This is a genomic window from Streptomyces thermocarboxydus, from assembly GCF_024760485.1.
Taxonomy (GTDB): Bacteria; Actinomycetota; Actinomycetes; order Streptomycetales; family Streptomycetaceae; genus Streptomyces; species Streptomyces cellulosae.
On sequence record NZ_CP058273.1, the window covers coordinates 4,225,806 to 4,280,043 of the forward strand.

The 54,238-nt window shown below is 68.7% G+C and carries 62 protein-coding genes and 2 pseudogenes (2 of these 64 only partly in view); 56 read left to right on the forward strand and 8 right to left on the reverse strand.

Annotation, left to right across the window (positions count from 1 at the left end; all coding sequences use genetic code 11):
* The 6 genes from AY578_RS19555 to tuf all read left to right on the forward strand — a co-directional run.
* Nucleotides 1-3,701: the 3' portion of a DNA-directed RNA polymerase subunit beta' gene (locus AY578_RS19555; protein WP_019525217.1), read on the forward strand. Its footprint begins 226 nt before the window's first position; only the last 3,701 of its 3,927 coding nucleotides appear in the window; the start codon falls outside the window, past its left edge; it ends in the stop codon at nt 3,699-3,701.
* Between the two features lie 139 nt (nt 3,702-3,840).
* Nucleotides 3,841-4,371: a DUF1707 and DUF4190 domain-containing protein gene (locus AY578_RS19560; protein WP_136238173.1), complete on the forward strand. Its 531-nt coding sequence runs from the start codon at nt 3,841-3,843 to the stop codon at nt 4,369-4,371.
* 336 nt (nt 4,372-4,707) lie between these two features.
* Nucleotides 4,708-5,079, forward strand: a complete 372-nt coding sequence (rpsL, locus tag AY578_RS19565) for a 30S ribosomal protein S12 (RefSeq protein WP_003948652.1) — start codon at nt 4,708-4,710, stop codon at nt 5,077-5,079.
* A gap of 2 nt (nt 5,080-5,081) precedes the next feature.
* On the forward strand, nt 5,082-5,552 hold the full coding sequence (gene rpsG / locus AY578_RS19570; protein ID WP_003998848.1) for a 30S ribosomal protein S7: 471 nt from the start codon (nt 5,082-5,084) through the stop codon (nt 5,550-5,552).
* Nucleotides 5,553-5,591: 39 nt separating this feature from the next.
* Entirely contained in the window at nt 5,592-7,718 is a 2,127-nt protein-coding gene (gene fusA / locus AY578_RS19575) for an elongation factor G (protein ID WP_137209052.1), read from the forward strand.
* A gap of 169 nt (nt 7,719-7,887) precedes the next feature.
* The gene (tuf, locus tag AY578_RS19580; RefSeq protein ID WP_019525214.1) at nt 7,888-9,081 is read left to right on the forward strand and encodes an elongation factor Tu; all 1,194 of its coding nucleotides are present in this window, start codon (nt 7,888-7,890) and stop codon (nt 9,079-9,081) included.
* Between the two features lie 96 nt (nt 9,082-9,177).
* Here tuf and AY578_RS19585 read toward each other — a convergent pair whose 3' ends face one another.
* Nucleotides 9,178-9,918: a TetR/AcrR family transcriptional regulator gene (locus AY578_RS19585; protein WP_019525213.1), complete on the reverse strand. Its 741-nt coding sequence runs from the start codon at nt 9,916-9,918 to the stop codon at nt 9,178-9,180.
* Nucleotides 9,919-10,033: 115 nt separating this feature from the next.
* Between AY578_RS19585 and AY578_RS19590 the strand changes: the two genes are divergently transcribed.
* Nucleotides 10,034-10,897: an SDR family oxidoreductase gene (locus tag AY578_RS19590; RefSeq protein WP_026243876.1), complete on the forward strand. Its 864-nt coding sequence runs from the start codon at nt 10,034-10,036 to the stop codon at nt 10,895-10,897.
* Between the two features lie 16 nt (nt 10,898-10,913).
* On the opposite strand, the gene AY578_RS19595 is transcribed toward AY578_RS19590, so the two are convergent.
* Entirely contained in the window at nt 10,914-11,501 is a 588-nt protein-coding gene (locus tag AY578_RS19595; RefSeq protein ID WP_136238175.1) for a TetR/AcrR family transcriptional regulator, read from the reverse strand.
* Between the two features lie 170 nt (nt 11,502-11,671).
* Between AY578_RS19595 and AY578_RS19600 the strand changes: the two genes are divergently transcribed.
* The 3 genes from AY578_RS19600 (at nt 11,672) to AY578_RS19610 (ending at nt 14,943) form a co-directional block, all read left to right on the forward strand.
* Nucleotides 11,672-12,691, forward strand: a complete 1,020-nt coding sequence (locus AY578_RS19600; RefSeq protein ID WP_028960072.1) for an aldo/keto reductase — start codon at nt 11,672-11,674, stop codon at nt 12,689-12,691.
* Between the two features lie 35 nt (nt 12,692-12,726).
* Nucleotides 12,727-13,626 (forward strand): LLM class flavin-dependent oxidoreductase, encoded by a 900-nt coding sequence (locus AY578_RS19605; protein WP_019525209.1) that lies wholly within the window; start codon nt 12,727-12,729, stop codon nt 13,624-13,626.
* A 135-nt stretch (nt 13,627-13,761) separates the two neighbouring features.
* Nucleotides 13,762-14,943: an endo-1,4-beta-xylanase gene (locus tag AY578_RS19610; RefSeq protein ID WP_026243875.1), complete on the forward strand. Its 1,182-nt coding sequence runs from the start codon at nt 13,762-13,764 to the stop codon at nt 14,941-14,943.
* A 71-nt stretch (nt 14,944-15,014) separates the two neighbouring features.
* Here the strand turns inward: AY578_RS19610 and AY578_RS19615 are convergent, their stop codons facing one another.
* From AY578_RS19615 to AY578_RS33875, 3 genes and pseudogenes are all read right to left on the reverse strand, one after another.
* A complete protein-coding gene (locus AY578_RS19615) occupies nt 15,015-15,197 on the reverse strand; it encodes a hypothetical protein (RefSeq protein ID WP_019525207.1) in 183 nt (60 codons plus the stop codon).
* A 67-nt stretch (nt 15,198-15,264) separates the two neighbouring features.
* Nucleotides 15,265-15,519, reverse strand: a pseudogene (locus AY578_RS19620) (hypothetical protein); the annotation flags it as partial.
* A 33-nt stretch (nt 15,520-15,552) separates the two neighbouring features.
* On the reverse strand, nt 15,553-16,017 hold the full coding sequence (locus tag AY578_RS33875; RefSeq protein ID WP_019525205.1) for a hypothetical protein: 465 nt from the start codon (nt 16,015-16,017) through the stop codon (nt 15,553-15,555).
* Between the two features lie 141 nt (nt 16,018-16,158).
* Here AY578_RS33875 and AY578_RS19625 point away from each other — a divergent pair, with 141 nt between their 5' ends.
* From AY578_RS19625 to gdhA, 3 genes are all read left to right on the forward strand, one after another.
* Nucleotides 16,159-17,034, forward strand: coding sequence for a helix-turn-helix domain-containing protein (locus tag AY578_RS19625; protein ID WP_161230974.1), 876 nt, complete (start codon nt 16,159-16,161; stop codon nt 17,032-17,034).
* Entirely contained in the window at nt 17,031-17,240 is a 210-nt protein-coding gene (locus AY578_RS19630; protein ID WP_019525203.1) for a DUF397 domain-containing protein, read from the forward strand. The genes AY578_RS19625 and AY578_RS19630 overlap by 4 nt, the downstream gene beginning before the upstream one ends.
* Nucleotides 17,241-17,536: 296 nt before the next feature.
* Nucleotides 17,537-18,871 (forward strand): NADP-specific glutamate dehydrogenase, encoded by a 1,335-nt coding sequence (gene gdhA / locus AY578_RS19635; RefSeq protein WP_205526448.1) that lies wholly within the window; start codon nt 17,537-17,539, stop codon nt 18,869-18,871.
* Nucleotides 18,872-18,931: 60 nt separating this feature from the next.
* On the opposite strand, the gene AY578_RS19640 is transcribed toward gdhA, so the two are convergent.
* On the reverse strand, nt 18,932-19,690 hold the full coding sequence (locus tag AY578_RS19640; RefSeq protein WP_028960073.1) for a YqjF family protein: 759 nt from the start codon (nt 19,688-19,690) through the stop codon (nt 18,932-18,934).
* 75 nt (nt 19,691-19,765) lie between these two features.
* Here AY578_RS19640 and AY578_RS19645 point away from each other — a divergent pair, with 75 nt between their 5' ends.
* From AY578_RS19645 to truA, 36 genes are all read left to right on the forward strand, one after another.
* Nucleotides 19,766-20,098, forward strand: a complete 333-nt coding sequence (locus tag AY578_RS19645) for a cupin domain-containing protein (protein ID WP_028960074.1) — start codon at nt 19,766-19,768, stop codon at nt 20,096-20,098.
* Between the two features lie 100 nt (nt 20,099-20,198).
* Nucleotides 20,199-20,846: a hypothetical protein gene (locus AY578_RS19650; RefSeq protein ID WP_215048397.1), complete on the forward strand. Its 648-nt coding sequence runs from the start codon at nt 20,199-20,201 to the stop codon at nt 20,844-20,846.
* Between the two features lie 17 nt (nt 20,847-20,863).
* Entirely contained in the window at nt 20,864-21,187 is a 324-nt protein-coding gene (locus tag AY578_RS19655) for a hypothetical protein (protein WP_258903269.1), read from the forward strand.
* Nucleotides 21,188-21,467: 280 nt separating this feature from the next.
* Nucleotides 21,468-26,087: an RHS repeat-associated core domain-containing protein gene (locus AY578_RS19660; RefSeq protein ID WP_258903271.1), complete on the forward strand. Its 4,620-nt coding sequence runs from the start codon at nt 21,468-21,470 to the stop codon at nt 26,085-26,087.
* Nucleotides 26,084-26,407 carry a hypothetical protein gene (locus AY578_RS19665; protein WP_019526945.1) on the forward strand — a complete coding sequence of 108 codons (324 nt, stop codon included), beginning with the start codon at nt 26,084-26,086 and terminating at the stop codon, nt 26,405-26,407. Before AY578_RS19660 ends, AY578_RS19665 begins: the two co-directional genes overlap by 4 nt.
* A 496-nt stretch (nt 26,408-26,903) precedes the next feature.
* Nucleotides 26,904-27,212, forward strand: coding sequence for a 30S ribosomal protein S10 (rpsJ, locus tag AY578_RS19670; RefSeq protein ID WP_003948644.1), 309 nt, complete (start codon nt 26,904-26,906; stop codon nt 27,210-27,212).
* Nucleotides 27,213-27,230: 18 nt separating this feature from the next.
* Nucleotides 27,231-27,875 carry a 50S ribosomal protein L3 gene (rplC, locus tag AY578_RS19675; protein WP_019526946.1) on the forward strand — a complete coding sequence of 215 codons (645 nt, stop codon included), beginning with the start codon at nt 27,231-27,233 and terminating at the stop codon, nt 27,873-27,875.
* A gap of 8 nt (nt 27,876-27,883) precedes the next feature.
* Entirely contained in the window at nt 27,884-28,543 is a 660-nt protein-coding gene (rplD, locus tag AY578_RS19680) for a 50S ribosomal protein L4 (protein WP_019526947.1), read from the forward strand.
* A complete protein-coding gene (gene rplW / locus AY578_RS19685) occupies nt 28,543-28,962 on the forward strand; it encodes a 50S ribosomal protein L23 (protein ID WP_006130779.1) in 420 nt (139 codons plus the stop codon). Before rplD ends, rplW begins: the two co-directional genes overlap by 1 nt.
* A 38-nt stretch (nt 28,963-29,000) precedes the next feature.
* Complete coding sequence (gene rplB / locus AY578_RS19690; RefSeq protein ID WP_093767505.1) at nt 29,001-29,837, forward strand: 50S ribosomal protein L2; 837 nt, start codon at nt 29,001-29,003, stop codon at nt 29,835-29,837.
* 12 nt (nt 29,838-29,849) lie between these two features.
* Nucleotides 29,850-30,131 carry a 30S ribosomal protein S19 gene (gene rpsS, locus AY578_RS19695; RefSeq protein ID WP_010036728.1) on the forward strand — a complete coding sequence of 94 codons (282 nt, stop codon included), beginning with the start codon at nt 29,850-29,852 and terminating at the stop codon, nt 30,129-30,131.
* 44 nt (nt 30,132-30,175) lie between these two features.
* Nucleotides 30,176-30,523, forward strand: a complete 348-nt coding sequence (rplV, locus tag AY578_RS19700; protein WP_006130776.1) for a 50S ribosomal protein L22 — start codon at nt 30,176-30,178, stop codon at nt 30,521-30,523.
* Nucleotides 30,523-31,350: a 30S ribosomal protein S3 gene (gene rpsC, locus AY578_RS19705; RefSeq protein WP_004927271.1), complete on the forward strand. Its 828-nt coding sequence runs from the start codon at nt 30,523-30,525 to the stop codon at nt 31,348-31,350. The genes rplV and rpsC overlap by 1 nt, the downstream gene beginning before the upstream one ends.
* Before the next feature lie 5 nt (nt 31,351-31,355).
* Nucleotides 31,356-31,775 (forward strand): 50S ribosomal protein L16, encoded by a 420-nt coding sequence (gene rplP / locus AY578_RS19710; RefSeq protein WP_004984526.1) that lies wholly within the window; start codon nt 31,356-31,358, stop codon nt 31,773-31,775.
* A complete protein-coding gene (rpmC, locus tag AY578_RS19715; protein ID WP_003974259.1) occupies nt 31,775-31,999 on the forward strand; it encodes a 50S ribosomal protein L29 in 225 nt (74 codons plus the stop codon). Before rplP ends, rpmC begins: the two co-directional genes overlap by 1 nt.
* Nucleotides 31,996-32,283 carry a 30S ribosomal protein S17 gene (gene rpsQ, locus AY578_RS19720; RefSeq protein ID WP_019526950.1) on the forward strand — a complete coding sequence of 96 codons (288 nt, stop codon included), beginning with the start codon at nt 31,996-31,998 and terminating at the stop codon, nt 32,281-32,283. The genes rpmC and rpsQ overlap by 4 nt, the downstream gene beginning before the upstream one ends.
* A gap of 98 nt (nt 32,284-32,381) precedes the next feature.
* Nucleotides 32,382-32,750, forward strand: a complete 369-nt coding sequence (gene rplN, locus AY578_RS19725; RefSeq protein ID WP_003998823.1) for a 50S ribosomal protein L14 — start codon at nt 32,382-32,384, stop codon at nt 32,748-32,750.
* A 2-nt stretch (nt 32,751-32,752) separates the two neighbouring features.
* A complete protein-coding gene (gene rplX, locus AY578_RS19730; protein WP_026244146.1) occupies nt 32,753-33,076 on the forward strand; it encodes a 50S ribosomal protein L24 in 324 nt (107 codons plus the stop codon).
* Nucleotides 33,076-33,633 (forward strand): 50S ribosomal protein L5, encoded by a 558-nt coding sequence (gene rplE / locus AY578_RS19735; RefSeq protein ID WP_019526952.1) that lies wholly within the window; start codon nt 33,076-33,078, stop codon nt 33,631-33,633. The genes rplX and rplE overlap by 1 nt, the downstream gene beginning before the upstream one ends.
* A gap of 5 nt (nt 33,634-33,638) precedes the next feature.
* Nucleotides 33,639-33,824, forward strand: a complete 186-nt coding sequence (locus AY578_RS19740) for a type Z 30S ribosomal protein S14 (protein ID WP_003948630.1) — start codon at nt 33,639-33,641, stop codon at nt 33,822-33,824.
* Nucleotides 33,825-34,035: 211 nt separating this feature from the next.
* Nucleotides 34,036-34,434 carry a 30S ribosomal protein S8 gene (gene rpsH / locus AY578_RS19745; RefSeq protein WP_006130772.1) on the forward strand — a complete coding sequence of 133 codons (399 nt, stop codon included), beginning with the start codon at nt 34,036-34,038 and terminating at the stop codon, nt 34,432-34,434.
* Between the two features lie 24 nt (nt 34,435-34,458).
* Entirely contained in the window at nt 34,459-34,998 is a 540-nt protein-coding gene (rplF, locus tag AY578_RS19750) for a 50S ribosomal protein L6 (RefSeq protein WP_019526954.1), read from the forward strand.
* Between the two features lie 3 nt (nt 34,999-35,001).
* Nucleotides 35,002-35,385, forward strand: a complete 384-nt coding sequence (rplR, locus tag AY578_RS19755; protein WP_004927235.1) for a 50S ribosomal protein L18 — start codon at nt 35,002-35,004, stop codon at nt 35,383-35,385.
* Nucleotides 35,386-35,421: 36 nt separating this feature from the next.
* Nucleotides 35,422-36,027: a 30S ribosomal protein S5 gene (gene rpsE / locus AY578_RS19760; protein WP_004984517.1), complete on the forward strand. Its 606-nt coding sequence runs from the start codon at nt 35,422-35,424 to the stop codon at nt 36,025-36,027.
* A gap of 2 nt (nt 36,028-36,029) precedes the next feature.
* Complete coding sequence (gene rpmD, locus AY578_RS19765; RefSeq protein ID WP_026244147.1) at nt 36,030-36,212, forward strand: 50S ribosomal protein L30; 183 nt, start codon at nt 36,030-36,032, stop codon at nt 36,210-36,212.
* Nucleotides 36,213-36,214: 2 nt separating this feature from the next.
* On the forward strand, nt 36,215-36,670 hold the full coding sequence (gene rplO, locus AY578_RS19770) for a 50S ribosomal protein L15 (protein WP_006130771.1): 456 nt from the start codon (nt 36,215-36,217) through the stop codon (nt 36,668-36,670).
* A gap of 243 nt (nt 36,671-36,913) precedes the next feature.
* Nucleotides 36,914-38,227 carry a preprotein translocase subunit SecY gene (gene secY, locus AY578_RS19775; RefSeq protein ID WP_258903428.1) on the forward strand — a complete coding sequence of 438 codons (1,314 nt, stop codon included), beginning with the start codon at nt 36,914-36,916 and terminating at the stop codon, nt 38,225-38,227.
* A complete protein-coding gene (locus AY578_RS19780; protein WP_019526957.1) occupies nt 38,227-38,880 on the forward strand; it encodes an adenylate kinase in 654 nt (217 codons plus the stop codon). Before secY ends, AY578_RS19780 begins: the two co-directional genes overlap by 1 nt.
* A 159-nt stretch (nt 38,881-39,039) precedes the next feature.
* On the forward strand, nt 39,040-39,876 hold the full coding sequence (gene map, locus AY578_RS19785) for a type I methionyl aminopeptidase (protein WP_019526958.1): 837 nt from the start codon (nt 39,040-39,042) through the stop codon (nt 39,874-39,876).
* 288 nt (nt 39,877-40,164) lie between these two features.
* Nucleotides 40,165-40,386, forward strand: a complete 222-nt coding sequence (gene infA / locus AY578_RS19790; RefSeq protein ID WP_004927214.1) for a translation initiation factor IF-1 — start codon at nt 40,165-40,167, stop codon at nt 40,384-40,386.
* 59 nt (nt 40,387-40,445) lie between these two features.
* A complete protein-coding gene (gene rpmJ, locus AY578_RS19795) occupies nt 40,446-40,559 on the forward strand; it encodes a 50S ribosomal protein L36 (protein ID WP_003974245.1) in 114 nt (37 codons plus the stop codon).
* Nucleotides 40,560-40,751: 192 nt separating this feature from the next.
* Nucleotides 40,752-41,132: a 30S ribosomal protein S13 gene (gene rpsM, locus AY578_RS19800; protein ID WP_019526959.1), complete on the forward strand. Its 381-nt coding sequence runs from the start codon at nt 40,752-40,754 to the stop codon at nt 41,130-41,132.
* Nucleotides 41,133-41,198: 66 nt separating this feature from the next.
* Nucleotides 41,199-41,603 (forward strand): 30S ribosomal protein S11, encoded by a 405-nt coding sequence (rpsK, locus tag AY578_RS19805; protein WP_003956432.1) that lies wholly within the window; start codon nt 41,199-41,201, stop codon nt 41,601-41,603.
* A 258-nt stretch (nt 41,604-41,861) separates the two neighbouring features.
* Nucleotides 41,862-42,884 carry a DNA-directed RNA polymerase subunit alpha gene (locus AY578_RS19810; RefSeq protein WP_019526960.1) on the forward strand — a complete coding sequence of 341 codons (1,023 nt, stop codon included), beginning with the start codon at nt 41,862-41,864 and terminating at the stop codon, nt 42,882-42,884.
* 174 nt (nt 42,885-43,058) lie between these two features.
* Nucleotides 43,059-43,553: a 50S ribosomal protein L17 gene (rplQ, locus tag AY578_RS19815; protein WP_019526961.1), complete on the forward strand. Its 495-nt coding sequence runs from the start codon at nt 43,059-43,061 to the stop codon at nt 43,551-43,553.
* A gap of 172 nt (nt 43,554-43,725) precedes the next feature.
* Complete coding sequence (gene truA, locus AY578_RS19820; RefSeq protein WP_136238186.1) at nt 43,726-44,565, forward strand: tRNA pseudouridine(38-40) synthase TruA; 840 nt, start codon at nt 43,726-43,728, stop codon at nt 44,563-44,565.
* A 19-nt stretch (nt 44,566-44,584) separates the two neighbouring features.
* Here truA and AY578_RS19825 read toward each other — a convergent pair whose 3' ends face one another.
* Nucleotides 44,585-45,466, reverse strand: coding sequence for a hypothetical protein (locus AY578_RS19825; protein ID WP_028961296.1), 882 nt, complete (start codon nt 45,464-45,466; stop codon nt 44,585-44,587).
* A 74-nt stretch (nt 45,467-45,540) separates the two neighbouring features.
* Between AY578_RS19825 and AY578_RS19830 the strand changes: the two genes are divergently transcribed.
* The 4 genes from AY578_RS19830 (at nt 45,541) to glmM (ending at nt 49,734) form a co-directional block, all read left to right on the forward strand.
* Entirely contained in the window at nt 45,541-46,773 is a 1,233-nt protein-coding gene (locus AY578_RS19830; protein WP_161230963.1) for a glycosyltransferase family 87 protein, read from the forward strand.
* A 243-nt stretch (nt 46,774-47,016) separates the two neighbouring features.
* Complete coding sequence (gene rplM / locus AY578_RS19835) at nt 47,017-47,460, forward strand: 50S ribosomal protein L13 (RefSeq protein WP_019526965.1); 444 nt, start codon at nt 47,017-47,019, stop codon at nt 47,458-47,460.
* A gap of 42 nt (nt 47,461-47,502) precedes the next feature.
* Complete coding sequence (gene rpsI / locus AY578_RS19840; protein WP_019526966.1) at nt 47,503-48,015, forward strand: 30S ribosomal protein S9; 513 nt, start codon at nt 47,503-47,505, stop codon at nt 48,013-48,015.
* A gap of 360 nt (nt 48,016-48,375) precedes the next feature.
* Nucleotides 48,376-49,734 carry a phosphoglucosamine mutase gene (glmM, locus tag AY578_RS19845; protein WP_019526967.1) on the forward strand — a complete coding sequence of 453 codons (1,359 nt, stop codon included), beginning with the start codon at nt 48,376-48,378 and terminating at the stop codon, nt 49,732-49,734.
* A gap of 587 nt (nt 49,735-50,321) precedes the next feature.
* On the opposite strand, the gene coaA is transcribed toward glmM, so the two are convergent.
* Nucleotides 50,322-51,290: a type I pantothenate kinase gene (gene coaA / locus AY578_RS19850; RefSeq protein ID WP_019527768.1), complete on the reverse strand. Its 969-nt coding sequence runs from the start codon at nt 51,288-51,290 to the stop codon at nt 50,322-50,324.
* Between the two features lie 177 nt (nt 51,291-51,467).
* Between coaA and AY578_RS19855 the strand changes: the two are divergent.
* The 3 genes and pseudogenes from AY578_RS19855 to AY578_RS19865 all read left to right on the forward strand — a co-directional run.
* Nucleotides 51,468-52,256, forward strand: a pseudogene (locus tag AY578_RS19855) (hypothetical protein).
* 102 nt (nt 52,257-52,358) lie between these two features.
* Nucleotides 52,359-54,206, forward strand: coding sequence for a glutamine--fructose-6-phosphate transaminase (isomerizing) (gene glmS / locus AY578_RS19860; RefSeq protein WP_028960237.1), 1,848 nt, complete (start codon nt 52,359-52,361; stop codon nt 54,204-54,206).
* 25 nt (nt 54,207-54,231) lie between these two features.
* Nucleotides 54,232-54,238, forward strand: partial view of a holo-ACP synthase gene (locus AY578_RS19865; RefSeq protein ID WP_019527765.1) — the 5' end (the start) only. The gene runs 365 nt beyond the window's last position; the window shows 7 of its 372 coding nt (coding positions 1-7); the start codon lies at nt 54,232-54,234; the stop codon falls past the right edge of the window.

Genomic DNA, 54,238 nt, shown 5'->3' on the forward strand with positions numbered 1-54,238 from the left:
AGCGCTGCGGCGTCGAGGTCACCCGTGCCAAGGTGCGCCGTGAGCGGATGGGCCACATCGAGCTCGCCGCGCCCGTCACGCACATCTGGTACTTCAAGGGTGTCCCGAGCCGGCTGGGCTACCTGCTCGACCTGGCCCCGAAGGACCTCGAGAAGGTCATCTACTTCGCCGCGTACATGATCACGTACGTGGACGAGGAGCGCCGTACCCGCGACCTGCCGTCGCTGGAGGCCCACGTCTCCGTCGAGCGTCAGCAGATCGAGAACCGCCGGGACGCCGACCTGGAGGCCCGCGCCAAGAAGCTCGAGACCGACCTGGCCGAGCTCGAGGCCGAGGGCGCCAAGGCCGACGTGCGCCGCAAGGTGCGCGAGGGCGCCGAGCGTGAGATGAAGCAGCTGCGCGACCGTGCGCAGCGCGAGATCGACCGCCTCGACGAGGTGTGGAACCGGTTCAAGAACCTCAAGGTCCAGGACCTCGAGGGCGACGAGCTGCTCTACCGCGAGCTGCGTGACCGCTTCGGCACGTACTTCGACGGCTCGATGGGCGCCGCGGCGCTGCAGAAGCGCCTGGAGTCCTTCGACCTCGAGGAGGAGGCCGAGAAGCTCCGCGAGATCATCCGCACCGGCAAGGGCCAGAAGAAGACCCGCGCCCTGAAGCGGCTGAAGGTCGTCTCCGCGTTCCTGCAGACGTCCAACAGCCCCAAGGGCATGGTCCTGGACTGCGTCCCGGTCATCCCGCCGGACCTGCGTCCGATGGTGCAGCTGGACGGTGGCCGCTTCGCGACCTCCGACCTGAACGACCTGTACCGCCGTGTCATCAACCGCAACAACCGCCTGAAGCGGCTTCTCGACCTCGGCGCGCCCGAGATCATCGTGAACAACGAGAAGCGCATGCTCCAGGAGGCCGTGGACGCGCTGTTCGACAACGGCCGCCGTGGCCGTCCGGTCACCGGCCCGGGCAACCGTCCGCTGAAGTCCCTCAGCGACATGCTGAAGGGCAAGCAGGGCCGCTTCCGTCAGAACCTGCTCGGTAAGCGAGTCGACTACTCGGCGCGTTCCGTGATCGTCGTCGGCCCGCAGCTGAAGCTGCACCAGTGCGGTCTGCCCAAGGCCATGGCGCTGGAGCTCTTCAAGCCGTTCGTGATGAAGCGCCTGGTCGACCTGAACCACGCGCAGAACATCAAGTCGGCCAAGCGCATGGTCGAGCGCGGCCGCACGGTCGTGTACGACGTGCTGGAAGAGGTCATCGCGGAGCACCCGGTTCTGCTGAACCGTGCGCCCACGCTGCACCGCCTCGGCATCCAGGCCTTCGAGCCGCAGCTGGTCGAGGGCAAGGCCATCCAGATCCACCCGCTCGTCTGCACCGCGTTCAACGCGGACTTCGACGGTGACCAGATGGCCGTCCACCTGCCGCTCTCCGCGGAGGCGCAGGCCGAGGCCCGCATCCTGATGCTGTCCTCGAACAACATCCTCAAGCCGGCCGACGGCCGCCCGGTGACGATGCCGACCCAGGACATGGTCCTCGGTCTGTTCTTCCTCACCACCGACGGCGAGATGCGCGACCTCAAGGGCGAGGGCCGTTCCTTCGCCTCGGTCGCGGAGGCGATCATGGCCTTCGACGCGGGCGAGCTGTCGCTCCAGTCGAAGATCGACATCCGCTTCCCGGTCGGCACCATCCCGCCGCGCGGCTGGACCCCGCCGGTGAACGAGGACGGCGAGACCGAGGGCACTGCGGCCAACGGCTCGGGCGAGTGGCAGCAGGGGGACCCGTTCCGCCTGAACACCACCCTGGGCCGGGCGCTCTTCAACGAGCTGCTGCCCGAGGACTACCCGTTCGTCGACTACGAGGTCGGCAAGAAGCAGCTCTCCGAGATCGTCAACGACCTCGCCGAGCGCTACCCGAAGGTCATCGTGGCGGCGACGCTCGACAACCTGAAGGCGGCCGGCTTCTACTGGGCGACCCGTTCCGGCGTCACCGTGGCCATCTCCGACGTCGTCGTTCCCGAGGCGAAGAAGGAGATCGTCAAGGGCTACGAGGCGCAGGACGAGAAGGTCCAGAAGCAGTACGAGCGCGGTCTGATCACCAAGGACGAGCGCACGCAGGAGCTCATCAACATCTGGACCAAGGCGACCAACGAGGTCGCCGAGGCGATGAACGACAACTTCCCGAAGACCAACCCGATCTTCATGATGGTGAACTCGGGTGCACGAGGCAACATGATGCAGATGCGTCAGATCGCCGGTATGCGTGGTCTGGTGTCGAACGCGAAGAACGAGACGATCCCGCGTCCGATCAAGGCGTCGTTCCGTGAGGGCCTGTCCGTGCTGGAGTACTTCATCTCCACGCACGGCGCCCGTAAGGGTCTGGCGGACACCGCTCTGCGTACCGCCGACTCGGGTTACCTCACCCGTCGTCTGGTCGACGTCTCCCAGGACGTCATCATCCGCGAGGAGGACTGCGGCACCGACCGCGGTCTGCGCCTCAAGATCGCGAACCGCGACGCGGACGGCGTGCTGCGCAAGGCGGACGACGTCGAGACGTCCGTGTACGCGCGCTGCCTCGCCGAGGACATCGTGGTCGACGGCCAGGTGCTGGCCCCGGCCGGCACCGACCTGGGCGACGTCCTCATCGAGGAGCTCGTCTCCCGCGGCGTCGAGGAGGTCAAGACCCGCTCGGTCCTGACCTGCGAGTCCGCCGTCGGCACCTGCGCGATGTGCTACGGCCGTTCGCTGGCCACCGGCAAGCTGGTCGACATCGGTGAGGCGGTCGGCATCATCGCCGCCCAGTCCATCGGTGAGCCCGGCACCCAGCTGACGATGCGTACCTTCCACACCGGTGGTGTGGCCGGTGACGACATCACCCAGGGTCTGCCGCGTGTCGTCGAGCTCTTCGAGGCCCGTACCCCGAAGGGTGTCGCCCCGATCTCCGAGGCCTCCGGCCGCGTGCGGATCGAGGAGACGGAGAAGACGAAGAAGATCGTCGTCACCCCGGACGACGGCAGCGACGAGACGGCGTACCCGATCTCGAAGCGCGCCAAGGTCCTGGTCTCCGAGGGCGACCACGTCGAGGTGGGCCAGCAGCTCACCGTGGGTGCCACCAACCCGCACGACGTGCTGCGCATCCTGGGTCAGCGTGCCGTCCAGGTCCACCTGGTCGGCGAGGTCCAGAAGGTCTACAACTCGCAGGGCGTGTCGATCCACGACAAGCACATCGAGATCATCATCCGGCAGATGCTGCGCCGCGTGACGATCATCGAGTCCGGCGACGCCGAGCTGCTGCCCGGCGAGCTGGTCGAGCGGTCGAAGTTCGAGACCGAGAACCGTCGTGTGGTCCAGGAGGGCGGTCACCCGGCCTCCGGCCGGCCGCAGCTCATGGGTATCACCAAGGCCTCGCTGGCCACGGAGTCCTGGCTGTCGGCGGCGTCCTTCCAGGAGACGACGCGAGTCCTCACGGACGCGGCGATCAACGCCAAGTCCGACTCGCTCATCGGCCTCAAGGAGAACGTCATCATCGGTAAGCTCATCCCGGCCGGTACGGGTCTGTCCCGCTACCGCAACATCCGGGTCGAGCCGACCGAGGAGGCCAAGGCCGCGATGTACTCGGCCGTCGGCTACGACGACATCGACTACTCGCCGTTCGGCACCGGCTCCGGCCAGGCCGTTCCGCTGGAGGACTACGACTACGGTCCGTACAACCAGTAAGCGAGTCGTCTGAACCGAAGGGCGGTCACTCCGTACGGGGTGGCCGCCCTTCGGCGTGGAACCGTATGCCTGTGCGCTGCGTTCCAGTGGGTGGAACGCTCATACTGGGACTGTCCGTCCCAGCCCTGGGGAGGCAGCCGTGTCGTATCCGACTCCGTGGCAGGGTCCTCCGCCGGCGGGCTCCGGCGCCCCGTCGATGCTGGCCTCCCACGCGGACCGCGAGCGCGCGGTGGACGTGCTGCGCGCCGGGTACGGGGAGGGCCGCCTGGACCACCCGGAGTTCGAGAAGCGGGTGGCGCGCGCCTACTCGGCGCGCACGGTGGGGGAGCTGTCCCTCCTGGTGGCGGATCTGCCGCAGGGCCCGATGGCGCAGCCGATGACACCCCCCGGCCAGGTCCCGCCCACGTTCCTGCCGCCGCCTCAGGCACGCACCAACGGCAAGGCGCTGGCGTCCATGGTGTGCGGGGTGCTGTGCGTGGCCACCGCGGGCCTCACGGGGCTTCCCGCGGTGATCCTGGGGCACATGGCCCAGTCGGAGATACGCCGCACCGGAGAGGCCGGCGACGGCATGGCCCTGACGGGCCTGGTCCTGGGCTGGCTGTCGGTGGCGGGCTGGCTGGTCTTCCTGGGGCTGTTCGGGCTGCTGGCCGTGGTGGCGACGTCGGCGTGACACCCTGAAGGGGCGCGGGGAACCGCGCGATCGAGGGGGTGCTCAGAGGGTGTTGAGCCCTCCGGAAGAACCCCGAGAAGTCGGGCGTGTCGCGTCCCACTCCATTTGTTTTGACCGGAGTCCATGAGCTAGGTACGCTCAGACCTTGTGCCTGGGGTGTGCCCTGGCCTTCGTGCGTGCCATCACACCGCACCGGGGGCTGTGAAACGGCCACCGCAATTCAGCGCTTCCTTCTGCCTTGCGGTGGGAGTCCGCCGGATTCGACACACCCGACCGCGTGGGTCGGAGATGTTCCAGGTTAGCTGTACCCATCGGCACACAGAAACCGGAGAAGTAGTGCCTACGATCCAGCAGCTGGTCCGAAAGGGCCGGCAGGACAAGGTCGAGAAGAACAAGACGCCCGCACTCGAGGGTTCCCCTCAGCGCCGTGGCGTCTGCACGCGTGTGTTCACGACCACCCCGAAGAAGCCGAACTCGGCCCTGCGTAAGGTCGCGCGTGTGCGTCTGACCAGCGGGATCGAGGTCACCGCCTACATTCCGGGTGAGGGACACAACCTGCAGGAGCACTCCATCGTGCTCGTGCGCGGCGGCCGTGTGAAGGACCTGCCGGGTGTTCGCTACAAGATCATCCGCGGTTCCCTCGACACCCAGGGTGTCAAGAACCGCAAGCAGGCTCGCAGCCGTTACGGCGCCAAGAAGGAGAAGTAAGAATGCCTCGTAAGGGCCCCGCCCCGAAGCGCCCGGTCATCATCGACCCGGTTTACGGCTCCCCCCTGGTGACCTCCCTGATCAACAAGGTGCTGCTGAACGGCAAGCGCTCCACCGCCGAGCGCATCGTCTACGGCGCCATGGAGGGTCTGCGCGAGAAGACCGGCAACGACCCGGTCATCACGCTGAAGCGCGCTCTCGAGAACATCAAGCCGACCCTCGAGGTCAAGTCCCGCCGTGTCGGTGGTGCCACCTACCAGGTCCCGGTCGAGGTCAAGCCCGGCCGTGCCAACACGCTGGCGCTGCGCTGGCTGGTCGGTTACTCCCGCGCCCGTCGCGAGAAGACCATGACCGAGCGTCTGCTCAACGAGCTCCTCGACGCCAGCAACGGCCTCGGTGCCGCTGTGAAGAAGCGTGAGGACACGCACAAGATGGCCGAGTCCAACAAGGCCTTCGCGCACTACCGCTGGTAGTCGCAGACCCCATCGAGACCGAGAGAAGACTGAAGCCTTATGGCTACCACTTCGCTTGACCTGGCCAGGGTCCGCAACATCGGGATCATGGCCCACATCGACGCGGGCAAGACGACGACCACCGAGCGGATCCTGTTCTACACGGGCGTCTCCTACAAGATCGGTGAGACGCACGAGGGCTCCGCGACCATGGACTGGATGGAGCAGGAGCAGGAGCGTGGCATCACGATCACCTCTGCTGCGACCACCTGTCACTGGCCGCTTGAGAACATCGACCACACCATCAACATCATCGACACCCCGGGCCACGTCGACTTCACCGTCGAGGTGGAGCGCTCGCTGCGCGTCCTCGACGGTGCCGTCACGGTGTTCGACGGCGTGGCAGGTGTCGAGCCGCAGTCCGAGACGGTGTGGCGTCAGGCGGACCGCTACGGCGTTCCGCGTATCTGCTTCGTGAACAAGCTCGACCGCACCGGTGCGGAGTTCCACCGCTGCGTCGACATGATCTCCGACCGTCTGGGTGCGCAGCCGCTGGTCATGCAGCTGCCGATCGGTGCCGAGTCCGACTTCAAGGGCGTCGTCGACCTCGTGACGATGAAGGCCTTGGTCTGGTCTGCCGAGGCGACCAAGGGTGAGATGTACGACACCGTCGACATCCCCGACACCCACATCGAGGCTGCCGAGGAGTGGCGCGGCAAGCTGCTCGAGGCCGTCGCGGAGAACGACGAAGAGCTGATGGAGCTGTACCTCGAGGGCACCGAGCCCACCGAGGAGCAGCTGTACGCGGCGATCCGTCGCATCACCATCGCCTCCGGCAAGGGTGAGGGCACCACCGTCACCCCCGTGTTCTGCGGCACCGCGTTCAAGAACAAGGGCGTTCAGCCCCTGCTCGACGCCGTCGTGCGCTACCTGCCCTCCCCCCTGGACGTCGAGGCCATCGAGGGCCACGACCCCAAGGACGCGGAGAAGGTCGTCGTCCGCAAGCCGTCGGACGAGGAGCCCCTCGCCGCGCTCGCGTTCAAGATCATGAGCGACCCGCACCTCGGCAAGCTCACCTTCGTCCGCGTGTACTCCGGCCGTCTGGAGTCCGGCACCCAGGTGCTGAACTCCGTGAAGGGCAAGAAGGAGCGCATCGGCAAGATCTACCGCATGCACGCGAACAAGCGTGAGGAGATCGAGTCGGTGGGCGCCGGCGACATCGTCGCCGTCATGGGTCTGAAGCAGACCACCACCGGTGAGACGCTGTCCGACGACAAGAGCCCGGTCATCCTGGAGTCCATGGACTTCCCGGCCCCGGTCATCCAGGTCGCCATCGAGCCCAAGTCGAAGGGCGACCAGGAGAAGCTCGGCGTCGCGATCCAGCGGCTCGCCGAGGAGGACCCGTCGTTCCAGGTCCACTCGGACGAGGAGACCGGCCAGACCATCATCGGTGGTATGGGCGAGCTGCACCTCGAGGTGCTGGTCGACCGTATGCGCCGTGAGTTCAAGGTCGAGGCCAACGTCGGCAAGCCTCAGGTCGCGTACCGTGAGACGATCCGCAAGTCGGTCGAGAAGGTCGAGTACACCCACAAGAAGCAGACGGGTGGTACCGGCCAGTTCGCTCGCGTGATCATCGCGATCGAGCCGATCGAGGGCGGCGACGCCTCGTACGAGTTCGTCAACAAGGTGACCGGTGGCCGTGTGCCGAAGGAGTACATCCCTTCGGTGGACGCCGGTGCGCAGGAGGCCATGCAGTTCGGCATCCTCGCCGGCTACGAGATGACCGGCGTCCGCGTGACGCTGCTCGACGGCGCGTACCACGAGGTCGACTCGTCCGAGCTCGCGTTCAAGATCGCCGGCTCGCAGGCCTTCAAGGAGGCCGCGCGCAAGGCGTCCCCCGTGCTCCTTGAGCCGATGATGGCCGTCGAGGTCACCACGCCCGAGGACTACATGGGTGACGTCATCGGCGACATCAACTCCCGCCGTGGCCAGATCCAGGCCATGGAGGAGCGGGCCGGTGCCCGCGTCGTGAAGGGTCTCGTGCCCCTCTCGGAGATGTTCGGCTACGTCGGCGACCTGCGCAGCAAGACGTCCGGCCGTGCCAGCTACTCCATGCAGTTCGACTCCTACGCCGAGGTTCCGCGGAACGTCGCCGAGGAGATCATCGCGAAGGCCAAGGGCGAGTAAGGGGCTCCGTTTAACGGACTCCGTAACAACGCTTTAGGCTTGACCCCGGAGCCTGCAAGTGGTCATTCCACCGTCACCCGGTGGAATGACCCGGGCCCGGGTTTCCCAGCAAAGATCACCTGGCGCCGATGAAGTAAGGCGTACAGAACCACTCCACAGGAGGACCCCAGTGGCGAAGGCGAAGTTCGAGCGGACTAAGCCGCACGTCAACATCGGCACCATCGGTCACATCGACCACGGTAAGACGACCCTCACGGCCGCCATTACCAAGGTGCTGCACGACGCGTACCCGGACCTGAACGAGGCCTCGGCCTTCGACCAGATCGACAAGGCTCCCGAAGAGCGCCAGCGCGGTATCACCATCTCCATCGCGCACGTCGAGTACCAGACGGAGACGCGTCACTACGCCCACGTCGACTGCCCCGGTCACGCGGACTACATCAAGAACATGATCACGGGTGCGGCGCAGATGGACGGCGCCATCCTCGTGGTCGCCGCCACGGACGGCCCGATGCCGCAGACCAAGGAGCACGTGCTCCTGGCCCGCCAGGTCGGCGTTCCCTACATCGTCGTCGCCCTGAACAAGGCCGACATGGTCGACGACGAGGAGATCCTGGAGCTCGTCGAGCTCGAGGTGCGTGAGCTCCTCTCCGAGTACGAGTTCCCGGGCGACGACGTTCCCGTCGTCAAGGTCTCCGCTCTGAAGGCCCTCGAGGGCGACAAGGAGTGGGGCAACTCCGTCCTCGAGCTCATGAACGCCGTCGACACCGCGATTCCGGAGCCGGAGCGCGACGTCGACAAGCCGTTCCTCATGCCGATCGAGGACGTCTTCACGATCACCGGTCGCGGTACGGTCGTCACCGGCCGTATCGAGCGTGGTGTCCTGAAGGTCAACGAGACCGTCGACATCATCGGCATCAAGCCGGAGAAGACCACCACCACGGTCACCGGCATCGAGATGTTCCGCAAGCTGCTCGACGAGGGCCAGGCCGGTGAGAACGTCGGTCTGCTGCTCCGCGGCATCAAGCGCGAGGACGTCGAGCGCGGCCAGGTCATCATCAAGCCCGGTTCGGTCACGCCGCACACCGAGTTCGAGGCCCAGGCCTACATCCTGTCGAAGGACGAGGGTGGCCGTCACACCCCGTTCTTCAACAACTACCGCCCGCAGTTCTACTTCCGTACGACGGACGTGACCGGCGTCGTGACCCTCCCCGAGGGCACCGAGATGGTCATGCCGGGTGACAACACCGAGATGAAGGTGGAGCTCATCCAGCCCGTCGCCATGGAGGAGGGCCTGAAGTTCGCCATCCGTGAGGGTGGCCGGACCGTGGGCGCCGGCCAGGTCACCAAGATCGTCAAGTGACGTTCTGACCTGGTAGCTCCTGCTGCGAGCACCTGAAGGGGCCCGCACGACTTCGGTCGTGCGGGCCTCTTTGTTTTCTGGGTTTTTCGTAAGGCGTCAATCGAGGTTGGCGAGGCGGGTCAGCCACTCGTCGAGGAGGAGGCGCTCGGCGGGGCTCAGGGGGGTCTGGTCGTCGAGGACGGCCCGCAGGGCGCGGGCCGCTCCGGCCGGTCCTTCCTCCGCCCGCACGACCGGCTCCTTGCGGGTCACGGCCGTCACCATCGCCTCCCGGAGGGAGGCCAGCAGTGCAGGGTCGCGCTGCTCCTCGGGCAGGGACAGCCAGGTGAGCACCGCGCCGCGTCCCGTCGCGTGGATGATCTGCGCGGCCAGCTCCTCGTCGACGCGCAGCCAGCCGGCCGCGGCGAGCCGGCGCACGCGCGTCCGCAGGATCCTCAGGCCGGCCTGGAAGGCGGGGGAGTCGGAGCGGCTGGGCTCCCCGTACATGAGCGTGAAGAGGGCCGGGTGCGAGAGGCCGAACTCCACCGCCAGGTCCCAGCCGTGCCGTAGGTCCTCGATGAGGTCCGGCGGGTCGGGGTCGAGGCGCTTCTGGGCGACGAACGTGCTGAAGCCGTACTCGGCGACCGCGTCCAGCAGGCCTTCCTTGTCGCCGAACAGCCGGTAGATGGCCGGCGGCTGGAGGCCCGCCGCGTCGGCGACGGCCCGGGTGGTGACCGCGTCGCGGCCGCCTCGTGTCAGCAGGTCGATGGCCGCGTCGATGACGCGCTGCCGGGTCTGCTCCCGGCCTCCGGGGGAGGGGACGCCGCCGTCCGCGGCGTCGGGGGTCGTCGATGAGGACATGAAAACAATGGTAGCGCTCGTCCGATATCGGCGTTAGTATCGTCGATAACGGTGATGTGGTTCCGCTGGAAACATGTCCGCGGGCATCGCCGTGTCCGTCGCGAAGGAGCGCGTCATGATCATCGTCACCGGGGCCACCGGGAAGCTCGGCCGCCTGGTCGTCGAGAAGCTGCTCGACCGCATGCCGGCCGCGGAGGTCGGCGTCAGCGTCCGAGATCCGCGCAAGGCGCGGGACCTCGCCGATCGGGGTGTGCGCGTACGGCAGGGCAGCTTCACCGACCCGGGAAGCCTGGCCCACGCCTTCGAGGGCGCCACGCAGGTGCTGCTGATCTCCGTCGACAAGATGGGCGAGGAGTGCGTGAAGCAGCACCGCACCGGCGTCGAAGCCGCGGTCACGGCCGGCGCCCGCCGCGTCCTCTACACCGGCCACGCGGGCGGGGGCTCCGCGTCCCGCTTTCAGGCGTGCCGTGACCACGCGGCGACCGAGGAGATCCTGCGCACCTCGGGCGTGCCGTACACGGTGCTGCGCAACGGCTTCTACGCCTCCAGCGCCCTGGACTTCCTCGCGCCCGGTCTGGATTCGGGACGGGTCGCGCTCCCGGCGGACGGCCCGGTGAGCTGGACCGCGCATGCCGACCTGGCCGAGGCGACGGCGGTGATCCTGGCCGACGAGGGTCGCTTCGAGGGCGCCACCCCGTCGCTGACAGGACCCGAGGCGCTGACGTTCGACGACCTGGCCCGCATCGCCACGGAGGTGACGGGCCGCACGGTCACCAGGGAGGTCGCCCCCGACGAGGAGTTCCGCGCGGGACTGACGCGGAAGGGAGTGCCGGACGAACTGGCCGGTCAGTTGCTGGGCATCTTCGAGGCGAGCAGGGCGGGGGAGTTCGCGGCGGTCGGTCCGACGCTGGCGGAGCTGATAGGCCGGGAGCCGGTCGGGGTGGCGGCACAGCTGCGGGAGCGGGTGGCGCGCGGCTGAGGTTTCGCGGGGTGCGTCAGCCGGCGCGGCGGAGGCCGTCGACCAGCACTGCGGCGAGCCGGCGGGCGTCGTAGTCCGGGTCGTTCTCCGCGCCGATGCAGAGGTTGCCCACGCCGCGCATGAGGGTGAGGGCGGGGATGTCCTCGCGGATCTCGCCGGCTGCCTTGGCGGCGTCGAGCAGCTGGGTGCAGACGGGGACCAGGCGGTCGAGGAAGTACGCGTGCAGGCCCTCGAAGCCCGACTGGTCGGAGCGCAGGACGGCCGCGAGGCCGTGCTTGGTGACCAGGAAGTCGACGAACAGGTCGATCCACTGCCGCAGGGCGTCGTGCGGGGTCGGGGCGGAGTCCAGGAGGGCCGGGCCGGCCTCGGCGCAGGCCTCCACCTGGTGCCGGTAGACGGCGATGATCAGGTCCGCGCGGGTCGGGAAGTGCCGGTAGAGGGTGCCCAGGCCGACGCCGGCCCGGGAGGCGATGTCACGCACCGGGGCCTCCACGCCGGACGTCACGAAGACCGCTGCGGCCGCTTCCAGCAGCGTCTCCTTGTTGCGCCGGGCGTCCTTGCGCCGTGACGCGGTGTCGCCCGTGTCGCCGTCCTTCTGGTTCACCGTGCCTTTTCCTCCGTCTCCCGCATGCCTCCGCATGGTCTCACGGGTACCCAAGGAGGCTCCCGCACGGCCGAGTTACCCTCCCGGCTAGCGAAACGGAACATTGTTCCGTATCGTTGAGGTCATAGCGGAACGCTGTTCCGTTTCCATACCCATGAGGAGACCAAGGCATGCAGTACCGCACTCTCGGCCGAACCGGCGTCCAGGTCAGCACCCTCGCGCTGGGCGCGATGAACTTCGGCGCCATCGGGCGCACCACGCAGGAGGAGGCCACCGCCGTCGTCGACGCGGCCCTGGAGGCCGGCGTCAACGTCATCGACACCGCGGACTGGTACGGCGAGGGCGAGTCGGAGGAGATCGTCGGCAAGGCCATCGCCGGCCGGCGCGACGACATCGTGCTGGCCACGAAGGCGACCATGCCGATGGGCGAGCGCAACCGCCAGGGCGGCTCGCGCCGCTGGATCTACACCGCCCTCGACGACAGCCTGCGCCGCCTCGGCGTCGACCACGTCGACCTGTACCAGATGCACCGCTGGGACCCGACGACCAGCGACGAGGAGACCCTGTCGGCGCTCACCGACCTCCAGCGGGCGGGCAAGATCCGCTACTTCGGCTCCTCGACGTTCCCCGCGTACCGCATCGTGCAGGCGCAGTGGGCCGCCCGCGAGCACCGGCTGAGCCGCTACGTGACCGAGCAGCCCAGCTACTCGATGCTGCAGCGCGGCATCGAGGCCCATGTCCTGCCGGTGACGGAGGAGTACGGCATGGGCGTGCTGGCGTGGTCCCCGCTGGCCTCGGGCTGGCTGTCGGGCGCGGTGCGCAAGGGCCGGGACGTCGCCACCCACCGCTCAGGGGTCCTGCCGGAGCGCTTCGACCCCTCGCTGCCGCACAACCAGGCCCGGTACGACGCGGTGGAGCGGCTGATCAAGGTGGCCGACGAGGCCGGGCTCACCCTGATCCAGCTGGCGCTCGGCTTCGTCAACGCGCACCCCGCGGTGACGGCCGCGCTGATCGGCCCGCGCACGGTGGAGCACCTCCGGTCGCAGCTCGCCGCCGCGGACACCGTGCTGTCGGCCGACGTCCTCGACGCGATCGACGAGATCGTCGCCCCGGGGGCCGACCTGGCCCCCGGCGAGAAGTTCGACGCCCCGCCCGCGCTGCTCGACGCCTCGCTGCGCCGCCGCCGCTGACCATCGCCACCCGACACGGAAAGGAGGCCTCGGCCATGCCCGACACGACACCCCCGCCCGCCCGCCCCGGGCGCCCCAGCTTCGGCGTCATGACCGCGCCCCTGCAGGTCGGTTACGACGACCTCGTCCGCGTCTGGCGCGAGGCGGACGAGGTCCCGGAGATCGAGCACGCCTGGGTGCTCGACCATCTCATGCCGATCTGGGGTGATCCGGAGGGGCCGGCGTTCGAGGGCTGGACTCTGCTGTCGGCGCTCGCGGCGCAGACGCGGCGGCTGCGGCTGGGCGTGATGGTCACCAGCAACCGGTTCCGGCCGCCCGCCCTGCTCGCGAAGATCGCGACCACCGTCGACATCGTCTCGGGCGGGCGGCTCGACTTCGGCATAGGCGTCGGCTCGCGCCCGCATCCGCCCGAGGCGTGGCGGGAGTACCCGGCGCACGGGCTGCCGTTCCACGACCCGGCGCAGGCGATGGCGAGCCTCGCCGAGGCCTGCGTGCTGATCAAGCGGCTGTGGACGGAGGAGAAGCCGTTCGACTTCCGCGGCGAGCATCACCGGCTGACAGGGGCGTTCGGCAACCCGAAGCCGGTGCAGCGCCCGCACCCGCCGATCCTCGTCGGCGGCCGGTCGGCGGCGACGTTGCGCGTGGCCGCCGAGCATGCCGACCTGTGGAACGCGCCGGGCGGTGACATCGCGGACGGGGTCCGACGCGGCGCCCTGCTGGACCGGTACTGCGCCGATATCGGTCGCGACCCGGCGTCGATCGTCCGGTCGATCCACCTCCCGGTCGACACCGGCCGGCCCGACGCCGTACGGAGCGCCGTGGGGGAGGCGCTGGAGGCGGGATTCCGGCACATCGTGCTCGGGCTGCCGGCGCCGTTCCCCGAGGGCATCGCCCGGTGGGTGGCGGAGGAGGTGATCCGTCCGTCGGCGGGGTGAGCGCGGCGCGAAAACCCCGTGCGTGCACGGGTATTGACGCGCCGCTCGGCAGGGCCGTACCGTCCGCCCAATCCCTAATGTTTCGACTCTGTCTTCGAAACATTCGAGAACGACGACGGGAATGAGAGCCCCCGCATGAGACCCCTTCGTTTCGCCACCGTGGCCGTCGCCACCGCAGCACTGGCCCTGCCGCTCCTGGGCGGTTCGGCGTCGGCCGCCTCCTCGGCCGGCCCCAAGGCGCCGCCGCACTCCCACGCCTCCCACGACCGGCTGCGCGCGGCCGCGCCCGAAGGTTTCGTGATCGGTACGGCGGTGGCGGGCGGCGGCCACCACCTGGAGCAGGACTACCCGGACCCCTTCACGTACGACAAGGAGTACCGGAAGGTCCTGGGGCGGGAGTTCAGCTCGGTCTCGCCCGAGAACCAGATGAAGTGGGACTACATCCACCCCGAGCGTGACCGCTACGACTTCGGGCAGGCGGACGCGATCGTCGAGTTCGCCCGCAAGCACGGCCAGGTGGTGCGCGGGCACACGCTGTTGTGGCACAGCCAGAACCCGGCGTGGCTGGAGAACGGCGACTTCACCAAGGAGGAGCTGCGCGGCATCCTGCGCGAGCACATCACCAAGGTGGTCGGCCGGTACAAGGGCAAGATCCAGCAGTGGGACGTGGCGAACGAGATCTTCGACGACCAGGGCAACCTGCGCACGCAGGACAACATCTGGATCCGTGAGCTCGGCCCGGGTGTCGTCGCGGACGCGTTCCGCTGGGCGCACAAGGCGGACCCGAAGGCGAAGCTGTTCTTCAACGACTACAACGTCGAGAGCGTCAACGCGAAGAGCGACGCGTACTACGCGCTGCTGAAGGACCTGCGCGCGCAGCGGGTGCCGGTGCACGGCTTCTCCGTCCAGGGCCACCTGAGCACGCGCTACGGCTTCCCCGGCGACCTCGCCGACAACCTGCGCCGCTTCGACGCGCTGGGCCTGGAGACGGCGGTCACCGAGCTGGACGTCCGCATGGACGTGCCGGAGGGGTCCCGGCCGACCCCGGCGCAGGAGAAGCAGCAGGCGGAGTACTACCAGCGGATGCTGCAGGCGTGCCTGGACGTCGACGGCTGCAACTCGTTCACCATCTGGGGCTTCACCGACAAGTACTCGTGGGTCCCGGTGTTCTTCGAGGGCGAGGGCTTCGCGACGGTCATGACGGACGACTTCGGCCGCAAGCCGGCGTACTACGCCCTGCGCGACACCCTGAAGGACGCCCGCGAGCACGACTGCGGGAAGGGCGGCCCGAAGGGCCCGAAGGGCCCTAAGCACTGAGCAGCCCGACGCACCGCCCCGGCCCGGTCGCCCGTCACCGGTCCGGGGCGGTGGTGCTGTGAGCTTCCGCGTCATAACCCCGGGTAGGTGATCTGGAGGGTGTATACGCGCTCGCTGCGTACGACGATCCGGTAGATGAACATTCCGCCGCGCACGGTGATGTCACCGCCCGTCGGGTCCAGTTCGGCGTGGGCCCGACCGTGCACGTACTGCGCCTCGGCGGCTCTGACCAGCTCCGCGGCCTTGTGGTCCACCTCGGCGATGAACGCGGTGCGGTGCGGGCGGCTTCCTCAGCTCCGAAGGCGCACTCCCACGCCCAGCTCAATCGCGTACCGTTTTCATGGCCTCGTCCAGAATCGCGGTCAGCTCGCGCAACGCTTCCTCGGCCGTCTCGGGATCCTCGTGCTCGAGGTAGCTCTTGGCGCGGGCGTACGGGGCGTACGGGGCGTACCGGGCGGCGAGGTCGGGGCGGCGGGCGATCTCGATGTCGCGGGCCCAGGTGAGTACCCAGCCGCGCACGGGGCTGAGCGACTTCCACTCCACGGCCTTGGCGGAGGCCTCGTCCTTGGTCCGCTGGTACATCAGCGGCCGCGGGGTCCGGTGACGCCGTCACCGTGGGGAGACCCGCGCGCTGATGTACCAGCGGACCGTTTCCTCCGTCGCCACGGTGAGGCGGAATTTTCCGGCGGAGGTCGCTCCCCATCCGTTCATGATGATCGTCTGGTGGAGGTTGGAGCACCGGACGTCGAAGCCGCCGTTGTCGACGGTGACCGTGAGGTCGGTCGGTTTCGACTGGGACAGACAGTGCACCGTGATGCGGAGTTCGCCCTTCGGCAGGTTGGTCGTCGTGGCGCCTTTCCAGGGACCGCGGCGGGGGCCTTCGGCGAGGACTTCCTTCTCGCCGAGGTCCGCTTCCGGGGCGGTGAGGGGTTCCTGGGGCGGTGGCTCCACGGTGGACTGGGACGCGTCCGGGACCGGGGGCACGTACGCCTCGCCGCCGCCCGTGCAGGAGGTCAGCAGCGTGGAGAGCGTCAGCGCTGCCGCCGCGGTGAAAGCCGTACGGCTCGTACGCATCGAAGTTCCGTTCCCCCGAAGATCAGTTGTCTGTCGTGATCGTCCACGACTTGTCCAGTGCTGTCCAAGCTGTCCGGCTCGTTGGCAGGGGGAGGTGCCGGTGTGTGCGGTGCCGCGGACGACACGGAGGGGTGGTGCGGGATGGCGGTGGACGGTGAGGTCGTACGGGGTGTGGGGGAGGCCGACGAGCCCGGGTGGGAGGTGGATCCGGACGACGAGTGGGGCGTCGCCGTCATCACCACCGTGGGGCGGCAGTTGAAGCTGCGGCGCGAGGCCGTGGAGATGCGGGTGTGCGACTTCGCCCGTGCCGTGGGCTATGGGGAGGACCTCGTCTACAAGGTCGAGGCGGGCAAGCGGATTCCCCGGCGGGAGTATCTGGAGCGGGCCGACGAGGTGTTGGGCGCGGGTGGACTGCTCGCGGCGGCCTGGGGGGACGTCAGGCGCGTTCGTTATCCCAAGAGCGTCCGGGCTCTCACCGAACTGGAGGCCAAGTGCGTCGAGTTGGGCGTGTACGTCGGGCTGAGCATTCATGGCCTGCTGCAGACGCCCGAGCACGCGCGCGCCCTGTTCGACGCCTGGCAGCCGCCGTACACCGAGGAGGAGGCCGAGAGTCTGGTCGCGGCCCGGATGGCACGTAAGGCGATCTTCGAGCGGTGCCCCGCCCCGGCCCTCAGTTTCGTCCTGGAAGAGACGACCGTTCGTCGGCCGGTCGGAGGGACAATGGTGTGGCGTCAGCAGCTCGAACACCTGCTGGAGGTGGCCCAGTTGCGCAATGTGACGCTCCAGGTGATGCCCACGGGCGCCGGGGCGCACCCCGGACTGAACGGCAGAATCGAGGTCATGAAGTTCGCCGACGGCACGGCCGCGGGCCGGTCCGACGGCGCGTTCAACGGCCGGCCGACCTTCGATCCGAAGCAGCTGCGGATTCTGGACCTGCGCTATGGGACGATCCGGGCGCTGGCTCTCACGCCGCGTGAGTCGCTGGACCGCATCGAGCACATGCTGGGAGAGACATGATCCGCAAGGCTTCCGCCGGGGACGTTTCCGAACTGGTCTGGTTCAAGAGCAGCTACAGCGACGGGCCGGACGGCAATTCGTGCGTCGAGATCGCCATAGCCCCCCGCACCGTCCACGTCCGTGACTCCAAGACCCCCGCCGGCCCGCGCCTCGCCCTCACGCCCGCCGCGTGGACCCGCTTCCTCACGTACGCCGCCGACCGCTGACGCGACCTGCATCACGTCCATACTTCGTACGCGGCGTCCAGATAGCGGACATTCCGGTGGCCCCTCTTGGTATCCGCGAAACACAGGAGTAACACTGGAAGGGTCGGGCGACCTGTCGTATACGGAACTGGCGTACGAACGGTGCGGCCGACGTCCCGCGCGCGGCAACGGCGCCGAGCGCTCCCCTCCGGTTGCCCGTGCATGGCGTCACGGTGTCCATGCGCCCGCGACCGGGTCGCCCGCCGTGCCCAGAAAGGGACCCCGTGACCCCCGTGTCCTCACGCCCCGACCCGAAGATGTCGCTCGACCAGATCCGCGCCGAGATCGAGCGGCGCAACCCGGCCGAGCCGGAGTTCCACCAGGCCGCGCGTGAGGTGCTGGAGACGCTCGCACCCGTACTGGCCGCCCGGCCGGAGTACGCCGACCCGGGTCTCGTGGAGCGGCTGATCGAGCCCGAGCGGCAGATCATCTTCCGGGTGCCGTGGACGGACGACAACGGCCGCGTCCACGTCAACCGGGGCTTCCGCGTCGAGTTCAACAGCGCCCTCGGCCCGTACAAGGGCGGCCTGCGCTTCCACCCCTCGGTGAACCTCGGCATCATCAAGTTCCTCGGCTTCGAGCAGATCTTCAAGAACGCGCTCACCGGGCTCGGCATCGGCGGCGGCAAGGGCGGCAGCGACTTCGACCCGCAGGGCCGCAGCGACGCCGAGGTCATGCGGTTCTGCCAGTCGTTCATGACGGAGCTGTACCGGCACATCGGCGAGTACACCGACATCCCCGCCGGTGACATCGGCGTCGGCGCCCGCGAGATCGGCTACCTCTTCGGCCAGTACCGGCGCATCACCAACCGCTGGGAGGGCGGTGTCCTCACCGGCAAGGCGGCCGGCTGGGGCGGCTCGCTGATCCGCCCAGAGGCGACCGGCTACGGCAACGTGCTGTTCGCCGAGGCCATGCTGCGCGCCCGCGGCGAGGAGCTGGCCGGGCAGACGGCCGTCGTCTCCGGCTCCGGCAACGTGGCTATCTACACGATCCAGAAGCTCACCGCCCTCGGCGCCACCCCCGTCACCTGCTCCGACTCCGGCGGCTACGTCGTCGACGAGAAGGGCATCGACCTGGACCTGCTGCGCCAGATCAAGGAGGTCGAGCGGGGCCGGGTGAGCACGTACGCCGAGCGCCGCGGCGCCTCCGCGCGGTACGTGCCCGGCGGGCGCGTCTGGGAGGTCCCCGCGGACGTCGCCCTGCCGTCGGCCACGCAGAACGAGCTGAACGCCGACGACGCCGCCACGCTGATCCGTAACGGCGTGAAGGCGGTCTCCGAGGGCGCGAACATGCCCACCACCCCCGACGCCGTCGACCTGCTCCAGCAGGCCGGCGTCGCCTTCGGCCCCGGCAAGGCGGCCAACGCGGGCGGTGTCGCGGTCAGCGCGCTGGAGATGACGCAGAACGCGTCGCGCATGTCCTGGAAGGCCGACCACGTCGAGGCCGAGCTGGCCCGCATCATGACCGACATCCACACCACCTGCGCGGAGACCGCCGAGCGCTACGGCCTCCCCGGTGACTACGTCGCCGGCGCGAACATCGCCGGGTTCGAGCGGGTCGCGGACGCGATGCTGGCGCAGGGCATCATCTGATTCATCTGAGGCGTACGTCGTACGGGGCCGGGGGCATCGCGCCCTCGGCCCCCTCCGCGTTCAGGGCGTGGGGATGCCCGCCGGGCGGGCCGGGCGGCCGAAGCGGGCGGGGACGCCCGGCGAGTACAGCACGCTGACCGGCCCGGCCGTCGGCGTGGGCAGCCCCGCCGCCGCGACCAGGTCCTCCTCGCACTGCAGCAACTCCGCCCGGTACAGCGGCCAGCGCGGATGGGCGTTCGGCAGGTACATCGGCCGCCCGAAGAACACGCCGTGCATGCCCCAGCGGGCGGTGAGGAAGTGCTCCAGCTCCGTCGGCTCCTCGACCGCCTCGCCCCGCCGCACGGTGAGCCGCGTCCCCGCGCCGCGCGGGCCCGGCCAGCGGCGGGACGCGGTGTACGTGGCGGTGCGCTCGTCGTCGTGCCGTACGCGCATCCGGGACCAGACGTACGGCATCCCGAAGCCGAGGCGGCCGACCAGCACCGGGATCAGCCGGGAGGCGTCCAGGGACAGGAACACCACCCCGCGCCGTCCGTGGCCGTCGACGGAGTACAGGCGGACGTTGGTCTCCGGGAAGTTCCCCAGGTACGGCACGCCCGGCAGCCGCAGCCAGCCCACCCGGTGCATCCGGAACGCGACGAGACCGACGTACGTCACGCCGTCGAACGTGTCGGGCACGGCGCCCGGCGGCAGCAGCCCCGCCACGTCGGCCGGGTCCACCGCCCAGTGCACGAACGTCAGGTCCAGCCAGGACTGCGTGAGCAGCGGACGCGCGATCGCGTCCGGCGGGTCGGGCGTCACGGGCTGCGGGGTGGACGGCACGGTGCCAGTATCGCGGAGTGCGCGTACCCCATATGGCCCTGGTCGGGTCCCGGGGCGCTCGGCGACGCTGGACGCATGGAGAAGCTCTCGCTCGACGCCCTCGTCCGCACCCACCTGGAGCAGGCCGCCACCGCCTCCAGCGGCCGCAGCGCGACCACCGTCTACGGCGGCCACGAGCACACCCTGCGCCAGACCCTCCTCGCCCTGACCGCCGGAACGGAGCTCGCCGAGCACGACAGCCCTGGCGAGGCCACCCTCCACGTTCTGCGCGGCCGCGTCCGCCTCACCAGCGGCGACGTGGACTGGGAGGGCCGCACCGGCGACCTCCTCGTCATCCCGGACGCCCGGCACGGGCTGGAGGCGCTGGAGGACGCGGCGGTGTTGCTGACGGTGGCGAAAAAGGGCTGACGTCGGTGACCTTCGACGACTGACGGGCCCGCGCTCCATGCGGTGACGGCGCGATGGCACGATGTCGGCACGCCATCGACCGAAGGGGGACGCCGGCGACATGGCCCGTTACATGGAAGCGCTGACCGTCGAGCGGGGCGGTTTCCGGATCAAGGTGCCGGAGAGCTGGTGGGAGTTCGACGTACGGCCGGATTCGCGGGACGACTCGATCCACCGCATGGTGACCGAACGCCTGCGCGCCCACCCCGAACTGGCCCCGCACCGCGACACGTACATCACCTTCCTGCGCAAGGCGGCGGCGGACGCCTGGAAGTCGGGCGCGCTGTACTGCGGCTGCATGGCGGAGACCTTCGGCGGCGATACCCCGATCACCGGCTCGGTCACGGTGTCCCTGGTCGGCGGCCGCACCAGCAAGGGCGACCCGCTCCCCACCGACCCGGAAGCGGTCATCGCGCAGCTCGCGGTCAAGGAGGCCCGGCGGGAGGGCGACTCCTGGCGCAAGGTGACCACCGTCGACATCCCGGGCGTCGGCCCGGCGGCCCGGACGTACGGCATCGAGGACGTGCCGGTACCGGGCGACGAACTGGGCCGCACGATACGGGCGGTCCTGATGCAGACGTTCATCCCGGTGCCGGGCCAGGAGGGCAAGGTCGCCCTGGTCGCGGGCAGCAGCCAGGTCCTGGACCTCGCGGAGTCCTTCTTCGACATCTTCGACGCGATCACGTCGACGTTCCGGTTCGCGGACTGAGCGGGAGTGACGCGGGCGTGACGCGGTCGTGGGACTGGGCGACGGGGGAGGGCCTGCTGGGTCTCGACGACCTGGGGGAGTGGGACGCGGCGTTCGAGCGGGGTGAGCGGAACCTGGGCACGGCGGCGATCGGCCTCGCCTTCAACTGCCCCTTGGAGGACGCCTCCCCGCGCATCGTCCGCGCGACGCAGCTTCCGGACACCGACCAGCGGGGCTTCGCCTTCACGGCGGTGGGCACGGCGGCGCGGCTGAACGGGGCACTGACGCCAGAGCTGTACGAGGTGCTGCGGGCGGCGGACCGGGGCCGCAGGAGCATCGCGGTGAACGCGTCGGCGACATGATGACCTTCGTGCCCTTCCGGGATCTACCGCCGTGGTTGAAGCGGTGGAAGGCCGTGTCGGCGGTGCTGAACAAACTGGAGGCCTGGCGCCTGAGGATTGCCTACGCGGCGGAGGACGCCTGGCGGGCCCTGCGCGGCCGGCGTTCATGAACCAGCTGAACTGGAGAACCAGCTGAACCGGCTGTGACGCGACAGCACGGCCTTCCCGTCGAACTGCTGTGCCCGGTAAGTTCACGTGTGCATACGGGTGTTGGCGATGTGCGCGTGACGGGGGTTGCGGGATGGTGGGTCACCGGCCGAGTGATTGGCATGTTCTCGACCTGGACAAGGACCCGACGCCCGGTGACCCGGAGCGGGTGCGCAAGCTTGCGAGGTTTCTGCACGACTTCGCCGATGACGTCTCCGAGGCGTTGCGTCTGGTGAAGGGGATGGCCGGTGAGGGGACGCTGGCGGAGTGGGCCGGCAAGTCGGCGAAGGTGTTCAAGGAGGAGTTCTCCGGCGTTCCGAAGAATTTGAGGAAGCTGGAGAAGTCGTACGCGATGTGCGGGGACGCGCTCGCGGACTACTGGCCGAAGCTGGAGCGGGCGCAGGCGCTGGCGGACAAGGCTTTGGCGAAGGCGCGGGAGGCGCAGGCGGATCTGTCGTCGGCGAAGTCGAAGCTGGCGTCGGCTCAGTCGTGGGTGGGGCGGGCGACGAAGGAGGCCGACAAGTACAAGGACGACCCGACGGGGTCGAAGTCGGACGCGGACAAGCCCGACGAGGCGAAGGTGCGGGCCGCGACCCGGGACGTGCAGAGCGCCAAGAGCGCGCACACGAAGGCGCAGTCGGACGTCACGTCCGCGCAGAACGCGCTGGACGCGGCGAAGAAGATGGCCGCGGACGCGCGGAAGATGCGTGAGGAGGCGGCACGGGGCGCGAAGTCGAAGATCGACGAGGCCTCCGACGCGGGGATCCAGAACCGGTCGTGGTGGGAGGAGATCGGCGACTGGTTCACCGACAACTGGGACAACATCGTCGCAGCCTGCAAGATCGTGGTCGCGGTCGTCGGCATCGTCGCGATGATCATCGGCGGGCCCATCCTCGGCGCGATCGTCCTCATCGCGGCCCTCGTCGTGCTCGCCGACACACTTTACAAATACTCCAAAGGCCAGGCGTCCCTGTGGGACGTGGGGTTGGCCGCGCTGGACTGCATACCCGGCATGAAGGGCCTGACCACCCTCGGCGGACTCGCCAAGGGTCTCAAGGCACTCGGCAAGACCGGCCTCAAAGGCATGGCTGTTGGGGTCAAGGGACTCGGCCCGCGCCTCAAGGGCCTGGGCCGTCAGATGAAGAATCTCTTCACCTGTGGCGACCCTATCGACATGGCCACCGGCCAGATGGTCATGTCGATCGAGGACTTCTCCTTGCCGGGTGTGCTTCCCCTGGTGGTCGGACGCAGCCACAGAACCGGAGTCAGAGCCGGACGCTGGTTCGGCCCGGGCTGGACGACCGGTTTTGATCAGCGTCTGCTGCTGGACGACGACAGCGTCCGCTTCGTCAGCGCCGACGGGACCGTGCTCCATTACGCGGTCCCGGAACCGGGCGAGCCGATGCGACCGCTGGTGGGACCCGACTGGTCGCTCAGCTGGAGCGGTGCGCCGGACGCCGGGATGACGGTATCCCAGTCCGAGACCGGCGTGACACTGTACTTCCGGCGTATGCCCGGTGGCCGTGCGGCGGAGCTCCCGCTCGTCGCGGTGAAGGATCGCAACGGCAACACCGTGGAGCTGCTCCGCGACGCGGACGGCACACCGCGTGAGTTGGTGCATCACAGTGGATACCGCCTCGGCGTCACCACCACGTCGGGGCGGGTGACGGGCCTTTCCCTGCTCAGCGCTCCCGGCAGGCCGCAGCTTCTGTCGTACGAGTACGACGGTCGTGGCCGCCTCGCCGGAGTGATCGACTCCTCGGGCACCGCGCAGCGGTACAGCTACGACGACCAGGACCGGATCACAGGCTGGCAGAGCCGGAACGGGTACTGGTATCGCTACACCTACGACAGTGCCGGGCGCTGCGTCCGAACGACCGGCGACGGCGGCGTGCTCGCGTACACCTACGCGTACGACGAGGAGACGCGTACCAGTGTGGCGACGGACTCGCTCGGCCACTCGGTCACGTACACGTTCAACGGGGACTACCTGCCCCTCCGGGAAACCAACCCGTTGGGGCATGTGGTCACCCGGAACTGGGACGAGGACGGGCGTCTCGTCACGCTCGTCGACCCGCTCGGCCGCGCCACCGGCTTCGGCCACGACGCCCGCGGCCACGTCACACACATCACCCGTCCCGACGGCGGAGTGGTGCGCAGGGAGTACGACGGACACGGCCGTGTGACGAAGGTGGTGCAACCGGACGGCAGCACCTGGGAGTCGGCCTACGACGACAGGGGCAACCGTGTCGCGGTCGTCGATCCGCTGGGCGGCACCACGTCCTTCACGTTCGATCGCAACGGAGCGCTCACCGGCATCATTGACGCTCTGGGCGTCCGCCAGCGCACTTTCGTCAACAATGACGCGGGTCTTGTCGTCGGACAGACGGACTCGCTGGGTGCCACCAGTACGTTCGTACGCGACGCGTGGGGCCGCATCATCGAACTCACCGACACGTTCGGGCAGACCACCCGGGTCGGCTGGACCACGGAAGGGCGCATCTCCTGGCGTCACCTTCCCGACGGGACGTCGGAGCACTGGTCCTACGACCCCGAGGGCAATCCGCTGGAGTACCGCTCCTCGGAAGGCCGTCGCACGAGCTACGCGAACACCCACTTCGACCTCTGCACGCTGAGGGAGAGCGAGGACGGGAGCCTCGAGCGCTACGAGTACGACACCGAACTGAGGCTGCGGCGCGTCACCAACGCTGTCGGCCAGGGCTGGACCTACCGGTACGACGGCGCCGGAAGGATCACCTCGGAGACGGACTACAACGGCCGTACGCTCACCTACCGTTATGACGCCGCGGGACAACTGGTCGAGCGGATCAACGGAGCCGGCGAGACCACGCGCTTCCGTCACGACGTGCTCGGCAACGTCGTCGCCATGGAGACGGACGGCAGTACCACGACCTACGAATACGACCTGCTGGGCCGACTGACCCGGGCCCGCAGCGGGGATGTTGAACTCACCCGGGAGCACGACGCCGCCGGCCGGCTGCTGGCCGAGTCCTGGAACGGCCGGGAAGTACGGTCCGAGTACGACATCGCCGGACGCCGTACCCGCCGCAGGACCCCCAGCGGCGCCACGACCAGTTGGACGTACGACCCCCAGCGGCGTTCGACGCTGCAGGGCATCGGCGACCACGAGGTCGCATTCCACTACGACGTCGTCGGCCGCGAGATCGAGCGGGTCCTCGGCGAGGCCACCCGCGTGACGCATGAGTGGGACCAGGCCCGGCTGCGCACGACCCAGAGAGTGGTGACCAGCGGCGGGGAGATCAGGAAGCGCGTCTTCCAGCACCGGGCGGACGGCCTGATGACGTCGGTGACGGACGGCGCCCGTGGCGAGCGGGTCTTCGAGTTCGACCGTGCGGGGCGAGTCACAACCGCACGGGGCGGGGCCGGACGCGACGAGGACTACCGGTACGACGCCTTGGGCAACCTCACCGCGTTCAGCACCTCGGCGCGGTTGGGTGACGAGGAGAACGGGCTCGGTGACCGGACGTACTCGGGCACCGTCATCGAACGGGCGGGCCGCACGTTCTACCGGCACGACGGGCAGGGACGGGTCGTCCGCCGGGTGACCAAGCTGCTCTCCGGCGGCAGACGTGAGTGGCGCTACGTCTGGAACGCCGAGGACCAGCTGACGGATGTGATGACTCCGGACGGTCGCCACTGGCACTACGTCTACGATCCCGTCGGCCGCCGGATCGCGAAGCAGCTGCTCGCCGGGGACGGTACGACGGTCCTGGAGCAGGTGTCCTTCTTCTGGGACGGGGACGACCTGGCGGAGCAGACGGACGGGGCGGTCAGCCTGTCGTGGGACTGGGCCGGCGGGCAGGTCCCGATCAGCCAGCGGGTACGCGGGACCGGCCCGATCGGGCCGGACACTCCGCAGGACCGGATCGACGAGCGCTTCTACGCGATCATCACCGACCTTCTGGGCACTCCCACGGAACTGGTGGACGCCGAGGGGGACGTGGTCTGGACGCAGTCGACCACGCTGTGGGGCGTGCGCGTCGCGGCGTCCGGAGGCAGCGGCATCGAGTGCCCGCTGCGGTTCCCGGGCCAGTACTTCGACGTGGAAACCGGGCTGCACTACAACCATCACCGCTATTACGAGCCCGGCACGGCACGCTATCTGAGCCCGGACCCCCTCGGCCGTACGCCGGCGCCGAACCACTACGCGTACGTCAAGAATCCACTGCAGTGGAAGGATCCACTCGGGCTGAAAGCCCCGTGCACGGTAGATTTGTACCATGGCACGTTCGGAAGCGCTGCCGACAACATCATCGCCAATGGAATCAACCCCAACATCTCGCCTCGAGAAATGGATTTCGGATTCGGTGGATTCTATGTGACGAACGACCCGCGGCAGGCTTTGGACTGGGCGCACCGGCTGGCGAAGAAGAACAACGACGTTCCGGCTGTCCTGCACTTCCGAGTGCCCAAGAGTGAGCTGGACAAGCTGAACAGTAAAATCTTCGACGGTCCGAGTGATGAACTTTCCGACTTCATCCGGCGGCACCGTCTGGACCGTACCGGTGCCGACATGCACAGCTACGAGATGGTCGAAGGGCCCATGCTCCGGAACGTGGGGCCCTTCAAGAAGGGGGCGGACGGCGTTTTCAACGGACACCAGATAGCGATCTATTCCGATCGTGCTGCCCAACTGTTCGACAATTCCCTACTGCGGAGACTGGGTCCATGACGAGGACGGAAGAGTTCCTCACGGAACTCGACGAAGGAATGCTTCAGTATTTTCGGGAGATCGCCGACGAATTGGTCGGTCGATTCGGTATGTCCCGGGCCGAGGCGGTTGCGCGTATCAACGCGGCATACGAAGGGGCGGACATCGAGCCGTATCCGGACCTCATGTGCCATGAAGAGCCGGACTACTGGGCGTACGGCCTCTACTTCCTGCCAAAGGATGGGAGAAGCCCGCACAGCGGGTCCGTCGGGGACCTCGAGGAGTGGGAAACGCGGCCGGCCCCGCCGAGGGACTCACACGTCTGGACGCTCGCCGAGTGAACGCGCCGGGGTCGGAGTCCCCGGTCCGGACAGTGTCTGCTCCGGTCGGCAGCATTGCGGAGGCCGGCGTCCTTCACGATGCCCGGGTCCGGGCGCTGGTGTTTGACGCCGGTCACCACGGGGGTACTCTCTTCCGCTCGATTGGCCAGCCCCCCGCCCTCTGTGGCAGACTGTCCGAGTTGCTCGGTCGAGTGTTGATGCTGCGCGCCTCCCGCCGGGAGGACCGGAAGCGAGTCCCACAGTACTCGTCGTCCCTGATCAGGGGCGGACGTACGGGAATCTTCCGGGAAGTGTGGTGCGGCGCCGGCCAGGCGCCCGGTGGGCCTTTCGCCCCCGGTCCGCGGTTCTGGTAGGGCCGTGTCAATCCCGTAGGGATGTCCGAACAAGGGACATCTGTGTCAGCGGGAGAGCGACACGCCCGACCGCGTGGGTCGGAGGTGAGGGGAAGCCGCTCCGGGTTCCAGAGCGTAATGAGAGACAGGACTACGAAGTAGCCATGGCGGGACAGAAGATCCGCATCCGGCTCAAGGCCTACGACCACGAGGTCATCGACTCTTCGGCGAAGAAGATCGTCGAGACGGTGACGCGCACTGGTGCGTCGGTCGCAGGCCCGGTGCCGCTGCCCACTGAGAAGAACGTGTACTGCGTCATCAAGTCGCCGCACAAGTACAAGGACTCGCGCGAGCACTTCGAGATGCGCACGCACAAGCGCCTGATCGACATCCTCGACCCGACCCCCAAGACCGTTGACTCTCTGATGCGACTCGACCTCCCGGCCGGTGTCGACATCGAGATCAAGCTCTGAGGCCGGTGATCTGAAGAGATGGCAAAGCAGATCAAGGGCATCCTGGGCGAGAAGCTCGGCATGACGCAGGTGTGGGACGCGAACAACCGCGTCGTCCCGGTCACCGTCGTCAAGGCCGGCCCCAATGTCGTCACCCAGGTCCGCACGAACGACGTCGACGGCTACGAGTCCGTCCAGATCGCCTTCGGCGAGATCGACCCGCGCAAGGTGAACAAGCCCCTCAAGGGTCACTTCGCCAAGGCCGACGTCACCCCCCGTCGTCACCTCGTCGAGATCCGCACGTCGGACGCCTCCGAGTACACGCTGGGCCAGGAGATCACCGCTGAGGTGTTCGAGGCCGGCGTGAAGGTCGACGTGACCGGCAAGAGCAAGGGCAAGGGCTTCGCCGGTGTCATGAAGCGCCACAACTTCCGTGGCCTCGGCGCCGGACACGGCACCCAGCGCAAGCACCGCTCGCCCGGTTCCATCGGTGGCTGCGCCACCCCGGGCCGTGTGTTCAAGGGCCTCCGCATGGCGGGTCGCATGGGCAACGAGCGGGTCACCACCCAGAACCTGACCGTCCACGCCGTTGACGCGGAGAAGGGTCTGCTGCTCATCAAGGGCGCGGTTCCCGGTCCGAACGGCGGCCTCGTCCTGGTCCGCACCGCGGCCAAGGGGGCCTGAGGTAACCGATGAGCACTGTTGACATCCTTTCGCCGGCGGGCGACAAGGCCGGTACCGTCGAGCTCCCCGCGGAGATCTTCGACGTCGAGAAGGTCAGCGTTCCGCTGATCCACCAGGTCGTCGTCGCACAGCTGGCCGCTGCCCGCCAGGGCACGCACAAGACGAAGACCCGTGGCGAGGTCCGTGGTGGCGGCAAGAAGCCGTACCGCCAGAAGGGCACCGGCCGCGCCCGTCAGGGCTCGACCCGCGCGCCGCAGTTCGCCGGTGGTGGCGTCGTGCACGGTCCCGTGCCGCGCGACTACTCGCAGCGCACGCCCAAGAAGATGAAGGCTGCCGCCCTGCGTCACGCCCTCACCGACCGGGCGCGCCACAACCGCATCCACGTCGTCACCGGCGTGGTCGAGGGTGAGACCCCGTCCACCAAGGCCGCCAAGTCGCTGTTCGGCAAGATCTCGGAGCGCAAGAACCTGCTCCTGGTCGTCGACCGCGCCGACGAGGCCGCGTGGCTGTCCGCCCGCAACCTGCCCCAGGTCCACATCCTGGAGCCGGGCCAGCTGAACACGTACGACGTTCTCGTCTCGGACGACGTGGTCTTCACCAAGGCCGCTTTCGAGTCCTTCGTCGCCGGCCCGAACAAGGCCAACGACAACGAAGGGAGCGAGGTCTGATGGCTGCCCGTCACCCCTCGATCGCCTCGAAGGCCGCCAAGGCGGCCAAGGCTGCGCGCGTCGCCAAGGCGCGTCGCCACGAGGCCGAAGGCAAGAACACCGTCGTCACCCCGGCGAGCAAGGCGTACACGGACCCCCGTGACGTCCTGCTGAAGCCGGTCGTGTCCGAGAAGAGCTACGCGCTCATCGACGAGAACAAGTACACGTTCCTCGTCGACCCGCGTGCCAACAAGACCCAGATCAAGGAGGCCGTCCAGGCGGTCTTCGAGGTCAAGGTCACCGGGGTCAACACGATCAACCGCGTGGGCAAGCGCAAGCGCACCCGCACCGGCTTCGGCCAGCGTGCCGCCACCAAGCGCGCGATCGTGACCCTCGCCGAGGGCGACCGTATCGACATCTTCGGCGGTCCGACCGCGTAAGCGGTCAGGATCGTTCGATATCGGACGAGGACTGAGAAATGGGTATCCGCAAGTACAAGCCGACGACTCCGGGCCGTCGTGGCTCCAGCGTCGCCGACTTCGTCGAGGTCACGCGGTCCACGCCGGAGAAGTCGCTGGTCCGTCCCCTGCACAGCAAGGGCGGCCGTAACAATTCCGGTCGTGTGACCGTCCGCCACCAGGGCGGTGGCCACAAGCGCGCCTACCGAGTGATCGACTTCCGTCGTCACGACAAGGACGGCGTGCCGGCGAAGGTCGCGCACATCGAGTACGACCCCAACCGCACCGCGCGCATCGCGCTGCTGCACTACGCGGACGGCGAGAAGCGCTACATCCTCGCGCCGCGTGGCCTGTCGCAGGGCGACCGCGTCGAGAACGGTCCCGGGGCCGACATCAAGCCGGGCAACAACCTTGCCCTGCGCAACATCCCGGTCGGTACGACGCTGCACGCCATCGAGCTGCGTCCCGGCGGCGGCGCCAAGTTCGCCCGCTCCGCCGGCGCCTCGGTGCAGCTGCTCGCGAAGGAGGGCACCATGGCCCACCTCCGCATGCCCTCCGGCGAGATCCGCCTGGTCGACCAGCGCTGCCGCGCCACGGTCGGCGAGGTCGGCAACGCCGAGCAGAGCAACATCAACTGGGGCAAGGCGGGCCGCAAGCGGTGGCTGGGCGTCCGCCCGACCGTCCGCGGTGTCGTCATGAACCCGGTGGACCACCCGCACGGTGGTGGTGAGGGCCGGACCTCCGGTGGCCGTCACCCCGTGTCCCCCTGGGGCAAGAAGGAAGGCCGTACTCGTTCGCCCAAGAAGGCGTCGAACAAGTACATCGTCCGCCGCCGCAAGACGAACAAGAAGCGCTAAGGACGGGTTGAGATGCCTCGTAGCTTGAAGAAGGGACCCTTCGTCGACGACCACCTGATCAAGAAGGTGGACGCGCAGAACGAAGCCGGTACCAAGAACGTCATCAAGACCTGGTCCCGTCGCTCGATGATCGTCCCGGCGATGCTGGGCCACACGATCGCGGTGCACAACGGCAAGACCCACATCCCGGTGTTTGTCACCGAGTCGATGGTCGGCCACAAGCTCGGCGAGTTCTCGCCGACCCGCACCTTCCGGGGCCACGTCAAGGACGACCGGAAGTCGAAGCGCCGCTAGTCGGCGGGGTGCAATCGACCATGACAGACACTGAAGGGACAACCATGGAAGCCAGGGCCCAGGCGCGGTACATCCGCGTCACGCCCATGAAGGCCCGCCGCGTGGTGGACCTCATCCGTGGCATGGACGCCACGGAGGCTCAGGCGGTCCTGCGTTTCGCCCCGCAGGCCGCGAGCGTGCCGGTGGGCAAGGTGCTGGACAGCGCCATTGCCAACGCCGCGCACAACTACGACCACACCGACGTCGACAGCCTCTTCATTTCCGAGGCCTACGTCGACGAGGGCCCGACCCTGAAGCGGTTCCGTCCGCGCGCCCAGGGCCGCGCCTACCGGATCCGCAAGCGGACCAGCCACATCACCGTGGTCGTCAGCAGCAAGGAAGGAACCCGGTAATGGGCCAGAAGGTTAACCCGCACGGGTTCCGGCTCGGTGTCACGACCGACTTCAAGTCGCGTTGGTACGCCGACAAGCTGTACAAGGACTACGTCAAGGAAGACGTCGCCATCCGTCGGATGATGACGTCCGGCATGGAGCGCGCCGGCATCTCCAAGGTCGAGATCGAGCGCACCCGTGACCGTGTGCGTGTGGACATCCACACCGCGCGTCCGGGCATCGTGATCGGCCGCCGTGGCGCCGAGGCCGACCGCATCCGCGGTGACCTCGAGAAGCTCACCGGCAAGCAGGTCCAGCTGAACATCCTCGAGGTCAAGAACCCCGAGACGGACGCTCAGCTGGTCGCGCAGGCCGTCGCCGAGCAGCTCTCCTCCCGCGTCTCCTTCCGCCGCGCCATGCGTAAGAGCATGCAGTCGGCGATGAAGGCGGGCGCCAAGGGCATCAAGATCCAGTGCGGTGGCCGCCTCGGCGGCGCCGAGATGTCCCGCTCGGAGTTCTACCGCGAGGGCCGTGTGCCCCTGCACACGCTCCGCGCGAACGTGGACTACGGCTTCTTCGAGGCCAAGACGACCTTCGGCCGCATCGGTGTGAAGGTCTGGATCTACAAGGGCGACGTCAAGAACATCGCCGAGGTCCGCGCCGAGAACGCCGCTGCCCGCGCCGGCAACCGCCCGGCCCGTGGTGGTGCAGACCGCCCGGCCCGTGGTGGCCGCGGTGGCGAGCGTGGCGGTCGCGGTCGCAAGCCGCAGCAGGCTCCCGCTGCCGAGGCCCCCAAGGCCGAGGCTCCGGCGGCCGCTCCGGCTGAGAGCACCGGAACGGAGGCCTGACCGAAATGCTGATCCCCCGTAGGGTCAAGCACCGCAAGCAGCACCACCCGAAGCGCAACGGCATGTCGAAGGGTGGCACGCAGGTTGCGTTCGGCGAGTACGGCATCCAGGCGCTCACCCCGGCGTACGTGACGAACCGCCAGATCGAAGCGGCTCGTATCGCCATGACCCGCCACATCAAGCGTGGCGGCAAGGTCTGGATCAACATCTACCCGGACCGCCCCCTCACCAAGAAGCCGGCCGAGACCCGCATGGGTTCCGGTAAGGGTTCCCCGGAGTGGTGGGTGGCCAACGTCAAGCCCGGACGCGTCATGTTCGAGCTGTCGTACCCCAACGAGAAGATCGCGCGCGAGGCCCTGACCCGTGCGGCTCACAAGCTGCCGATGAAGTGCAAGATCGTCAAGCGCGAGGCAGGTGAAGCGTGATGTCGGCCGGTACCAAGGCGTCAGAGCTGCGCGAGCTGGGCAACGAGGAGCTTCTGGCGAAGCTCCGCGAGGCCAAGGAAGAGCTGTTCAACCTCCGCTTCCAGGCGGCCACGGGTCAGCTCGAGAACCACGGTCGGCTCAAGGCCGTCCGCAAGGACATCGCGCGGATCTACACCCTGATGCGTGAGCGCGAGCTGGGCATCGAGACGGTGGAGAGCGCATGAGCGAGAACAACGTGACTGAAGAGACGAAGGCCGCCCGCGGTTTCCGCAAGACCCGTGAGGGTCTGGTCGTCAGCGACAAGATGGACAAGACCGTCGTCGTCGCTGTCGAGGACCGCGTGAAGCACGCGCTGTACGGCAAGGTCATCCGCCGTACGAACAAGCTCAAGGCGCACGACGAGCAGAACGCCGCGGGTGTCGGCGACCGCGTCCTCCTCATGGAGACCCGGCCGCTGTCCGCGACGAAGCGCTGGCGCGTCGTCGAGATCCTCGAGAAGGCCAAGTAATTCCTGCGGGGCAAACCCCGCAGGACAGTTCCGCCAGGCTCCGGGAGCCGCTCCGCTGAGCGGCTCCCGGGGAACCGGCAGACATTCAGGAGATAGACGTGATCCAGCAGGAGTCGCGACTGCGTGTCGCCGACAACACGGGTGCGAAGGAGATCCTCTGCATCCGTGTGCTCGGTGGCTCCGGTCGCCGCTACGCGGGTATCGGTGACGTCATCGTCGCCACCGTCAAGGACGCGATCCCCGGTGGCAACGTGAAGAAGGGTGACGTCGTCAAGGCGGTCATCGTTCGCACCGTCAAGGAGCGCCGCCGTCCGGACGGCTCGTACATCCGCTTCGACGAGAACGCCGCCGTCATTCTCAAGAACGACGGCGACCCTCGTGGCACCCGTATCTTCGGCCCCGTGGGCCGTGAGCTGCGCGAGAAGAAGTTCATGAAGATCATCTCCCTCGCGCCGGAGGTGCTGTGAGCATGAAGATCAAGAAGGGCGACCTGGTCCAGGTCATCACCGGCAAGGACAAGGGCAAGCAGGGCAAGGTCATTGCCGCTTTCCCGCGCGAGCAGCGCGTCCTGGTCGAGGGTGTCAACCGGGTCAAGAAGCACACCAAGGCCGGTCCGACGGCTCGCGGTTCCCAGGCCGGCGGCATCGTCACCACCGAGGCCCCGATCCACGTCTCCAACGTCCAGCTGGTCGTGGAGAAGGACGGCAAGAAGGTCGTGACCCGCGTCGGCTACCGCTTCGACGAAGAGGGCAACAAGATCCGCGTTGCCAAGCGGACGGGTGAGGACATCTGATGACGACCACCACCACTCCGCGTCTCAAGACGAAGTACCGCGAGGAGATCGCGGGCAAGCTGCGTGAGGAGTTCTCGTACGAGAACGTCATGCAGGTTCCCGGCCTCGTCAAGATCGTGGTCAACATGGGTGTGGGCGACGCCGCCCGCGACTCCAAGCTGATCGAGGGCGCCATCCGCGACCTCACCACGATCACCGGTCAGAAGCCGGCCGTCACCAAGGCCCGCAAGTCCATCGCGCAGTTCAAGCTGCGTGAGGGTCAGCCGATCGGTGCCCACGTCACGCTCCGTGGCGACCGCATGTGGGAGTTCCTGGACCGCACCCTGTCGCTCGCGCTGCCGCGCATCCGCGACTTCCGCGGCCTGTCCCCCAAGCAGTTCGACGGCCGTGGCAACTACACCTTCGGTCTCACGGAGCAGGTCATGTTCCACGAGATCGACCAGGACAAGATCGACCGCGTCCGGGGTATGGACATCACCGTGGTGACCACGGCGACCAACGACGAAGAGGGCCGTGCCCTTCTCCGTCACCTCGGCTTCCCGTTCAAGGAGGCGTGAGCGAGATGGCGAAGAAGGCTCTCATCGCGAAGGCTGCTCGCAAGCCCAAGTTCGGTGTGCGTGGCTACACCCGCTGCCAGCGCTGCGGCCGTCCGCACTCCGTGTACCGCAAGTTCGGCCTGTGCCGCGTGTGCCTTCGTGAGATGGCTCACCGTGGCGAGCTGCCGGGCGTGACCAAGAGCTCCTGGTAATCCGGTAGTTCCGGACTCCCAGGGCTCTCGGTAAGCAATGGGAACGGCAGGAGCCCCGCTCCGCATGGCTTAGGCTTGTGGGGTTGGGCACCTGCCGTGCCCGTACGACTTACTACGCCGTAGGTCCACCGCGCCGCACCCGTCCCGTCTCGGATCGGGGAGAGGGATGGCGCACCAGGAAACCCCGGCGAGAGAGGCCGAAGGCCAATTCATGACCATGACTGATCCGATCGCAGACATGCTTACGCGTCTGCGGAACGCGAACTCGGCATACCACGACACCGTGTCGATGCCGCACTCGAAGATCAAGTCGCACATCGCGGAGATCCTCCAGCAGGAGGGCTTCATCACGGGCTGGAAGGTCGAGGACGCCGAGGTCGGCAAGAACCTCGTCCTGGAGCTGAAGTTCGGCCCCAACCGTGAGCGCTCCATCGCGGGCATCAAGCGGATCTCCAAGCCCGGTCTCCGGGTGTACGCGAAGTCCACCAACCTGCCGAAGGTGCTGGGCGGCCTCGGCGTGGCGATCATCTCCACGTCGCACGGGCTCCTCACCGACAAGCAGGCCGGCAAGAAGGGCGTGGGTGGGGAAGTCCTCGCCTACGTCTGGTAGCAGAAGGGAACGGAGGAAACAGCTATGTCGCGCATCGGCAAGCTCCCCATCGCGGTTCCCGCCGGCGTGGACGTCACCATCGACGGCCGCACGGTCGCGGTCAAGGGCCCCAAGGGCACGCTGACCCACACCGTCGTGGCGCCGATCGAGATCGCCAAGGGTGAGGACGGCGTCCTGAACGTCACCCGCCCCAACGACGAGCGTCAGAACAAGGCCCTCCACGGCCTGTCCCGCACGCTGGTGGCGAACATGATCACCGGCGTGACCCAGGGTTACGTGAAGAAGCTCGAGATCAGCGGTGTGGGTTACCGCGTTGTCGCCAAGGGTTCGAACCTGGAGTTCTCCCTCGGCTACAGCCACCCCATCACGGTCGAGGCCCCCGAGGGCATCACCTTCAAGGTGGAGTCCCCGACCCGGTTCTCGGTCGAGGGCATCGACAAGCAGAAGGTCGGCGAGGTTGCGGCCAACATCCGCAAGCTGCGCAAGCCCGACCCGTACAAGGCCAAGGGCGTCAAGTACGAGGGCGAAGTCATCCGCCGCAAGGTCGGAAAGGCGGGTAAGTAAGCCATGGCATACGGGCAGAAGATCCTCAAGGGCGACGCGTACAAGCGTGCTGCTATCAAGCGTCGTCACATCCGGATCCGCAAGAAGGTCGCCGGCACCGCCGAGCGTCCTCGCCTGGTCGTGACCCGTTCCAACCGCCACATCGTGGCGCAGGTGATCGACGACCTGAAGGGTCACACCCTGGCGTCGGCGTCCACCCTGGACGCGTCGGTCCGCGGCGGCGAGGGCGACAAGTCCGCGCAGGCCAAGCAGGTCGGCGCCCTGGTCGCCGAGCGTGCCAAGGCCGCCGGTGTCGAGGCCGTCGTGTTCGACCGTGGTGGCAACCAGTACGCCGGGCGCATCGCCGCCCTGGCGGACGCCGCCCGCGAAGCCGGGCTCAAGTTCTGAGCCGCTTGTAGCTAGCGGAAAGAGAGAGGTAATCCAATGGCTGGACCCCAGCGCCGCGGTGGCGGCGCCGGTGGCGGCGAGCGGCGGGACCGGAAGGGCCGTGACGGCGGCGCTGCTGCCGCCGAGAAGACCGCGTACGTCGAGCGCGTCGTCGCGATCAACCGTGTCGCCAAGGTTGTGAAGGGTGGTCGTCGCTTCAGCTTCACCGCGCTGGTCGTGGTGGGCGACGGTGACGGCACCGTGGGTGTCGGATACGGCAAGGCCAAGGAGGTGCCGGCCGCCATCGCCAAGGGCGTTGAGGAGGCCAAGAAGCACTTCTTCAAGGTCCCCCGCATCCAGGGCACCATCCCGCACCCCATCCAGGGTGAGAAGGCTGCCGGCGTCGTTCTGCTCAAGCCCGCGTCGCCCGGTACCGGTGTTATCGCCGGTGGCCCGGTGCGTGCCGTGCTCGAGTGCGCCGGTATCCACGACGTGCTGTCGAAGTCGCTCGGCTCCGACAACGCCATCAACATCGTGCACGCGACCGTGGAGGCCCTGAAGGGCCTGCAGCGTCCCGAGGAGATCGCGGCCCGCCGTGGTCTGCCGCTCGAGGACGTCGCTCCCGCGGCTCTGCTGCGCGCTCGTGCCGGGGCGGGTGTGTGATCATGGCGCAGCTCAAGATCACGCAGGTGAAGTCCTACATCGGCAGCAAGCAGAACCACCGTGACACCCTGCGCACCCTTGGTCTCAAGGGCATCAACACGCAGGTCGTCAAGGAGGACCGCCCCGAGTTCCGCGGCATGGTGCACACCGTCCGCCACCTCGTGACGGTCGAGGAGGTCGACTGATCATGGCGGAGAACAACCCGCTCAAGATCCACAACCTCCGTCCGGCCCCGGGCGCCAAGACCGCCAAGACCCGTGTGGGTCGTGGTGAGGCGTCGAAGGGTAAGACGGCCGGTCGTGGTACGAAGGGCACCAAGGCCCGTTACCAGGTTCCGGAGCGCTTCGAGGGTGGCCAGATGCCCCTCCACATGCGTCTCCCGAAGCTCAAGGGCTTCAAGAACCCGTTCAAGACCGAGTACCAGGTCGTGAACCTGGACAAGCTCGCCTCCCTCTACCCCGAGGGCGGAGAGGTCACGGTCGAGGACCTGGTCGCCAAGGGCGCCGTGCGCAAGAACAGCCTCGTCAAGGTCCTGGGCCAGGGCGAGATCTCCGTGGCGCTGCAGGTGACGGTCGACGCCGTCTCCGGCTCCGCCAAGGAGAAGATCACCGCCGCCGGCGGTACGGTCACCGAGCTCGTCTGACCCCGTCAGGTGTCTCGATGACGTAGAGCGATCCCGACCGGGGATACCCCACAAATGGGGTATCCCCGGTTGGTCGTTCCTAGGGCGGTGGTGTCGCCGGTAAGGTGGCCTGCGCTGCCCATTCACCCCGGGGGCCCTACGCGGGGCACTCAGGGCGGCAGTTGACCGTTAAGAATTCGTCCTCAGTCGGAATCTCAGACCATCACCCTTGACGCAGTTGCGCGGGGGGTCGCAGGAGGCACCGTGCTCACCGCGTTCGCCCGGGCGTTCAAGACGCCCGACCTGCGCAAGAAGCTGCTCTTCACGCTCGGCATCATCGTGGTGTACCGCGTAGGTACGCACATCCCCATCCCGGGTGTCGACTACCGGAACGTCCAGACCTGTATCGACGCGGCCCAGGCGAACCAGGGCCTGTTCGGTCTGGTGAACATGTTCAGCGGCGGCGCGCTGCTCCAGATCACGGTCTTCGCGCTCGGGATCATGCCGTACATCACGGCGAGCATCATTCTGCAGCTGCTGACCGTGGTGATCCCGCGCCTGGAAGCCCTGAAGAAGGAGGGGCAGGCCGGCACGGCGAAGATCACGCAGTACACCCGTTATCTGACGGTCGCGCTCGCCATCCTCCAGGGCACCGGCCTGGTGGCCACCGCCCGCAGCGGCGCCCTCTTCCAGGGCTGCCCGGTCGCGAGCCAGATCGTCCCCGACCAGTCGATCTTCGTGACCATCACCATGGTCATCACCATGACCGCCGGTACGGCCGTGGTCATGTGGCTCGGTGAGCTGATCACCGACCGCGGCATCGGCAACGGCATGTCCATCCTGATGTTCATCTCGATCGCCGCGACCTTCCCCTCCGCCCTGTGGGCCATCAAGGAGCAGGGCAGCCTGGCGGGCGGCTGGATCGAGTTCGGCACCGTCATCGCCGTCGGCCTGGTCATGGTCGGCCTGGTCGTCTTCGTCGAGCAGGCCCAGCGCCGGATCCCCGTCCAGTACGCGAAGCGCATGATCGGCCGCCGGTCCTACGGCGGCACGTCGACCTACATCCCGCTGAAGGTCAACCAGGCCGGTGTGATCCCGGTCATCTTCGCCTCGTCGCTGCTGTACATCCCGGCGCTGATCGCGCAGTTCTCCAGCGGCACCTCGGGCTGGAAGACGTGGATCGAGGCGCACCTCGTCCGCGGTGACCACCCGCTTTACGTGACGCTGTACTTCTTGCTCATCGTCTTCTTCGCGTTCTTCTACGTGGCCATCTCGTTCAACCCCGAGGAAGTCGCGGACAACATGAAGAAGTATGGTGGCTTCATCCCGGGCATCCGGGCTGGCCGACCGACCGCTGAGTACCTGAGCTACGTACTCAACCGGATCACCTGGCCGGGTTCGCTGTACTTGGGTCTGATCGCTCTCGTACCGACGATGGCGTTGGTTGGTTTCGGGGCAAACCAGGACTTCCCGTTCGGCGGGACGAGCATCCTGATCATCGTGGGTGTCGGTCTCGAGACGGTGAAGCAGATCGAGAGCCAGCTCCAGCAGCGCAATTACGAAGGGTTCCTCCGCTGATGCGAATCGTCCTCGTCGGGCCGCCGGGTGCTGGAAAGGGCACACAGGCCACCCGTCTTGCCGAGAAACTGCGCATCCCGCACATCTCCACGGGCGACCTGTTCCGCGCCAACATCAGCCGGCAGACCGAGCTGGGAAAGCTCGCGAAGTCCTACATCGACGCCGGTAACCTCGTCCCCGACGAGGTCACCATCGCCATGGCCAAGGACCGCATGTCGCAGCCGGACGCCGAGAACGGCTTCCTGCTCGACGGCTTCCCGCGCAACGTGTCGCAGGCCGAGGCGCTGGACGAGCTGCTGAAGAGCGAGGGCATCAAGCTGGACGCGGTGCTCGACCTCGAGGCCCCCGAGGACGAGGTCGTGAAGCGGATCGCCGGGCGGCGCGTCTGCCGCAAGGACTCCTCGCACGTCTTCCACGTGACGTACAGCCCCCCGAAGCAGGAGGGCGTCTGCGACCTCTGCGGCGGCGAGCTGTACCAGCGCAACGACGACTCCGAGGAGACCGTCCGCACGCGCCTGGAGGTCTACCACACGCAGACCGAGCCGATCATCGACTACTACCGGGCCCAGGGCCTGGTGGTGACCATCTCCGCGATGGGTCCCGTCGACGAGGTCACCAGCCGGGCGCTGGAGGCGCTGAAGAGCGGCCAGTAGTCCGTCCCGCCGCATGCACAGCCGCGGTTCCCCCCGAGGGGCCGCGGCTGTGGCGTGGGCGGGGTCCGTGCCGCCGCCCGCGCGGCATCCGGGCGGCCCGCGCCCGTATCGTTGGAAGCGTTCGTACTCGACCACTGGTCCAGAAAGGCCGTCGTCCCCATGGTGCAGATCAAGAGCCCTGAGCAGATCGCCAAGATGCGCGAGGCGGGGCTGGTCGTCGCCGCCATCCACGCGGCCACCCGTGAGGCCGCGGTGCCCGGGGCGTCCACCAAGGACCTGGACCAGGTCGCCCGCAAGGTGCTCGCCGAGCACAACGCCAAGCCGAACTTCCTCGGCTACGGCGGCTTCCCCGCCACCATCTGCACCTCGGTGAACGAGGTCGTGGTCCATGGCATCCCGTCCGACGACGTGATCCTCAAGGACGGCGACATCATCTCCATCGACTGCGGCGCCATCGTCGACGGCTGGCACGGCGACGCCGCCTACACCGCCTTCGTCGGCTCCGGTCACTCCCCGGAGCTGGTCGAGCTCTCCCGGGTCACCGAGGAGTCGATGTGGGCCGGCATCGCGGCGATGAAGCAGGGCAACCGGCTGGTCGACATCTCCCGCGCGATCGAGACGTACATCCGCCGCCAGCCGAAGCCCGGCGGCGGCAAGTACGGGATCATCGAGGACTACGGCGGCCACGGCATCGGCACCGAGATGCACATGGACCCGCACCTGCTGAACTACGTCGACCGCAAGCGCGGCAAGGGCCCGAAGCTGGTGCCCGGCTTCTGTCTGGCGATCGAGCCGATGGTCTCCCTCGGCACCCCGCGCACCGAGGTCCTCTCCGACGACTGGACGGTCATCACGACCGACGGCACCTGGTCCTCCCACTGGGAGCACTCGGTCGCCCTCACCGAGCAGGGCCCCCTGGTCCTGACCGCCCCCGACGGCGGCAAGGCGAAGCTCGCGGAGATGGGCATCACGGCCGCCCCGGACCCGCTCGCCTGACGACGGCCGGGACCCGGCCCGCCGGCCGGAGGCCGGCGCAGCCGGGCGAAGCTTGTGAGGCGCCCTGCCCCCGAACCCGCGAGGGCGGCGTCAGGGGCAGGTGCTGGGCATCACGGCCGCGCCGGACCCGTTGGGTTAGGGATCTCCCCGGGAGGGCAGGATCTCTCGATTCGTGTTTCCGGGTGCCCTGACGTAGACTGACTCGTCGGCTCTGGTGCACCCGCATGTCCGCATGTGGTCACGGTGCACCACAGAGTCGATCAAGGTAGTCGATTCGAAGGGCAAAGCGTGGCCAAGAAGCAAGGTGCCATCGAGATCGAGGGCACTGTCGTCGAGTCTCTGCCGAACGCCATGTTCAGGGTCGAGCTCCAGAACGGCCACCAGGTCCTGGCACACATCAGCGGCAAGATGCGCATGCACTACATCCGCATCCTCCCTGACGACCGGGTCGTGGTGGAGCTGTCTCCGTACGACCTCACGCGTGGCCGGATCGTCTACCGGTACAAGTAGATCTTGCCCGCTCCCCGGCCCGCCGGGGTGATGGCACTGACCCGGAGAACCTCACACCCATGAAGGTCAAGCCGAGCGTCAAGAAGATCTGCGACAAGTGCAGGGTGATCCGCCGTCACGGTCGGGTCATGGTCATCTGCGACAACCCGCGCCACAAGCAGCGCCAGGGCTGACCGCAGCACTGAACCACCCTCTGCGCCTCCCGCAGACTTCGCGCGACGCGAGCAACACACGTTCATACGCAGGACCCGAGCCGCACGGCTCGACACCCCCGGCTCGGAGGCCGGGGACCCGGCCCGTACCTGGTACGGCGGGCGGGGAGCCGGTTCTGTGGAAGACCTCCGACAACCAACTGGAGCCATTGAATGGCACGCGTTTCCGGTGTTGACATCCCGCGCGACAAGCGCGTGGAGATCGCCCTCACCTACGTGTTCGGCATCGGCCGGACCCTTTCGCAGCAGACGCTGGCCGCGACCGGCGTCGACCCGAACACCCGCGTCCGTGACCTGACCGAAGAGCAGCTGGTCGCGATCCGCGAGTACGTGGACAACAACATCAAGACCGAGGGTGACCTCCGTCGCGAGATCCAGGCCGACATCCGCCGCAAGGTCGAGATCGGCACCTACCAGGGTCTGCGTCACCGTCGCGGTCTGCCCGTCCGCGGTCAGCGCACCAGCACCAACGCGCGTACCCGCAAGGGCCCGCGTCGCGCCATCGCCGGCAAGAAGAAGCCGGGCAAGAAGTAGTCCTCAGCGGACTTCGCCGTCCAGCGGTCTTCGCTGTAGGACCGACCACCTCCCGTAGGAGTACAGATGCCCCCCAAGGGTCGTCAGGGCGCTGCCAAGAAGGTGCGCCGCAAGGAAAAGAAGAACGTCGCTCACGGCCACGCGCACATCAAGAGCACGTTCAACAACACGATCGTCTCGATCACGGACCCGTCCGGCAACGTGATCTCCTGGGCCTCCGCCGGCCACGTCGGCTTCAAGGGCTCCCGGAAGTCCACGCCGTTCGCCGCGCAGATGGCCGCCGAGTCGGCCGCCCGCCGCGCCCAGGAGCACGGCATGCGCAAGGTCGACGTGTTCGTCAAGGGCCCGGGTTCCGGTCGTGAGACCGCCATCCGCTCCCTGCAGGCCACGGGCCTCGAGGTCGGCTCCATCCAGGACGTCACCCCGACCCCGCACAACGGCTGCCGCCCGCCGAAGCGCCGCCGCGTCTGAGGCAACGGCCGCGCTGGACGGCCCCCTGCCGGGGGCGCGGGGGTCGCTCCCCGCAATGTCGCAGCACGGCTGCCGCCCGCCGAAGCGCCGCCGCGTCTGACGCAGCGGCCGGCCGGTCGGTCGGTTTCGGGTTCCGGGCGGTACGGCTCGCAAGGGCCGTATCGCCCGTACCCTTGCAGTACCCGCACTCCTCACCAGGTGCGGTTTCCGTCGGACGTCAAATAGCGGGCGTCCACGAAAGAAGGATCTGATCCACTCATGCTGATCGCTCAGCGTCCCTCGTTGACCGAAGAGGTCGTCGACGAATTCCGCTCCCGGTTCGTGATCGAGCCGCTGGAGCCGGGCTTCGGCTACACCCTCGGCAACTCCCTCCGCCGCACCCTCCTGTCGTCGATCCCCGGTGCCGCTGTCACCAGCATCCGCATCGACGGCGTCCTGCACGAGTTCACCACCGTGCCGGGCGTCAAGGAGGACGTCACCGACCTGATCCTCAACATCAAGCAGCTGGTCGTCTCCTCGGAGCACGACGAGCCGGTCGTGATGTACCTGCGCAAGCAGGGCCCGGGTCTGGTCACCGCCGCCGACATCGCGCCCCCGGCCGGTGTCGAGGTGCACAACCCGGACCTCGTCCTCGCCACGCTCAACGGCAAGGGCAAGCTGGAGATGGAGCTGACCGTCGAGCGCGGTCGCGGCTACGTCTCCGCGGTGCAGAACAAGCAGGTCGGCCAGGAGATCGGCCGGATCCCGGTCGACTCGATCTACAGCCCCGTGCTGAAGGTCACCTACAAGGTCGAGGCGACCCGAGTCGAGCAGCGCACCGACTTCGACAAGCTGATCGTCGACGTCGAGACCAAGCAGGCCATGCGGCCGCGTGACGCCATGGCGTCGGCCGGCAAGACCCTGGTCGAGCTGTTCGGTCTCGCCCGCGAGCTGAACATCGACGCCGAGGGCATCGACATGGGTCCGTCCCCGACGGACGCCGCCCTCGCCGCCGACCTGGCGCTGCCGATCGAGGAGCTCGAGCTCACGGTCCGGTCGTACAACTGCCTCAAGCGTGAGGGCATCCACTCCGTGGGTGAGCTCGTCGCGCGGTCCGAGGCGGACCTGCTCGACATCCGGAACTTCGGTGCGAAGTCCATCGACGAGGTCAAGGCGAAGCTCGCCGGCATGGGCCTCGCGCTGAAGGACTCGCCTCCCGGGTTCGACCCGACCGCCGCTGCCGACGCCTTCGGCGCCGAGGACGACGCGGACGCCGGCTTCGTGGAGACCGAGCAGTACTAAGAGCTCGGGCCTTCCGGTCGGTACGCGGGTGCGGGTGCGCTGTGCTTGACCGCGCAGTTCCCCGCGCCCCTTTCCGGGCCCCTTCGGGGGTCCGGATCTCCGACAGGCGACCGCCTGCTCGGATACTGACTCCGGTACCTGATACGGCCGGGGCAGACACACAGGAGAGTCACTATGCCGAGGCCCACCAAGGGTGCCCGTCTGGGCGGCAGCGCCGCGCACGAGAAGCTTCTCCTCGCGAACCTCGCGAAGGCGCTTTTCGAGCACGGCCGCATCACCACCACCGAGGCGAAGGCGCGCAAGCTGCGTCCCTACGCCGAGCGTCTGGTCACCAAGGCGAAGAAGGGCGACCTTCACAACCGCCGTCAGGTGCTCCAGGTGATCACGGACAAGAGCATCGTCCACACGCTCTTCACCGAGATCGGCCCGCGGTACGAGAACCGTCCCGGTGGCTACACCCGCATCACCAAGATCGGTAACCGCCGTGGCGACAACGCGCCCATGGCCGTCATCGAGCTGGTCGAGGCGCTGACGGTGCAGCAGGCCGCGGTCGGCGAGGCCGAGGCCGCGACCAAGCGGTCGGCCAAGGACGCCGAGGCTGCGGAGACCAAGGTCGACACGGCCAAGGGCGACGACGAGGCCGCGGCCGAGGAGTCGAAGGACGCGTAAGCGTTTCGGCGGGGCCTGTGCGGTCGCCTGGCTGCGGCTTTCGCCGTGGCTGGGCGCGCCCACGTGGCGGAGCCGCACATCGAGCACAGCCCCGCGCCCCTTCGGGGGCGCACCAGCGGGTCCGCTTCTTTCGAGGAGCGGGCCCGCTTCGTTTGGGTGATGGGAGTTTCGGGTGAGTGGTGTGGTGCGGGTCCGGCTGGATCTTTCCTATGACGGGACCGAGTTCTCCGGGTGGGCCAAGCAGGCCGGGGGGCGGCGGACCGTGCAGGGGGAGATCGAGGACGCCCTGCGGACCGTGACGCGGTCCGCGACGACGTACGAGCTGACCGTGGCGGGGCGGACCGACGCCGGTGTGCACGCGCGGGGTCAGGTCGCGCACGTGGACCTGCCGCGCGAGGTGTGGGCCGAGCACCGGCCGAAGCTGCTGAAGCGGCTCGCCGGGCGGCTGCCGAAGGATGTGCGGGTGTGGGCGCTCAGGGAGGCGCCGGCGGGCTTCGACGCGCGGTTCTCGGCGATCTGGCGACGCTACGCCTACCGCGTCACCGACAACCCCGGCGGCGTCGACCCGCTGCTGCGCAACCACGTGCTGTGGCACGACTGGCCGCTCGACGTGGACGCCATGAACGAGGCGGCCCGCGGACTGCTCGGCGAGCACGACTTCGCCGCCTACTGCAAGCGGCGCGAGGGCGCGACGACCATCCGGACGCTGCAGGAGCTGAGCCTCGAGCGCGGCGACGACGGGATCATCACCGCCACCGTCCGCGCCGACGCCTTCTGCCACAACATGGTGCGCTCGCTGATCGGCGCGCTGCTGTTCGTCGGCGACGGGCACCGCACCCCGGACTGGCCCGCGAAGGTCCTGGCCGCGGGCGTACGGGACTCGGCGGTCCATGTCGTACGCCCGCACGGCCTGACCCTGGAGGAGGTCGGCTACCCGGCCGACGAGCTCCTCGCGGCCCGCAGCGTCCAGGCGCGCAACAAGCGGACGCTGCCGTCGGCGGGCTGCTGCTGACGCGCCCCGGGCGGCGGGGTCAGCCGGCCGCCGCCGCCGACGCCTGGGCCTCGCCCCTGCGGCGGATCTGACGGTACGTGAACTCCTGGAGGTCGTCGCCCGTCCGGAAGACGGCCTTGTCCTTCTCCGTCACGTCCTTGCCGCTGGTGAAGCCGGACAGCGTGAAGTAGGCGTAGCGGCCGTAGGCGTTGGTGGTGGAGCGGCAGACCGCGCCGACGCAGAAGTCCTTCACCCCGCCGCCGGACAGCGACTTGACGATGCTCTTCGCGTCCGCCTGCTGCTTGGCCTTCGTCGCCTGCGCCTCGGTCGCGAAGACCGCCACGCCGACCGTCACCGCCACGCCGTCCCGGCTGTAGGTGACGCGGATCAGGCGCGTGCACTTGTTGTCCGTGAGGACCTTGGGGAGCGTCGCCTTCGCCGCGGACGCGCAGTTCTTGGTGTCCGCCGTCGGGCCCTTCTTGTAGACCGTGTCGCCCATGGTCAGCTGCGTGCCCGGGAACAGGATGTCGGGGCTCAGCGGCGCCTTGTCCTTCTGGGCGCTGGCGACGAAGTCCTTGGGGTCCAGCGGGGGCGGGGCGCTCGTCGGCTCGAACGACGGGACCGTGCCCGTGGCGCTCGGCAGGTCGGAGACGCCGGGCAGCTGGGACTCGGTGCCCGGGCCGGCCTGGTCCGAGCCGCCCGCCGACACGACGGCGACCGCCACCGCGGTGCCTATCGCCACGGCGGCGAGTGCGCCGCCGCCTATGAACAGCAGCCGGCGCCGCTTGGCGCGCGCCTCGGACGCGTCGGCGAGCGCCGCCCAGTCGGGTGACCCGCCGGCGCTGCCGCCGTTCCACGGCTGCTGCGAATTCGGTTTCCAGGGATCCCACTGCTGGGAGGACCCCCCCTGCCCAAAGCTCATGGGGCGCATCTTAGACGGGGCAAGGGGTGTGCTGGTCCGCCTCAACGGGCCCGCGAGGCCCTAGCGTTGCGCCCATGGCGACGGGCAAAAGCGACATCTCCGGGTGGTTGGTGCGCCCCGCGGGCATCGGCTGGTGGGCCGGACTTCTGGCGGTCCTGGCCGCTCTGACGACCCATACGGTGCTGGTGACCTCGGACGGAGGCATGGACAACGGCATCGTCGTGGACGCGGCGCGCACCTGGCTGGACGGCGGATCGCCGTACGACGACGCGCACTTCCTCTATTTCCCGAGCGCGGTGATGGCGGCCGCCCCGCAGGCGCTGCTGCCGCGGTCCGTGCTGGACGTGCTGATGCCGGTCCTGGTCGTCCTCGCGCTCACGGCCGGCTGGGTGTGCGCGCTGCTGCTGCACCGGGTGCCGCTGCGCAGCAGGATCGCCGTGCTCGGGCTGTTCGGGCTGGTGGTCGGCTTCGCGCCGTTCGCGCAGCTGGTGCGGCTGGGCAACTGGACGGTGACGGCCGTGCTGGCGCTGCCCCTGTGTCTGCTGCTGGCGAGCCGGGGGCGGTGGGTCGCGGCGGGTGCGGTGATCGGGGTGGCGGTGGCGCTGAAGCCGTTGCTCGCGCCGATGGCGCTGCTGTTCCTCTTCGCCCGCCGGTGGGGTGCGCTCGCGCTGGTGGTGCTGGTGCCGGCGGTCTCGTCGGTGGCGGCCGCCTTCTTCCTGCCCGACCCCACCGGCTTCCTCACCCAGACGCTTCCCTTCCTCTTCACCGCCGACGACTCCTTCCTCCGGCTCTACGAAGCGGGCCCGGCTGCTGTGCTGCCCCGGCTCGGGGTGCCGCAGGCCCTGGCGCAGGCGCTGGCGGTGGCCGCCGCCGCGGTGGGGGTGGCGTGCGCGTACCGGCGGTGGCGGGGGCCGGGTCCCCAGGCGCTGCGGCTGGCGGAGACGTCCGCCGGGCTGATGCTGTCCGCGTTCCTGGTGTCGCGGCCCTCCTACAACCACTACCTGCTCGTCGTGCTGCCGCTGCTGCTCGCCGGAATGCCGTACGCGGGGTCGGTGACCCGGCGGCCGGGGTTCTGGCTGGCGCTGGTGCCGCAGCTGCCGGGGGTGACCTGGCCGTGGCTGGAGTCGGGGAAGCGGCGGGCGTTCCGGGACTTCGTCACGCTGTGTGTGCTGGCGGGGACGATGGCGTACCACGCGGTCCGGGGCGCGCGGAGCGCGCGGGACACCGGGGGTGCTTCGGAGGGGGAAGAGGCTGGTCGGGGGGAGGGCGGGTGGCGTGCGGCCACGGGGGGCGCCGTACGGCCGTAAAATGGGGGGCGCCCACGGGCGGCGGGCTCGTTTTGACCCGTCCGGCCGAGCGCGGGTATTCTGCGTCTCTGTTGTGTGTAGTGGCTTACTCATTCTCACGTGAGGGGCCCTTACACCGGTCCACCGGGCCGATGACCAGCGACCAGCACGCGGTTTGCGTCACCGCTGTGCGGTCAGGGCTGTCGTGATCGTCTTCGGTGACCTTGTCAGGACCATTCACTGAAGAAGCGAAGGCTACGAACCGTGCGTACGTACAGCCCCAAGCCCGGCGATGTGACGCGCCAGTGGCACGTCATCGACGCTCAGGACGTCGTCCTGGGCCGTCTGGCCTCCACTGCCGCCTCCATCCTGCGTGGCAAGCACAAGCCCATCTACGCGCCCCACGTCGACACCGGTGACTTCGTCATCATCATCAACGCCGACAAGGTGCACCTCTCCGGCAACAAGCGGACCCAGAAGATGGCGTACCGCCACTCGGGCTACCCGGGCGGTCTGCGCTCCGTCCGCTACGACGAGCTGCTTGCCAAGAACCCCGAGAAGGCCATCGAGAAGGCCGTCAAGGGCATGCTCCCCAAGAACACCCTGGGCCGTCAGATGCTCTCGAAGCTGAAGGTCTACTCGGGCGACCAGCACCCGCACGCTGCCCAGCAGCCGGTGCCGTTCGAGATCACCCAGGTCGCGCAGTAAGTCCGGCCACCCCCTAAGACCGAAGAGAATCTGAGGAGAATCGTGGCCGAGACCACTGCCGAGCAGCCGCTCGAAGAGCTTGACATCGACAGCTACACCACCGAGTCCGAGGTGCCCGTCGAGGGTGAGTACACCTCGGAGTCCATGGCGTCCCGCTTCGGTGAGCCCCAGCCGGCCGCCGGCCTGGGCCGTCGCAAGAACGCCATCGCCCGCGTCCGGATCGTCCCGGGCACCGGCAAGTGGAAGATCAACGGTCGCACCCTCGAGGACTACTTCCCGAACAAGGTGCACCAGCAGGAAGTGAACGAGCCCTTCAAGGTGCTCGAGCTCGAGGGCCGCTACGACGTCATCGCCCGCATCGCGGGTGGCGGTGTCTCCGGTCAGGCCGGTGCGCTCCGTCTCGGTGTCGCCCGTGCGCTGAACGAGGCGGATGTCGACAACAACCGCGGTCCGCTGAAGAAGGCCGGCTTCCTGCGCCGCGACGACCGTGCGGTCGAGCGGAAGAAGGCCGGTCTGAAGAAGGCCCGCAAGGCTCCGCAGTACAGCAAGCGCTAATCGCAGGGCGCTCGCGCGTACTCCGAACGCCCCGGCGGCACGCCATCGTGCTGCCGGGGCGTTCGTTTATTCACTGGCGCGGGCGTATAACGGCACAAGGCGCTCAAACGCTAATGTGATCGGATGGTCGGGCGGTGACGCCGTGGTGTGCGCCCGGCGACGTCGTGGTCCGCGTTCCTGCGGCTCGGGAGCCGCAGGAAGTCCGTGACCGTCGAACATCAGAAGCATCGACGAACAGCAGAAGCTCAGCTTTGTCAGTGGCACAGCCGTCGGCCGTACGGGCCGGTCCATCGCCTCGGCGGGACCTTGGTGGCGGGGCCCTGGAGGGCTGCCGATACTGACGCATCCTCAGGAGGACAAGTGGGACGACTCTTCGGCACGGACGGCGTGCGCGGTGTCGCCAACGCGGATCTGACGGCGGAGATGGCGCTCGGCCTGTCCGTCGCCGCCGCGCACGTACTGGCCGAGGCGGGCACGTTCGAAGGGCACCGGCCCACCGCCGTCGTCGGGCGGGACCCGCGCGCGTCCGGGGAGTTCCTGGAGGCCGCCGTGGTCGCCGGGCTCGCCAGCGCGGGCGTGGACGTGCTGCGGGTCGGCGTACTGCCGACGCCGGCCGTCGCCCACCTCACCGGCGCGCTCGGCGCCGACCTCGGCGTGATGCTCTCCGCCAGCCACAACGCCATGCCCGACAACGGGATCAAGTTCTTCGCCCGCGGCGGGCACAAGCTCGCCGACGAGCTGGAGGACCGGATCGAGGCGATCTACGAGGAGCACCGGACCGGTGCGCCGTGGGACCGGCCCACCGGGGCCGGGGTCGGGCGCGTGCGGGACTACGACGAGGGCTTCGACACGTATGTCGCCCACCTCGTGGGCGTTCTGCCGAACCGGCTCGACGGTCTGAAGATCGTGCTGGACGAGGCGCACGGCGCGGCGTCGCAGGTGTCGCCCGAGGCGTTCCGGCGGGCCGGGGCCGAGGTCGTGACGATCGGTGCCGAGCCGGACGGGCTGAACATCAACGACGGGTGCGGGTCCACGCATCTGGCGCAGCTGAAGGCCGCCGTGGTCGAGCACGGGGCCGCGCTGGGTATCGCGCACGACGGGGACGCCGACCGGTGTCTCGCCGTCGACCACACGGGGGAGGAGGTCGACGGGGACCAGATCCTCGCCGTGCTGGCGCTGGCCATGCGGGAGCGGGGGGCACTGCGGTCCGACGCGGTCGTCGCCACTGTCATGTCGAACCTCGGGTTCAAGCTCGCCATGGAGCGGGAGGGGATCCGGCTCGTCCAGACGGCGGTGGGGGACCGGTACGTGCTGGAGGAGATGAAGCAGCACGGGTTCGCCTTGGGCGGCGAGCAGTCCGGGCACGTGATCGTCCTCGACCACGCCACGACGGGGGACGGGACGCTGACGGGGCTGCTGCTGGCGGCTCGGGTCGCGGAGAGCGGGCGGTCGCTGCGGGAGCTGGCCGGTGTGATGGAGCGGCTGCCGCAGGTGCTGATCAATGTGCCTGATGTGGACAAGTCCCGTGTGAAGACGTCGGCGGAGCTGGCGACGGCGGTGTCCGAGGCGGAGCAGGAGCTGGGCGAGACGGGGCGTGTGCTGCTTCGGCCGTCGGGCACGGAGCCTTTGGTGCGGGTGATGGTGGAAGCGGCCGACATCGACCAGGCGCGGTCGGTGGCTGGGCGGCTCGCGGACGCGGTGAAGTCGGCACTGGGCTGAGGGCGTGGGCCTGCGGCGCGGTTCCGCGTCTGGTGAGGGCTGAGGTCGTGGGCCTGCGGCGGGGTTCTGGCCGGTGGGGCTGGGGCTTGGGTCGTGTGCCTGCGGCGGGGGTGGGGGTTGCGGTCTGATGCCTGCGGCGCAGTCACCTGTCCGGTGGGGGTTGCTGTAGCGCCCAGGGTGGGGTGGTGGTGCGGGGCCGCGGTGGGGGCGGTCGTCCTCGGTCTGGCGCGAGAGTGCGTGCTGGAGAGGCTGAGGGCGCGGACGCGCCAGCCGCTGCGGGCGCCCACCCCCACCCCGTCCCCTCCCCGCCGCGGGCGGCTGGACGGACACCCGGTTGCGCGGGCGGCCGCAACCCACCGCCAACCGCGGGCGCGCGGCCAGCCGACGGCCGCAAGCTGCCGCCCACTGCGGGCAGTCGTGCTGCCTAGGGCGATGGGGGTACCTCCCGCTCGAGCGAAGCCGAGAGTGGGGGAGGGTGGGCGCGGCGGCACCCTGCGGGCGCCAGGTGCGCGAACACCCCCCGGCCCGCACCCGCCCCGGGGTGGTTGAAGGCGACGGGGTGTGCAGCACCCCTTGGTTCCCGTAGGTCAGAGCTTGCGTAGGCTCAGGCGTTGGACCTTGTGGTCCGGGCCCTTGCGGAGGACCAAGGTTGCCCGGCCCCGCGTAGGGGCGATGTTCTCGACGAGGTTCGGCTTGTTGATGGTCCGCCACATCGTGCGGGCGTAGTCCAACGCCTCCTCTTCAGACACCTGCGTGTACTTCCGGAAGTACGACGACGGATCCTGGAACGCCGTCTGCCGCAGCTTCCGGAACCGGTTCAGGTACCACTGCTCGATGTCCTCGGCACGAGCATCCACGTACACGCTGAAGTCGAAGTAGTCGGCGAGACCGACCCGGGTGCGTCCGTCCTTGCCGGGCAGCGCCGGCTGAAGGACGTTGAGGCCCTCCACGATCAGGATGTCCGGCCGCCGCACCGTGAGCTTCTCGCCCGGGACGATGTCGTAGATCAGGTGGGAGTAGACGGGCGCGGTGACTTCGGACTTGCCGGCCTTGATGTCCGCCACGAAGCGCGTCAGCGCCCGGCGGTCGTAGGACTCGGGGAAACCTTTCCGCGACATCAGGCCGCGGGCCTGGAGTTCCTTGGTCGGGAGCAGGAAGCCGTCCGTCGTGACGAGTTCCACGCGGGGATGTTCGGGCCAGCGGGAGAGCAGGGCCTGGAGAAGGCGCGCCACCGTCGACTTGCCTACGGCGACGGAGCCCGCGACTCCTATGACGAAGGGCGTGCCCGACTGGGAGCCCTTCTCGCCGAGGAAGGTGTTGAGCGCGCCGCGCAGCCCGTCGGTGGCGCGGACGTAGAGGTTGAGCAGCCGGGACAGCGGGAGGTAGATGTCCCGCACCTCGTCGAGGTCGATGACGTCGCCGAGGCCGCGCAGCTGTTCCACCTCCTCCGCCGTCAGCGGCAGCGGCGTCTTGTCGCGCAGCGCGCTCCACTCGGAACGGGTGAGGTCGACGTAGGGAGTCGCCTCCGGCCGCTGCCGGTGGGCGCTCCGGGGCATCGAGGAGACCGGAGAGATCACAGTCCATTGTTAACGGAGTTTGAACGCGGCGACAGGTGGGCTGTGTCACGCCGGGTTTCTGCGGGGGTCCCGATGATCAACTGTGAAGCGGCTGTGTCTACAGTGCGCGCACGTGATGCGGATCATTCCTCCGCACCTTCGAGAAAGAGTTTCCGCGTGAGAACCAGTTCCGTCCGTCGTACCGCGCTCGCCGCCTCCGCCGCCGCGCTGGCCCTGCTCGTCACCGCCTGCGGCGGCTCCGGCGACGACCAGGACAAGGCCGACGAGGGCAAGGGCAAGGCCGCGCCCAGCACCTCCGCCGCCGCGCCGGCGAAGACGCTCACCGCCGCCGAGCTGGAGAAGGCCGCCCTCGCGCAGTCGGACGTCAAGGGCGGCAAGGTCGCCACCAAGCTTCCCGCGACCGACGACATCGCCGCGGACCAGGTCAAGAGTGAAGACCCCGCCTGTCTGCCGCTCGCGCACGCCTAGGCCGGTGTGGCGCAGGGGGAGCCGGCCGCGACCGTGAAGCGGTCCTTCACGGGCGACCCGGTGAAGCCGGGCCCGGACACCAAGCCCGAGGACGCGCTCCTGGCCGCGCTGGACACGGAGAAGGTGCTGATCAATCTCGCGTCGTACGAGGGTGACGGCGCCGCGCAGGCCGTGAAGGGTGTCGTCACGGCGGCCGAGAAGTGCGCGGGCGGGTTCAAGGCCACCCTCGTCGGTGAGCCGCTGGACGTCGTGAAGGTCGCCACCGGCGACGCGCCCGAGGGCGGCGACGAGGGTGCCGCCGTCACCCTGACCGTCGCCGCGGAGGAGGGCGTCAAGGCCCCCGCCAAGATCGTCCTGGTGCGGAAGGGCTCGACCGTGGTCACCTTCAGCGCCGTGAACCTGGCGTCGATGGCCACCGGCAAGGACTTCGAGGTCCCCGCCGACGTCGTCGCCGCCCAGGTCGCCAAGCTCGGCTGACGCGGAACCTCACCCACCGGTGCCTCGTGCACCGGTGGGAATTTCCGAATTCGGGCACGCGGAGGCCGTTTTCGGCGGCTGACTGACCGTAGGCTGCCCGGCATGTGCGGAATCGTGGGTTACGTGGGGCCGCAGTCGGCGCTTGACGTCGTGACGGCCGGACTGAAGCGACTGGAGTACCGGGGCTACGACTCGGCGGGCGTCGCCGTGCAGGCCGACGGCGGGCTGGCCACGGCGAAGAGGGCCGGGAAGCTGGTCAACCTGGAGAAGGAGCTGAGCGAACGGCCGCTGCCCACGGGCACGACCGGCATCGGCCACACCCGGTGGGCCACGCACGGCGGTCCGACCGACGCCAACGCCCATCCGCACCTGGACAACGCGGGCCGGGTCGCCGTCGTCCACAACGGCATCATCGAGAACTTCGCCGCCCTGCGCGAGGAGTTGACCGAGCGCGGTCACGAACTGACCTCCGAGACCGACACCGAGGTCGTCGCCCATCTGCTCGCCGAGGAGTACTCCGCCTGCGCCGACCTCGCGGAAGCGATGCGGCTGGTGTGCCGGCGGCTGGAGGGCGCGTTCACGCTCGTGGCCGTGCACGCCGACGAACCGGACGTGGTTGTGGGTGCGCGCCGCAACTCGCCGCTGGTGGTCGGTGTCGGGGCGGGGGAGTCGTTCCTTGCTTCGGATGTCGCCGCGTTCATCGCCCACACGCGTGACGCGATCGAGCTGGGCCAGGACCAGGTGGTCGAGCTGCGCCGGGACGCGGTGACCGTGACCGACTTCGACGGAGCCCCGGCCGACGTCCGCGAGTACCACGTCGACTGGGACGCCTCCGCCGCCGAGAAGGGCGGCTACGACTACTTCATGCTCAAGGAGATCGCCGAGCAGCCGAAGGCCGTCGCCGACACGCTCCTGGGCCGTACCGACGGGTCGGGTTCCCTGACGCTGGACGAGGTGCGCATCCCGGCGAACGTGCTGCGCGAGGTCGGCAAGGTCGTCATCGTCGCCTGCGGCACCGCCTTCCACGCCGGGCTCATCGCCAAGTACGCCATCGAGCACTGGACGCGCGTGCCGTGCGAGGTGGAGCTGGCGAGCGAGTTCCGCTACCGCGACCCGATCCTGGACCAGCAGACGCTCGTCGTCGCCATCTCCCAGTCCGGCGAGACCATGGACACGCTGATGGCGCTGCGGCACGCGCGGGAGCAGGGCGCCAAGGTGCTGGCCATCTGCAACACCAACGGGTCGACCATCCCGCGGGAGTCGGACGCCGTGCTGTACACGCACGCGGGGCCGGAAGTCGCCGTCGCGTCGACGAAGGCGTTCCTGACGCAGCTGGTCGCCTGTTATCTGGTCGCGCTGTATCTGGGGCAGGTGCGCGGGACCAAGTACGCGGACGAGATCCGTGCGGTGGTGCGCGACCTCGGGTCGATCGCCGGGGCCGTCGAGCGGGTTCTGGAGACCATGGAGCCCGTGCGGGAGCTCGCCCGGTCGTTGGCGGAGAAGGACACGGTTCTCTTTCTGGGGCGGCACGTCGGTTATCCCGTGGCGCTGGAGGGTGCGCTCAAGCTGAAGGAGCTCGCCTACATGCACGCCGAGGGGTTCGCGGCGGGGGAGCTGAAGCACGGGCCCATCGCGTTGATCGAGGAGGATCTGCCGGTTGTCGTGGTGGTGCCTTCGCCGCGTGGGCGGTCCGTGCTGCACGACAAGATCGTGTCCAACATCCAGGAGATCCGCGCGCGCGGCGCCCGGACCATCGTGGTCGCGGAGGAAGGCGACGACGCGGTCGTTCCGTACGCCGACCATCTGATCCGCGTCCCTGTCACGCCGACGCTGCTCCAGCCGCTGGTCGCGACCGTGCCGCTGCAGGTGTTCGCCTGCGAGCTGGCCACCGCCCGCGGCAACGAGGTCGACCAGCCGCGCAACCTCGCCAAGTCCGTGACCGTGGAGTGAGGCCGCCCCGAATTAGGGTGCCCGCATGAGCA

Excerpts from the sequence above, each read along its gene's own strand:
- rplP (WP_004984526.1), top strand. The coding sequence starts at position 31,356 with ATGCTGATCCCCCGTAGGGTCAAGCACCGCAAGCAGCACCACCCGAAG.
- AY578_RS19605 (WP_019525209.1), top strand. The coding sequence starts at position 12,727 with ATGCCCGACACGACACCCCCGCCCGCCCGCCCCGGGCGCCCCAGCTTC.
- rplF (WP_019526954.1), top strand. The coding sequence starts at position 34,459 with ATGTCGCGCATCGGCAAGCTCCCCATCGCGGTTCCCGCCGGCGTGGAC.
- AY578_RS19740 (WP_003948630.1), top strand. The coding sequence starts at position 33,639 with ATGGCGAAGAAGGCTCTCATCGCGAAGGCTGCTCGCAAGCCCAAGTTC.
- rpsM (WP_019526959.1), top strand. The coding sequence starts at position 40,752 with ATGGCACGCGTTTCCGGTGTTGACATCCCGCGCGACAAGCGCGTGGAG.
- rpmD (WP_026244147.1), top strand. The coding sequence starts at position 36,030 with ATGGCGCAGCTCAAGATCACGCAGGTGAAGTCCTACATCGGCAGCAAG.
- rpmJ (WP_003974245.1), top strand. The coding sequence starts at position 40,446 with ATGAAGGTCAAGCCGAGCGTCAAGAAGATCTGCGACAAGTGCAGGGTG.
- rplE (WP_019526952.1), top strand. The coding sequence starts at position 33,076 with ATGACGACCACCACCACTCCGCGTCTCAAGACGAAGTACCGCGAGGAG.
- rpsK (WP_003956432.1), top strand. The coding sequence starts at position 41,199 with ATGCCCCCCAAGGGTCGTCAGGGCGCTGCCAAGAAGGTGCGCCGCAAG.
- AY578_RS19665 (WP_019526945.1), top strand. The coding sequence starts at position 26,084 with ATGACGAGGACGGAAGAGTTCCTCACGGAACTCGACGAAGGAATGCTT.
- AY578_RS19830 (WP_161230963.1), top strand. The coding sequence starts at position 45,541 with ATGGCGACGGGCAAAAGCGACATCTCCGGGTGGTTGGTGCGCCCCGCG.
- gdhA (WP_205526448.1), top strand. The coding sequence starts at position 17,537 with ATGTCGCTCGACCAGATCCGCGCCGAGATCGAGCGGCGCAACCCGGCC.
- rpsJ (WP_003948644.1), top strand. The coding sequence starts at position 26,904 with ATGGCGGGACAGAAGATCCGCATCCGGCTCAAGGCCTACGACCACGAG.
- coaA (WP_019527768.1), bottom strand. The coding sequence starts at position 51,290 with ATGCCCCGGAGCGCCCACCGGCAGCGGCCGGAGGCGACTCCCTACGTC.
- rpsS (WP_010036728.1), top strand. The coding sequence starts at position 29,850 with ATGCCTCGTAGCTTGAAGAAGGGACCCTTCGTCGACGACCACCTGATC.
- rplQ (WP_019526961.1), top strand. The coding sequence starts at position 43,059 with ATGCCGAGGCCCACCAAGGGTGCCCGTCTGGGCGGCAGCGCCGCGCAC.
- rpsH (WP_006130772.1), top strand. The coding sequence starts at position 34,036 with ATGACCATGACTGATCCGATCGCAGACATGCTTACGCGTCTGCGGAAC.
- rpmC (WP_003974259.1), top strand. The coding sequence starts at position 31,775 with ATGTCGGCCGGTACCAAGGCGTCAGAGCTGCGCGAGCTGGGCAACGAG.
- rplO (WP_006130771.1), top strand. The coding sequence starts at position 36,215 with ATGGCGGAGAACAACCCGCTCAAGATCCACAACCTCCGTCCGGCCCCG.
- rplR (WP_004927235.1), top strand. The coding sequence starts at position 35,002 with ATGGCATACGGGCAGAAGATCCTCAAGGGCGACGCGTACAAGCGTGCT.
- rplX (WP_026244146.1), top strand. The coding sequence starts at position 32,753 with ATGAAGATCAAGAAGGGCGACCTGGTCCAGGTCATCACCGGCAAGGAC.
- rpsQ (WP_019526950.1), top strand. The coding sequence starts at position 31,996 with ATGAGCGAGAACAACGTGACTGAAGAGACGAAGGCCGCCCGCGGTTTC.
- rplC (WP_019526946.1), top strand. The coding sequence starts at position 27,231 with ATGGCAAAGCAGATCAAGGGCATCCTGGGCGAGAAGCTCGGCATGACG.
- rplW (WP_006130779.1), top strand. The coding sequence starts at position 28,543 with ATGGCTGCCCGTCACCCCTCGATCGCCTCGAAGGCCGCCAAGGCGGCC.
- AY578_RS19625 (WP_161230974.1), top strand. The coding sequence starts at position 16,159 with ATGGCGGTGGACGGTGAGGTCGTACGGGGTGTGGGGGAGGCCGACGAG.
- AY578_RS19585 (WP_019525213.1), bottom strand. The coding sequence starts at position 9,918 with ATGTCCTCATCGACGACCCCCGACGCCGCGGACGGCGGCGTCCCCTCC.
- AY578_RS19630 (WP_019525203.1), top strand. The coding sequence starts at position 17,031 with ATGATCCGCAAGGCTTCCGCCGGGGACGTTTCCGAACTGGTCTGGTTC.
- glmS (WP_028960237.1), top strand. The coding sequence starts at position 52,359 with ATGTGCGGAATCGTGGGTTACGTGGGGCCGCAGTCGGCGCTTGACGTC.
- map (WP_019526958.1), top strand. The coding sequence starts at position 39,040 with ATGGTGCAGATCAAGAGCCCTGAGCAGATCGCCAAGATGCGCGAGGCG.
- fusA (WP_137209052.1), top strand. The coding sequence starts at position 5,592 with ATGGCTACCACTTCGCTTGACCTGGCCAGGGTCCGCAACATCGGGATC.
- rplV (WP_006130776.1), top strand. The coding sequence starts at position 30,176 with ATGGAAGCCAGGGCCCAGGCGCGGTACATCCGCGTCACGCCCATGAAG.
- AY578_RS19825 (WP_028961296.1), bottom strand. The coding sequence starts at position 45,466 with ATGAGCTTTGGGCAGGGGGGGTCCTCCCAGCAGTGGGATCCCTGGAAA.
- AY578_RS19645 (WP_028960074.1), top strand. The coding sequence starts at position 19,766 with ATGGAGAAGCTCTCGCTCGACGCCCTCGTCCGCACCCACCTGGAGCAG.
- AY578_RS33875 (WP_019525205.1), bottom strand. The coding sequence starts at position 16,017 with ATGCGTACGAGCCGTACGGCTTTCACCGCGGCGGCAGCGCTGACGCTC.
- rplB (WP_093767505.1), top strand. The coding sequence starts at position 29,001 with ATGGGTATCCGCAAGTACAAGCCGACGACTCCGGGCCGTCGTGGCTCC.
- AY578_RS19590 (WP_026243876.1), top strand. The coding sequence starts at position 10,034 with ATGATCATCGTCACCGGGGCCACCGGGAAGCTCGGCCGCCTGGTCGTC.
- AY578_RS19650 (WP_215048397.1), top strand. The coding sequence starts at position 20,199 with ATGGCCCGTTACATGGAAGCGCTGACCGTCGAGCGGGGCGGTTTCCGG.
- rplD (WP_019526947.1), top strand. The coding sequence starts at position 27,884 with ATGAGCACTGTTGACATCCTTTCGCCGGCGGGCGACAAGGCCGGTACC.
- AY578_RS19610 (WP_026243875.1), top strand. The coding sequence starts at position 13,762 with ATGAGACCCCTTCGTTTCGCCACCGTGGCCGTCGCCACCGCAGCACTG.
- AY578_RS19780 (WP_019526957.1), top strand. The coding sequence starts at position 38,227 with ATGCGAATCGTCCTCGTCGGGCCGCCGGGTGCTGGAAAGGGCACACAG.
- rpsC (WP_004927271.1), top strand. The coding sequence starts at position 30,523 with ATGGGCCAGAAGGTTAACCCGCACGGGTTCCGGCTCGGTGTCACGACC.
- rpsG (WP_003998848.1), top strand. The coding sequence starts at position 5,082 with ATGCCTCGTAAGGGCCCCGCCCCGAAGCGCCCGGTCATCATCGACCCG.
- AY578_RS19600 (WP_028960072.1), top strand. The coding sequence starts at position 11,672 with ATGCAGTACCGCACTCTCGGCCGAACCGGCGTCCAGGTCAGCACCCTC.
- AY578_RS19810 (WP_019526960.1), top strand. The coding sequence starts at position 41,862 with ATGCTGATCGCTCAGCGTCCCTCGTTGACCGAAGAGGTCGTCGACGAA.
- AY578_RS19660 (WP_258903271.1), top strand. The coding sequence starts at position 21,468 with ATGGTGGGTCACCGGCCGAGTGATTGGCATGTTCTCGACCTGGACAAG.
- rpsE (WP_004984517.1), top strand. The coding sequence starts at position 35,422 with ATGGCTGGACCCCAGCGCCGCGGTGGCGGCGCCGGTGGCGGCGAGCGG.